A 57,671-nucleotide genomic window follows, 5' to 3' on the forward strand; every position below is an offset into this window, starting at 1 on the left:
AAAATCTCTCTCGTCCCTCCTCGCAGCGAGAACGATGGCGCCGCCAGCGTCACCAGGTTCAGCACCTGGTCGAACTCGCTTCCATCCCCCAGCCGGTCGGGGAATACCTCGTAGGCAATGTCGGGCAGCGACTGCTCCAGCAGCGCCCCCTGGTCCTTGACGATGGAGGCGGCCAGCGACGGGTCCTGCCCCTCGGCCATCATCAGCGCGATGCCCTGCGACATCTGGCGCAAGGTGGCATAGCGCGCGATCACCTTGCCGATGGCCACGGCCTGCTGGCGGTTGCCTGCCTGCGCCGCATCGAGCATCTCCAGCAGCAGTTGCGTGCTGCTCAGGAAGCGCTCCGCGCCCGATCGCTCGTACTTCAGTTCATTGATCACCTGGCTCCAGCCCTTGCCCTCCTCGCCCACCAGGTGGTCATCGGGCACGAACACATCGTCGAGGATCACCTCGTTGAAGATGCGCGTGCCGAGTTGCGAGACGATGGGCCGCACCGTCACGCCGGGGCGGTCCATCTCGATGAAGATCTGGCTCATGCCGGCGTGGCGGTCATCGCCACGTTCGCTGGTGCGCACCAGGGCCACCATGTAGTGCGCATGGTGCGCGCCCGAGGTCCACACCTTGCGGCCGTTGATCTTCCAGCCGCCTTCAACCTTGGTGCCGCGGGTACGGATGGAAGCGAGGTCCGAGCCCGAGTCCGGCTCGCTCATGCCGATGCAAATGAAGGCCTCGCCCCGGCGGATCTGCGGAATGATTTTGGGAGCAAGCTGGTCGCGGCTGTAGCGGATGAGCAGCGGCCCCATCTGGCGGTCGGCGGCCCAGTGCGCGCCCATCGGGGCACCTACGGCCAGCAGTTCCTCCAGCATCACATAGCGCTCCAGCATGCTCTTTCCGCCGCCGCCGATGTCGGTTGGCCAGGTCATGCCGAGCCACCCCTTTTCGCCCATCTTCCTGGAGAAATCCGGGTCGCGGCCGGCCCAGTTGTGCGCCCGCTCGACGCGTGAATACTTTGTGATGTGCTCCCTGGCAAAGGCTCGTGCCTCCTGCCGGAGCGCCTCGCATTTGGGTGGCAGGTCCCCGACCGTGATGTGCAACGTATCCATGTTTATCCTTACTTGCTTGCTGACAAGCAAAACTATAGAGTGGATACAACGAATCTGCTCTAGGTAATAACGATGAGAAGCGAGGCAACCATGAACGCAAGCGACATGACGAACGACCAGAAGGAGCCGGACGCCACCGCTCCCCGAGGCCCTCTTGCCGGTATCCGCGTACTGGATCTGACCGCGGTGGTACTGGGTCCCGTCGCCACCCAGGTGCTGGCGGACTATGGCGCCGAGGTGATCAAGGTTGAACCGCCCGAGGGCGACCTGATGCGTGCGAACGGCGTGAGCCGCACGCCCGGCATGAGTTCCACCTTCATGAATATCAACCGCAACAAGAGTTCGGTGTGCATCGACCTCAAGACGGAAGAAGGCAAGGCGCAGCTACGCCAGCTGATCGGCCGCTGCGACGTGCTGGTGCACAACATCCGCGTCAAGGCGATCGAGCGGCTGGGGTTCGGCTACGATGCGGTGGCGCAGATCAACCCGGGCATCGTCTACTGCGCCGCCACCGGCTTTGGCGAGGGCGGCGCGTTTGCCGGCCAGCCCGCATTCGACGACATCATCCAGGGCGCCTGCGGACTGGCCCATCTGGTGGGACACGAAAGCGGCGTCCCTGACTACCCGCCCACCCTGCTGGCCGACAAGATCGCGGGCCTGGCCACGGCCAACGCCATCCTGGGCGCGATCGTCCACAAGGTCCGCACCGGCGAAGGCCAGTACGTCGAAGTGCCGATGTTCGAGACCATGGTCGCTTTCACGATGACGGAGCATCTGGGCGGCCACGGCTTTCAGCCGCCCATTGGCGACGCCGGCTATGCGCGCCTGCTCAAGGGCGGCCGCAAGCCCTCGCCCACCAGGGACGGGTACATCGCCCTGCTGCCCTATACGGAGCAGCACTGGAAGGCCTTCTTTCACCGCTTCGGGCGCGGCGAATTCATCGAACAGTTCAACATCAGCAGCCGGATCGAGCGCAACAAGAACATCCAGGCGATCTATGCGGAGCTGCGCAACATTACCGCGCAGTACACCACAAAGGAGATGATGGACGTGTGCCGCGAGATGGATATCCCGGTCGCGGAAATGTATTCCATCCACACCATCCAGACCCATCCCCAGGTACAAAGCACCGGGCTGTTCCAGACCATGACGCACCCCACCGAAGGCGACGTGGTAACCACCCGCCCGACGGCCCTGTTCTCCAGGACGCCTGCTTCCATCCATAAGCCTGCCCCTCGTCTCGGCGAGGATACCGAGCGGGTCTTGGGTTCCAGGTCCGTGAAATGTTCGAATTGAAGCCGAACCTGAAAAACACGGCCAGGCTGCCGCCCATTGATCCCAAAGTGGAGAAAGCGTCTAATCATCCAGAGAAGGGACCTGAAGTGACGAGGTCAATATGCATTGCACAAACTGCGGTTCCGAGAACCCTCCTGACGCGAGGTTCTGCAAGGATTGCGGATCGCGACTGGGCCGACGCTGCCCGCACTGTGGCCACGACTCGGGTTCGGCCGACAGGTTTTGTACCGCATGCGGCGCATCGCTGACCTTACCGACTGCCGGCCCTTCCGATGAAAACCAGCCGACGGCGGCGCCCGCTCCCATCGACTACACCCCACGCCACCTGGTCGAACGCATCCTGGCGCAGCAGGCGGCAATGGAAGCCAGCGGCGCGACCGCCGGCGAGCGCAAGACCATCACGGCGCTGTTCGCCGACATGGCGGGCTCCACGGCGCTGATCCATGACCTGGACCCGGAAGAAGCGCGCCGCCTGATCGATCCCGTGATCGCGCTGATGATGGAGGCCGTGCACCACTACGAAGGCTATGTCGCCAAGTCGCTGGGCGACGGCATACTGGCCCTGTTCGGTGCGCCCATCGCGCATGAAGATCACCCGCAGCGCGCGCTGTATGCGGCGCTGCGGATGCAGGAAGCGATGCGCCGCCACGGCGACCGCATCCGCCTGGAGCAAGGCATACCGCTCCAGATCCGGGTGGGCATCCACACCGGCGAGGTGGTGGTGCGGTCCATCCGCCGGGACGACCTGCATACCGACTACGATCCGGTAGGACACACGATCAACATCGCCTCGCGGATGGAAAGCATCGCCACGCCGTCTTCCATTCTGGTCAGCGAGGCGACCTGCAAGCTGACGGAGGGGTATTTCGACTTCAAGGCCCTGGGCGCGACCCAGGTGAAGGGCATTCGGGAGCCGCTTGCCGTGTATGAGGTGCTGCGCCTGGGCGTGTTGCGCACGCGCCTGCAGGTGGCGCAACGCCGAGGCCTGGCGCAGTTCGTAGGCCGCGAGGGCGAGCTGGCGCAATTGCGTGACGCGCTGGAGCGGGCCAAGGCGGGACACGGGCAGATCGTGGGCGTGGTCGGCGAGGCCGGGGTCGGCAAGTCACGGCTGTTCCATGAGTTCAAGGTGCTGTCGCAGCGCGGCTGCATGGTGCTTGAGACCTTCTCGGTGTCGCACGGCAAGTCGTTCGCGTACCTGCCGCTGATCGACCTGGTGAAGAACTATTTCCAGATCGAGCCGCTCGATGATGAGCGCAGGTGCCGCGAGAAGGTCGCAGGCAGGATGCTGATGCTGGACCGCACGCTGGAAGAGCTGCTGCCTTACCTGCTCTTCCTGCTGGGCATCAGCGAGCCGGGTTCGGCATTGCCGAACATGGATCCCCGCATCCGGCGCCAGCGCACGTTCGACGCGATCACGCGCCTGCTGGTCCGCGAGAGCCACAACCAGCCGCTCGAGTTGGTCTTCGAGGACCTGCAATGGCTGGACAGCGAGACCGAGGCGTTCCTGGATGTCCTCGCCAGCCACCTGCCAGGTGCCAGGATCCTGCTGCTGCTCAACTATCGGCCCGAGTACCAGCATGGCCGGCATCAGCTGGACGGCTACACCGAGCTCCGGCTCGATCCGTTGGGCCAGGCCGAGGCCCAGGAACTGCTCGCCGCGCTGCTTGGCGACGATCCCGCGCTGATGCCGCTCAAGCGGCTCATCCTGGACAAGACCGAGGGCAATCCTTTCTTCATGGAGGAAGTGGTGCAGACCTTGTCCGAGGAGAAGGCCCTGCTCGGCGTACCTGGCCACTACCGCATCGAGCAGACCCCGATCGCGCTGCATATTCCCACCACGGTCCAGGGCGTGCTGGCCGCCCGCATCGACCGGCTGCCCAGCGCCGAGAAAGACTTGCTGCAGAGCCTTGCCGTGATCGGCAAGGAGTTTTCCCTGAGCCTGATCCAGCGCGTGGTCTCCCAGCCGGAGGAACAGTTGCAGCCGCTGCTGGCCAGGCTGGAGGCCGGCGAATTCATCTACGAGCGGCCCGCATTCCCGGATACGGAGTACATGTTCAAGCATGCGCTGACCCAGGAAGTCGCCGGCAGCTCGCTGCTGACCGAAGAGCGCACCGCGCTGCACCAGCGCACGGCGCAGGCAATCGAAGCCCTGTTCCAGCATCAGCTGAAGGATCACTACAGCGAGCTGGCCCGGCACTACAGCCTGAGCGGCAATGAGCCGAAGGCGGTCGAGTACCTGCAGTGCACCGGCCAGCAGGCAGTGCAGCGCTCCGCGTACCACGAAGCGATCCGCCACCTGAATGCCGCGCTGGAATTGCTCCAGCGCCAGCCCGATTCGCCCGAACGCGCCCGCCAGGAACTCACGCTGCGCCTTGCCATCGGGCCGGCGCTGATCGCCGCCAGGGGCTTTGCCTCGTCCGAGGTCGAAGCCACTTACAGCCGTGCCCTGGCGCTGTGCGGCGAGGTTGGGGAGACCCCACAGCTCTTTCCCACGCTAGTCGGCCTGCGCACGTATTTCTCCCTGCGCGCCGAGCATCGCAAGGCTTACCAGCTGGGCAAGCAACTGCTTGCCCAGGCCAGGAAGTCGCAGGACCCGGAGCTGTTGGGCGAGGCCCATGTCTCGCTCGCCACGACCTTGTATTACTGCGGGAAGTTCAGGGCCTCCGATGGCCACCTGCGAGATGCGCTCGCCCTCTATGGCGCCAAACCGGATCACGTCCATGTGAATATGCATGGCGTCGACCCGGAGTCACGGGCGCTATCCTTTTCGGCATTGGTCCTGTGGAATCTCGGCTATCCGGACCAGGCCTGCAAGCGAGCACGGAATTCGCTCACACTGGCCCGGCAGCTGTGCCATCCCTTCAGTCTCGCGCATGGCCTCTGCCTGGCGGCCGAGCTGCACCAGTTCCGCTGCGACCCAAGGCTCACGCTCGAGTGCGCCGACGCGGCCATCGCGCTCTCAGGCGAGCAGGGCTTCCCCGTGTGGCTTGCCTGGTCGACCTTCCTGCGCGGTTGGGCGCTGGCCGAGCAAGGGCAGCATGAGCAAGGCATCGCGCAGATGCGCCAGGGGCTGGCGGCGTACCGCGCCACGGGCGCGGCGCTGGGGCAATCGCACTTCCAGCAATTGTTGGCGCAGATCTACGCACGCATGGGACAGGTCGATGCGGCCCTGGACGCGCTAGCCGAAGCGCAAGACGCGGTGCAAGGGACCGGTGAGCACTATTGCGAAGCTGAGTGGCATCGGATCAAGGGCGAGATGATCCTTCACGGCTGCCGTTCTGATGGCCTTCTGTCTGAAGATGACGCGCAAGCGTGCTTTCACCAGGCGATCGCGGTAGCCCGCAAGCAGAATGCCAGGTCGCTGGAGTTGCGGGCCTCACTGAGCCTTGCACGGCTCTGGCAACGCCAGGGCAGGCCCGAGCCGGCCAGGCAACTGCTGGACCAGATCCGCAGCGCGTTTACCGAAGGGCTGGACAGCGCGGACATGCGCGACGTCGTGGCGGCATGCCGTCGATGACGATTTCGCGGCCAGGGGCGCTTTGCGCCAGTGTTTTCATTCTGAATCTCCTGATTTCCACTCAGGCCGCGTTGGCGGCCAGTGCGGGATAGTCGGTCAGCCCGCGTGCGCCACCACCAAACAGCGTGTCGCGGTCAGGGGGGTTGAGCGTCGCGCCAGCGCGCAGGCGCTCCGGCAGGTCGGGGTTGGCCACGAACGGCCGGCCGAAGGCAATCAGATCGGCCCATCCCTCGTTCAGCGCGGCCTGCGCACGTTCCGCGGTGTACTTGCCGGCGTAGATCAGCGTGCCCCGATACACCTCGCGCAGCCGCTGCCTGAATGCGGCTGGCATATGCGGCGCATCGTCCCAGTCGGCCTCGGCGATATGGATGTAGCCCACGCCCAGCTCGCCGAGCAGCTTTGCCGCGGCCGTATAGGTGGTTTCCGGATCGGCGTCGACGCAGCCATTGAGCGTGGTCAGCGGCGCCAGGCGGATACCGACCCGGTCCTTGCTGCCCGTGCCCTCGATCAGCGCCTGCGTCACCTCGCCCAGGAACCGCAGGCGGTTTGCGAGCGAGCCGCCATATTCGTCGGTACGGTTGTTGGCTTCCGAGTCGATGAACTGGTTGACCAGATAGCCGTTGGCCGCGTGCAGTTCCACACCGTCGAAGCCGGCCGCCATCGCGTTGCGCGCGGCCTGGCGGAATTCGTCGACGATGGCGTGGATCTCTTCCACCTTGAGCGCGCGCGGCTGGGATGCCTGCACGAAGCCCGGCTTGCCATCCGGTTCGGCAACGAACACGTTCACACCGTGCGCCTGGATGGCGGACGACGACACCGGCGCGTGGCCATCGAGCAGGCTGACATGGCTCAGGCGGCCCACGTGCCAGAGCTGCGCGAAGATGCGCCCGCCCGCTTCATGCACGGCAGCGGTGACCTTGCGCCAGCCGGCGACCTGCGCCGGCGTGTGGATGCCGGGCGTCCACGCATAACCCTTGCCGAGCGGCGAAATCCAGGTGCCCTCGCTGACGATCAGGCCGGCGCTGGCGCGTTGCGCGTAGTACTCGGCCATCAGTTCGTTCGGCACGTCGTCGGGCCGGCTTGCGCGCGAGCGCGTCATCGGCGGCATCACGATACGATTGGGCAGCGAGAGGGCACCCAGCGAATGCGGCCGGAACAGCGGATTGCGTGTATCGGACATCATGGCCTCCTCAGTCCCAGGCCGGGGCCAGGCCCTCGGGGCTGACCTCGCGGCCGTTGCGCTCCAGCGCGGCGATCTGCGCCATGTCGTCGGCGTCGAGCTTCAGGTCGCGCGCCAGCAGGTTGCTGGCCAGGTTCTCGCGCCTGGTCGACGACGGAATCACCGCATAGCCGAGTTGCAGCGCCCATGCCAGCGCAACCTGCGCGACGGTAGCGCGGTGCTTGTCCGCGATCAGCGCCAGCACCGGGTCCTTCAGCACCTTGCCGTAGGCCAGCGTCATGTACGACGTCACGGCGATGCCCTGCTCCTTCAGGAACGCGGTGAGCTTGTGGTTCTGCAGATAGGGGCTCAGTTCGATCTGGTTGGTGGCGATTTCGCCCTTGCCGACCGCATCGAGCGCCTGCTTCGTCAGCGCGATATTGAAGTTGGAAACACCGATCTGCCGCGTCAGGCCCAGCGCCTTGGCTTCGGCCAGCGCCGCCATGTATTCGGGCAGCGCCACGCCATTGCCCGGCGCCGGCCAGTGGATCAGGGTCAGGTCGACGTAGTCGGTGCGCAGCTTGTCCAGGCTTTCGCGCAGGCTTGGCACAAGCTTGCCGGCGGCGTAGTTCGCCGTCCAGATCTTGGTGGTCACAAACAGTTCGTCGCGCTTCACACCGGCCTCGGCGATAGCCTGGCCGACGTCGGCCTCGTTGCCATAGATCTGTGCCGTATCGACGGCGCGATAGCCCAGGTCCAGCGCGTTGCGCACCGAATCGATCACGGCCTGGCCGGTCAGGCGGAAAGTACCAACACCAAATGAAGGAACGCTCATGGTGCAACACCTCTGAAGGAAACTCGAATGCACGCAGTTTGCCGCCCTTACCTTTGCGGATAAAGCCGTGTATAAGGGAAATTCATTTGATTTAAAATCAACAATGAAGACGACCATCGACGAACTGCTGGCCTTTGCCGCCGTGGTGGACACCGGCTCGATCACGGCGGCCGCCGAGCAGCTCAAGCTGACGGTCTCCGCCGCCAGCCGCACCCTGGGCCGGCTGGAGGAAAAGCTGCAGACCACGCTGCTGCGGCGAACCACGCGGCGGCTGGAGCTGACCGAGGAAGGGGCGGCATTCCTGGAACACGCCCGCGCCATCCTGGCGATGGTTGACGAGGCGGAAGAGCAGATCGCGGCGCGCCGCCTGCGGCCGGTTGGGCGCTTGCGGGTGGATGCGGCAACGCCGTTCATGCTGCATGTGATCGTGCCGCTGCTGGAGGGCTTTCGCGCCAGCTACCCGGAAGTGGAACTGGAACTCAACTCGAACGAAGGCATCATCGACCTGATCGAAAAGCGCACCGATGTGGCGTTCCGCATCGGCCAGCTGAAGGACTCAACGCTGCATGCGCGCCCCATCGGCACCAGCCGCATCCGCATCCTGGCCAGTCCCGGCTACCTGAAGCGCCACGGCACGCCCACCAAACCGGCGCAGCTCGCGCAGCATGCGCTGCTGGGCTTCACGCAACCGGAATCGCTGAACGACTGGCCGCTGCGCGACGACGACGGCAGCGTGCTGCATATCAAGCCAACCATCGCCTCGTCCAGCGGCGAGACCCTCAGGAGCCTGGCCCTGAACGGCCAGGGCATTGCCTGCCTGTCGGACTTCATGACGCGCGACGATCGGCAGGACGGGCGGCTGGTGCAGCTGTTTGCGAAACAGACCCTCGATGTGCGCCAGTCGATCAACGCGGTCTACTATCGCAACACCGCGTTGGCGTCCCGCATCACCTGCTTTGTCGAGTATGTGGTCAAGGTGCTCGGGCAGAAGGCATTCGAGAGCTAGTTTTCATATTTGATGCAAAATCAAAAGTATTTGACTGATACACGGCTTAATCTGCAAAGATGAACCAGGCAAACTGCGCTCCATCGAAACCCATTCCCTGGAGCACACATGAGCCCCCTCTTCAAGCCCTTTGCCATGGCCGAGCAAACGCTATCCAACCGGATCGCCATGGCGCCGCTGACCCGTTCGCGCAACCCGGACGGGGTGCCCAACGATCTCAACGCGCTCTACTACGGCCAGCGTGCCGACGCCGGCCTGATCGTGACCGAAGGCACGGTGATCTCGCCCAGCGCGCAGGGATTCCTGTTCAATCCGGGCCTCTACACGCCGCAACAGGTTGAAGGCTGGCGCAAGGTGACCGACGCGGTGCATGCCAAGCGCGGAACGATCTTCACGCAGCTCTGGCACGTCGGCCGGGTGAGCCACGTCTCGATCCAGCCCGGCGGCATCCAGCCGGTCAGCGCAACCGGCCAGGTTGCGAAGAACACCAAGGCCTGGGGCTATACCGCCGACGGCACGCCCGGTGCGGTCGACGTGTCCGCGCCGCGCGCGCTGGCCAGCGGTGAGGTCTACGGCGTGATCGCCGATTTCGCGGAAGCCGCGGCCAATGCGATCGCCGCCGGCTTCGACGGCGTGGAACTGCACGGTGCCAATGGCTACCTGATCGAACAGTTCCTGAACCCGACGGTGAACGACCGCACCGACGAATTCCGTGGCGACACGCTGGAAGGCCGTACCCGCTTTGTACTGGCTGCCATCGACGCCGTGGCAGCCCGGATCGGCGCGCATCGCACGGCCATCCGCCTGTCTCCCTATGGCGGACTGGGCGACATGGCCGAGTACCCCGAGCTGGAGCAAACCTATCTCCACCTGGCCGACGAACTCTCGAAGCGGAACATCGCCTACGTCCACCTCATGGACCAGAGCACGCGCGGCAGCTCGGCCACGCCGGCGGACTTCCTGGCAAGGTTCCGTCGTCGCTTCACGGGTGCGCTGATCCTTGCGGGTGGCATGACACGCGCACGCGCCGAGCAGCTGATTGCCGATGACCTGATCGACATTGCCGCCTTCGGCGAGCCGTTCATCGCCAACCCCGACCTGGTTACCCGGCTTGAGAACAACTGGCCGCTGGCCTCGTCGGACCGCGCGCACCACTACGGTGGCGGCGCCGAGGGCTACACGGACTATCCCGCCTACGGCGGCGCCGCCGCAGCCTGAACTGCGCCAGACCACATCGCGCAGCTTCACGCGGCGCTCAGGCCATCGAGCCACACGATTGCGCGCACGGGTATCGCCGCTCCCGTCGCCAGCAATTTTTCCTGATTTTCACCACGAATTCAGCAACAAATATCCCGGCTATCTGATTAACCTGCCCGCTATTTTCCGTTTGCGGCCCGCGCGGACGAGAAAATAGCTGCTCCCGCCGGCCCCACGAAGGCCGGCGCGGCCTTTCAGATGACACGGAGACAACGACACATGAGTGCAAGCGCAGAACATCTGCAACGCGGCCTGGGCGAACGCCATATCCGGCTGATGGCGCTGGGTTCGGCCATCGGCGTGGGCCTGTTCCTTGGCGCCGGCAATGCCATCAAGATGGCCGGCCCCGCCATCATGCTGGGCTACCTGATCGGTGGCGCGGTGATCTTCCTGATCATGCGCGCGCTGGGCGAGATGGCCGTGCACAACCCTGTGGCCGGCTCGTTCTGCCGCTACGCGCAGGACCACATGGGCCCGCTGGCCGGCTACCTGACCGGCTGGAACTACTGGTTCCTGTGGCTGGTGACCTGCGTGGCGGAGATCACCGCCGTTGCCATCTACATGGGCATGTGGTTCCCCGACGTGCCGCGCTGGATCTGGGCGCTGGCCGCGCTGGCGGCAATGGGCTCGGTCAACCTGATGGCGGTCAAGGCCTATGGCGAGTTCGAGTTCTGGTTCGCCATGATCAAGATCGTCACCATCGTGCTGATGCTGATCGGCGGCGGCGCCATGATCGTGTTCGGCTTTGGCAACGGCGGTATCGCCACCGGCATCTCCAACCTGTGGGCGCACGGCGGTTTCATGCCCAACGGCGCCTCCGGCGTGCTGATGTCGCTGCAGATGGTGATGTTCGCCTACCTCGGCGTGGAGATGATCGGCCTGACTGCCGGCGAGGCGCGCAATCCGAAGAAGTCGATTCCTGACGCGATCAACTCGGTGTTCTGGCGCATCCTGATCTTCTATGTGGGCGCGCTGTTCGTGATCCTGTCGCTGTACCCGTGGAACGAGATCGGCGCCCAGGGCAGCCCCTTCGTGCTGACCTTCGAGCGGCTGGGCATCAAGACCGCCGCCGGCATCATCAACTTCGTGGTGCTGACCGCGGCGCTGTCGTCGTGCAACGGCGGCATCTTCAGCACCGGGCGCATGCTGTACAACCTGGCGCAGCAGGGCCAGGCGCCGCAGGCCTTTGCCAAGGTCGACCGCAATGGCGTGCCGCGCCGCGCGCTGCTGGTGTCGATCGCCGCGCTGCTGTGCGGCGTGCTGCTCAACTACCTGGTGCCGGAGCAGGTCTTCGTCTGGGTGACGGCGATTTCGACCTTCGGCGCGGTCTGGACCTGGGCCATCATCCTGGTCACGCAGATCCAGTTCCGCCGCAGCCTGTCGGCGGCCGAGCGCAAGGCGCTGGCCTTCCGCATGCCGTTCTGGCCCTATGGCTCCTACATCGCGCTGGCCTTCCTGGCGCTGGTGGTGGCGCTGATGGCCTACTTCCCGGAGACCCGCGTGGCGCTGTACGTGGGCCCGGGCTGGCTGGTGCTGCTGACGGTGTGCTACTACGCGCTGGACATGCGTTCGCGCGGCCCGGTCAGCTACCGCGCCTGACCTTGCCGTAGCCAGCGGGGTGCGCCGGCCGGCGCGCCTCGCTACAATGGCTCCCGGGCAATCCAACGCCAGGGGGCCGAATGTCCGAAACCACTGAGGTTGCTGGCAACGCGGCGGCCGCGCCGCCGCGCAACAGCGCCGCCGATGCCGAGGCCCGCGCCATCGCGGTTGCCGATACGGTCGCGCGCACTGCCGTCGAGCAGGCCGACCATGCCATGCGCCACTGGACCGACCCCACCGCGGGGCCGGTGCGCATCGGCTCCGCGCAGCACCTGCAGATGTTCTGCAATATGCTGCTGCAGACCCACAACCCCTACAAACCCGCCGTGATCGACTGGCCGAAGCTGTCGCCGGAGGCCCTGCACCGCGTCACCTCGCTGCCGATCTGGGATATCGCCGTGCAGACCGAGGGCCGCGCCTCGATCCGAGTCAAGACCTTTGCCCAGACCGTCAGCGACCCGCTGCTGCGCAGCGCGCTGGAAATGGACGGCGGCGAAGAGGCGCGCCACAAGGTAGTGCTGTCAAAGCTGGTCGAGGCCTACGGCATCGCGCTCGCGCCCGAGCCTGACTACCCGCCCCCGGACGATCCGGAATGGGGCTGGCTGGTTACCGGCTACAGCGAGTGCATCGACAGCTTCTTCGCCTTCGGCCTGTTCGCCGCGGCCAGGCGCTCCGGCTTTTTCCCCGCCGAGCTGGTCGAGACCTTCGAGCCGGTGATCCAGGAGGAAGGCCGCCATATCCTGTTCTTCGTCAACTGGGCCGCGTGGTACCGGCGCAACCTGCCGTGGTGGCGCCGCCCGCTGTTTGCGCTGAAGGTGGCGCGGGTGTGGGCCTTCCTGGTCTGGGAGCGCATCGGCATCGCGCGCGGCATCGACACCGACGGCGTGGCCCAGGACGCCAACTTCACCATGAACGGCTCGGCGGCGCTGGGTGAGGCGCTGACGCCGGGCGCGATGATCGACCTGTGCCTGGCCGAGAACGACCGGCGCATGGCCGGCTACGACGCGCGCCTGCTGCGCCCGGAAACCGTGCCGCGGCTGGCCCGGCTGGCGCGGCGCTTCGTCAAGTAGGGCCGGCCCATGCACCTTGCGTTGGCGTTGTCGCTGCTGTCGCTGGCGGTCTGGCTGGTGCTGATCTTTGCCCGCGCCAGCTTCTGGCGCGTGCGCAAGCCGGCTGCCGCACCGGATCCCGCGGCCTGGCCGGAGGTGGTCGCGGTCATCCCCGCCCGCAACGAGGCCGAGGTGATCGGCCGCGCCGTGGCCGGCGTGCTGGGCCAGCGCTACCGGGGCCGGCTGGCGCTGGTGGTGGTGGACGACCACAGCCAGGACGGCACCGCCGATATCGCCCGCGCCGCCGCCGCGGCCACCGCGCGCGCGCGTGGGCTGACCGTGATCGGCGCACGCGAGCTGCCGGCCGGCTGGAGCGGCAAGGTCTGGGCGCAGTCCGAAGGGCTGGCCGCTGCCGACCGCATCGCCGCGCAGGCCCGTTACGTCTGGCTGACCGATGCCGATATCTGGCATGGCCCCGGCGTGCTGGCCGCGCTGGTGGCGCGCGCCGAGCACGAACGGCGCGACCTGGTCTCGCTGATGGTGCGGCTGCGCTGCGAATCCGCCTGGGAACGGCTGATCGTGCCGGCCTTTGTCTTCTTCTTCGCCAAGCTCTACCCCTTCGCCCGCGTGCGCGATGGCCGCAGCCGCGTGGCCGCCGCGACCGGCGGCTGCATGCTGGCCAGCCGCGCGGCGCTGGCGCGCATTGGCGGCTTTGCCGCCATCCGCGGCGAGCTGATCGACGACTGCAGCCTGGCCGCGCACATCAAGCCCGGCGGCGCGATCCGCCTGGACCTGGCCGACGACAGCGTGTCGTTGCGGCCCTACAACGACTGGCGCAGCCTGTGGGACATGATCGCGCGCAGCGCTTATACGCAATTGCGCTACTCGCCGCTGCTGCTGGCGGGCGCGGTGTCGGGGATGGTGATTACCTATCTGCTGCCGCCGGTGCTGGCGCTGGCCGGAGGCTGGCGGCTGTGGCCGGCATGGCTGGCGTGGGGCGCGATGGTGCTGGCCTACCTGCCGATGCTGCGCGAATACCGGCAGCCGGCGTGGCTGGCGCCGCTGTTGCCGGTCACGGCGCTGTTCTACCTGGGGGCAACCATCGACTCGGCACGGCGCTACTGGCTGCGGCGCGGCGGGCAGTGGAAGGGCCGGGCACAGGCGCCGGTGCGGTCCTGAGCGCGCGCTGCCGCCCTCAGCCGAGATACCCCTGCGCCCGGAACCACTCCAGCGCGTCCCGCAAACCCTCCTGGTATGGCCGCGGCTGATAGCCCAGCACCTGGCGCGCCTTGTCTGATGTAAAGAACATCCGGTACCGGGACATATTGAGTCCATCCACAGTGATGAACGGCTCCTTGCCGGTAAAGCGCGCCGCCGCTTCCGCCCCGTACGCCAGCGGGTACAGCGGCCAGCGCGGCAGCTGCACCGTCGGCGGGCGCCGGCCGCACAGCTGCGCGATGTCGCGCAGCATCTGCTGCAGCATCACGTCCTGGCCGCCCAGGATGTAGCGCTCGCCGGACTGGCCGCGTTCCAGCGCCAGGAAATGCCCTTCGGCCACGTCGTCCACATGCGCCAGGTTCAGGCCGGTATCGACAAAGGCGGGGATCTTGCCCGTGGCCGCCTCGACGATGATGCGCCCGGTCGGCGTGGGCCGCACGTCGCGCGGGCCGATCGGGGTGGACGGGTTGACGATGACCGCCGGCAGGCCGCGCTCGGCCACCAGCTTTTCCACCACGCGCTCGGCCAGCACCTTGCTGCGCTTATAGGCGCCGATGGCCTCGTGCGGGCGCAGCGCCGCGGTCTCGTCCACCGGCGCCCGCGCGCCGGCCACGCGCAGCGTCGCCACGCTGCTGGTATAGACCACCCGCTCGACGCCGGCCTGCTGCGCGGCCTCCATCACGGCCAGGGTGCCGTCGACGTTGGTGCGCACGATGTCCTCGGGGTCCGGCGCCCACAGCCGGTAGTCGGCGGCCACATGGAACAGGTAGCGCACGCCCTGCAGCGCGGCGGCCACGGCCCCGGGGTCGCGCATGTCGCCTTCCGCCACGGTCACCGGCAGCCCGGCCAGGTTGGTGCGCGGGCTTTGCGGGCGCACCAGCACGCGCACCCGGAAGCCGCGTGCCAGCGCCCTGCGCGCCACCGCCGAGCCGAGAAAGCCCGAGGCGCCTGTCACCAGCACGTCATCGTTTATCGTCATAAACCCGTTTTCCCGTGAGGCGGAGGCGCTTTGGCCAGCCTCGCGCTGGCCAAAGCGCCGCCAGACAAAGCCGGCGTGTCGGGTATATAGTAACCACCGTGCGACGGAAATGTGATCTGCGGTGGATCTCCGGTGGATGCCGGTGCATTTCCTGTCCCGCCATCCCAAACACTGAAACCCGTTGCAAAGGGTCGGGGGGCTTACTCTATGCAGGTGATTCTTGCTCAGCCCCGGGGCTTCTGCGCTGGCGTGGTGCGCGCGATCGAGATCGTCGACCGCGCCCTCGTCAAGCATGGCGCCCCGGTGTTCGTGCGGCATGAGATCGTGCACAACAAGCACGTCGTAGAGGGACTGAAGGACAAGGGGGCGCGCTTCGTCGAAGAACTGGACGAAGTCCCGACCGGCGCCGTGACGATCTTCAGCGCGCACGGGGTCTCGCGCGAGGTCATCGCCGATGCCAGCCAGCGCCAGCTGCATGCCATCGACGCCACCTGCCCGCTGGTGATCAAGGTCCATACCCAGGGCCGCCAGTACGCGGCCAGCGGCCGCACCGTGATCCTGATCGGCCATGCCGGCCACCCGGAGGTGGAAGGCACCATGGGCCAGATCCCGGGCAAGGTGATCCTGGTGCAGAACGAGGCCGAGGTCGCGCAGCTGGACCTGCCCGCCGACACCCCGGTCGCCTACGTCACGCAGACCACGCTGAGCGTGGACGACACCCGCAATATCATCGCCGCGCTCGGGCGCCGCTTCAGCAACCTGGTCGGTCCCGATACGCGCGACATCTGCTACGCCACGCAGAACCGCCAGAGCGCGGTGCGCGACCTGTGCAAGCTGGCCGACGTGATCCTGGTGATCGGCGCGACCAACAGCTCCAACTCCAACCGCCTGCGCGAGATCGGCACTGAAAGCGGCGTGCCCAGCTACCTGATCGCCGAAGGCGCCGAGCTGGACCCTGCCTGGGTGCGCGACGCCAACGTGGTGGGCATCACCGCCGGCGCCTCCGCCCCCGAGGAAATGGTCGAGGACGTGATCAACGCGCTGCGCCGGCTGGGCCCGGTGGATGTCACCACCATGGCCGGGCGCGAGGAACATGCCGAGTTCCGGCTGCCGCCCGAACTGGCCGACGTTAAGCCGCAATCGGCCCCGCGCAAGGCCGGCAAGGAACCCGCCGCAGTCGCGGCCGCACCGGCCACCGCCAACGAGAATATCGCCGGCTGAACCCAACCAGAGGAAGCTGCCTTGGCTATTCCGCTACTGCAGGTCGCCCGCGTGGGCGCCTACATCGTCGGCAAGCATCTGTCGCGACAGAAACGCTATCCGCTTGCCCTGATGCTGGAACCGCTGTTCCGCTGCAACCTGGCGTGCTCAGGCTGCGGCAAGATCGATTATCCGGATCCCATCCTGAACCAGCGCCTGTCGGTGCAGGAATGCCTGGAGGCGGTGGATGAATGCGGTGCCCCGGTGGTTTCCATCGCCGGCGGCGAGCCGCTGCTGCACAAGGACATGCCGCAGATCGTGCAAGGCATCATCGCGCGGCGCAAGTTCGTCTACCTGTGCACCAATGCGCTGCTGATGGAAAAGAAGCTGGACCAGTACCAGCCCAGCCCGTATTTCATCTGGTCGGTGCACCTGGACGGCGACCGTGAGATGCATGACCGCTCGGTGTGCCAGGAAGGCGTGTACGACCGCTGCGTCGAGGCGATCCGGCTGGCCAAGCAACGGGGCTTCCGCGTCAATATCAACTGCACGCTGTTCAACGATGCCCAGCCCGAGCGCGTGGCGAAGTTCTTCGACTCGGTCAAGGCGCTGGGCGTGGACGGCATCACCGTGTCGCCGGGCTATGCCTATGAGCGCGCGCCGGACCAGCAGCACTTCCTGAACCGCGGCAAGACCCGACAGCTGTTCCGCGACATCCTCAGCCGCGGCCGCGCCGGCAAGAACTGGGCCTTCAGCCAGTCGACGCTGTTCCTGGACTTCCTGGCCGGCAACCAGACCTACCACTGCACCCCGTGGGGCAACCCGGCACGCACCGTCTTCGGCTGGCAGCGTCCGTGCTACCTGGTGGGCGAGGGTTATGCCGCCACCTTCCGCGAGCTGATGGAAGAGACCGACTGGGACGCCTACGGCACCGGCAACTACGAGAAGTGCGCCGACTGCATGGTGCACAGCGGCTATGAGGCCACCGCCGTGGCCGACACCTTTGCCCATCCGCTCAAGGCGCTGGACGTGAGCCTGCGCGGCGTGCGCACCAGCGGGCCGATGGCGCCCGATATTGCGCTGGACCGGCAGCGGCCGGCGGAATACGTGTTCTCGCGCCACGTCGAGATCAAGCTCGAGGAAATCCAGCGCGCGAAGCCGCGCGCCAACCGGCCGCGGCCGGCCGAGGCCAACGCCGCGGCCACGCACTGACCGCACTGCCGATGGCCGCGGAACTTGCCGCCACCCTCCCAGGCGCTGCGCTGACCTGCGTGTCGGCTGGCTATGCGCTGGCCGCGGCCTGGCTGTCGCACCGCGCGCCGGCGGCAAGCGGCGGCACCGCAACGACGCCGGTCAGCGTGCTCAAGCCGCTGTGCGGCGCCGAGCCCCGGCTGTATGAGAACCTGGCCACGCTGTGCCGGCAGCGGCATCCGTCGTTCCAGCTGCTATTCGGCGTGCGTGCCGCGGACGATCCCGCCATCGCCGTGGTCGAACGGCTGCGCCGCGACTTCCCGACGTGCGACATCGCGCTGGTGGTCGACCCGCAAGTGCACGGCACCAACCTGAAAGTCAGCAACCTGGTCAACCTGTTCGCACAAGCGAAGCACGATGTGCTGGTGATCGCCGACAGCGATATCGCCGTGCCGCCCGACTACCTGGCGCGCGTGACCGCGCCGCTGGCCGACACCGGCGTGGGCGTGGTCACCTGCCTCTACCGCGGCAATCCGACTGGCGGGCCGTGGTCGCGCATCGGCGCGCAGTTCATCAACGACTGGTTCGCGCCGTCGGTGCGCATCGCCCACGCGGGCGGCTCGCAACGCTTTGCCTTTGGCGCGACGATTGCGCTGCGGCGGGATGCGCTGGAAGCCATCGGTGGCTTCGCAGCCGTGTCCGAGCGGCTGGCCGACGACTACTGGCTGGGCGAGCTGACGCGGCAGCAAGGCTTGCGCACGGTGCTGTCGGAGGTGGTGGTCACGACCGATGTCACCGAGGACCGTTTCACCGACCTGTGGCGGCATGAGCTGCGCTGGCTGCGCACGATCCGATCGCTGAATCCGCCGGGCTTTGCCTTTACCTTCATCACCTTCACCTGGCCGATGCTGGCGCTGGGTGTGCTGCTGGCGCCGCAGCCGCTGGTGATTGCGGTGGCGGCCGCCGGCGCGCTGGCGCGCAGTTTGCTGGCAGGCAGCGTCGCCGCCGCACTGCGCGCACCGTTGCGCGATGCGCTGCTGCTGGCCGGCTGGGCATTTGCGCTGGCAGGCAAGCGCGTGCAGTGGCGCGAGCAGGTGCTGTCGGTGCGCGATGCCCTGCACACCAGTCCTGCGCTGACCCCGAACCAACCTTCATCCACCGGCATCCATCCCCAGAGGCCGCAATGAAAAAAACCCTGTTCCTCCAGGCCCCTTCCTTCGACGGCTTCGACGGCGGCGCGGGCTCGCGCTACCAGGCCAAGCGCGAGATCAAGTCGTTCTGGTACCCGACCTGGCTGGCGCAGCCCGCCGCGCTGGTGCCGGGCAGCCGCGTGCTCGACGCGCCGGCCGACGGCCTGACCGTGCAGCAGACGCTGGATATCGCCGCTGACTATGAACTGGTCATCATCCACACCAGCACGCCCTCGTTCCCCACCGACGCCAAGTTCGCCGAGGAACTGAAGCAGCGCGAGCCGGACGTGATGATCGGCATGGTCGGCGCCAAGCCCGCGGTCGATCCGGGCGGCACGCTGGGTGCCAGCGAGGCCATCGACTTCGTCTGCCGCGAGGAGTTCGACTACACCTGCCAGGATGTGGCCGCGGGCAAGCCGCTCCAGGACATCCTGGGCCTCTCCTATCGCTTGCCGGACGGCTCGCTCGAACACAACGGGCAGCGCCCGATGATCGAGAACATGGACGAGCTGCCCTTCGTGGCGCCGGTCTACCAGCGCGACCTGAAGATCGACAACTACTTCATCGGCTACCTGAAGCACCCCTATGTGTCGATCTACACCGGTCGCGGCTGCCGTTCGCGCTGCACCTTCTGCCTGTGGCCGCAGACCGTGGGCGGGCACCGCTACCGCACGCGCTCGGCCGAAAGCGTGATTGCCGAGGTCAAATGGATCAAGGAGAACATGCCCGAGGTCAAGGAGATCATGTTCGACGACGACACCTTCACCGACTTCAAGCCGCGCGTGGAAGAGATCGCGCGCGGGCTGGGCCAGCTGGGGGTGACGTGGTCCTGCAATGCCAAGGCCAACGTGCCGTACAGCACGCTCAAGATCATGAAGGAGAACGGCCTGCGCCTGCTGCTGGTGGGCTATGAGTCCGGCGACGACCAGATCCTGCTGAACATCAAGAAGGGCCTGCGCACGGACATCGCGCGCCGCTTCACCGAGGACTGCCGCAAGCTGGGCATCCAGATCCACGGCACCTTTATCCTGGGCCTGCCGGGCGAGACGCGCGAGACCATCGAGAAAACCATCGAGTACGCCAAGGAAATCAACCCGCACACCATCCAGGTGTCGCTGGCCGCGCCCTATCCCGGCACCACGCTGTACCGGCAGGCGGTGGAGAACGGCTGGCTCGAGGAGAACAAGGTCATCAACCTGGTCAACGACCAGGGCGTGCAGCTGGCCGCGATCAGCTATCCGCACCTGTCCAGGGAAGACATCTACCACGGCGTCGAGACCTTCTATAAGCGCTTCTACTTCCGCCCCGGCAAGATCTGGGAAATCGTGCGCGAGATGCTGGGCAGCTGGGACATGATGAAGCGGCGCCTGCGCGAAGGCGTGGAGTTCTTCCGCTTCCTGCGCTCGCACGAGGCCTGATCCTGGCCCACGCGCTTTCCTGTGCCTCGCTACGCGCGCTGATCGTCACCGCCGACGACTTCGGCCTGCATCCCGCCGTCAATGAGGCGGTGGAGCTGGCCCACCGCGACGGCGTGCTCAACGCCGCCAGCCTGATGGTGGGCGCGCCCGCCGTGGCGGATGCGGTCGAGCGCGCGCGCCGGCTGCCGTCGTTGCGCGTGGGGCTGCACGTGGTGCTGGCCGACGGCCCGGCCACGCTGCCGCGCGCGCAGATCCCCGACCTGGTCGACGCCGAAGCCCGCTTCGGCTCGGCCATGGCCCTGGACGGCTGCCGCTTCTTCTTCCTGCCGCGCGTGCGCCGCCAGCTGGCGGCGGAGATCCGCGCGCAGTTCGAAGCCTTTGCCGCCACCGGCCTGCCGCTTGACCACGTCAACACGCACAAGCATTTCCACCTGCACCCCACGGTGCTGTCACTGATCCTGTCGATCGGGCGCGACTACGGCCTGCGCGCGATGCGCCTGCCGCGCGAGCAGGGCGCGCCGTTGCCGCTGCGCCCCTGGCTGGCGCTGCTGCGCCGGCGCCTGGACCGCGCCGGCATCGCGCACAATGACTACGTGGTCGGCATCGCGCGCAGCGGGCAGATGGACGAGGCAGCCCTGCTGCAGGCGCTGGCGCAGTTGCCCGCGGGCGTGGGCGAGATCTACCTGCATCCGGCCGTGGTCTCTGGCGAGGCCATTACCGCATCGATGCGCGGCTACCGCCACGCCGACGAACTGGCCGCGCTGCTGTCGCCGCGCGTGCGCGCCGCGCTGGAGCGCGCGGCCAACCGGCGCGGCGGCTTTGCCGACGTGCTGGTGCCCTGATTTTTCAAGATGAAACGCATTGCTTACCTGACCGGGCTGATCGGCCTGCTGGCGCTCACCGCACTGGTGATCCATCAGGGCGCCGGCGATATCGCCGCAATCGTGGCGCAGGGCGGCTGGCTGCTGCTGTTGCTGGTGCCCCTGCACGCACTGCCGCTGCTGCTCGACGCGCAAGCCTGGCGCGTCCTGCTGACCTCGGCCGACCCCGAGGAGAAGGCGGGGCTCGGTTTCCTGTGGTGGGTCGCCACGGTGCGCGAAGCGGTCAACCGCCTGCTGCCGACGGTGGGGGTCGGCGGCGAACTGGTCGGCATCCGCCTGACGCGGCTGCGCATCCGCGACACCACCGCGGTGACTGCCAGCATCGTGGTCGAAGTGATGGTGACGCTGTTCTCGCAGTACCTGTTCTCGGCCATGGGGGTGCTGCTGCTGGTGGCCGCGCTGCAGGACAGCGGCGGGGCCTGGGTCATCCTGGCCGGGCTGCTGCTGTCATTGCCGGTGCCGGTGCTGTTCGCGCTGTCGCTGCGGCACACCGCGATCTTCGAGAAACTGGAAGGCGCGGCGCGCAAGCTGTTTGGCGAAGATCACCGCGTCGTCGCCTTGATCGACGGTGCGCGGCTCGATGCCCATATCCGCGCGCTCAACCGGCGCCGGCGCGAGCTGCTGGCGGCACTGGGCTGGCAACTGGCAGGGCTGGTCAGCGGCACGCTGGAGATCTGGCTGGCGCTGATGCTGCTGGGCCATCCGGTGCCGGTCTGGCAGGCGCTGGCAATCGAATCACTGACCCAGGCCGCGCGCCACGTGGCCTTCTTCGTGCCCGCCGGGCTGGGCGTGCAGGAAGCGGTGGTGATGCTGCTGGGGCAGGTGCTGGGGATGGATGCGCAGGTCTCGCTGGCGCTGGCGCTGGTCAAGCGCGCGCGCGAGATCCTGTTCGGCGTGCCCGCGCTGCTGTCATGGCAATGGGTGGAGTTGCGCCACTGGCGGCGCAACCGCGACACCGGCCACGCCGCGCCCTGATGGCGTGCGGCGCTCAGGTGTCGGATGCCTGGCGCGCGTTGTGGGTGGTCAGGTACTTCACCAGCCCGTCGACCCCGCTGCGCGCGACGATGTCCGCAAACTGCTTGCGGTACACCTCGATCAGCCACGCCCCCATCATGTTGATGTCGTAGATCTTCCAGCCGTTGGCTGTGCGCTGCAGCCGGTAATCGATCTGCATCTCGTCGGCATTGTTGATCACGCGCGTCTGCACCACCACATCGGTGGCGCCGCTGCCGGACTTGACCGGCTGGTAGCGGAACTTGACGTTCTGCTCGCGCAGCTGCGCCAGCGACACCGCATAGCTGCGCACCAGCAGCATCTGGAACTGCTCATGGAGCTGTTGCTGCTGTTCCGGCGTGGCGGTGCGCCAGGCACCGCCAACCGCCAGCCGCGTGGTGCGCTGGAAATCCGTGTAGGGCAGGAACTGCTTCTGGACCACCGCGGTAATCTTGGCGAGGTCGCCGGCGCGGGTGTCGGGATGGGACTGGATGGTGCCGATCACGCCCTCCACCGCGGCCTGCACCAGCCGCTCGGGGCTGGCGCGCAGGTCGCCGGGCTGGACTGCCTGGGCGTGCGCTACGGAAACCATGGCCACCGCCGCAAGCGGCGCCAGGTGAAGCAAACCGTGAATCGTCATGGATATGAGAGCCAGGAAGGACGGTGAAGCGGCGCCGGCGCTGCAGCGCCGGTGCCAGGCTGACAGTTTATAGCGGATCGGCCTGAATCGCGGATGCCCGGGCCGCGCATGCCGCATGCGCCACGCTGCCAGCCGATATACTCGCGGTTCGTGCTCCTTCCGGATCCGCCCATGCTGACTTCGCTGCTGACACGCATTGTCCGGCTTGCCACCGCCTGGCCGTGGCGCGTCATCATCCTGGCGGCATTGCTGACCGCCGTCAGCGGCGTCTACGTGGCCCGCAACTTTGCGATCAACACCGACATCGGCCGCCTGCTGGAATCCGACGCCCCCTGGGCGGTGCGCGATGCCGCCATCGGCGACGCCTTTCCCCAGCGCAACCAGTTGATCCTGGCGGTGGTGCAGGCGCCCGCGACCGAGCTGGCCGACGCCGCCGCCGAGGCGCTGGCCGAGGCGCTGCGCCGCCAGCCGGCACGCTTCACCGCGGTCAGCCAGCCCGGCGGCGGCCCGTTCTTCGCGCGCAACGGATTGCTGTTCGCCAGCACCGATGAAGTGCGCCAGCTCACGCAGCAGCTGGTGCAGGCACGCCCGCTGGTCAACGCGCTCGCACATGACCCGACCCTGCGCGGCCTGTCCGATCTCCTCACCACCACGCTGACGCTGCCGCTGCAGATGGGGCAGGTAAAGCTGGGCGACATGGCCAGGCTGCTGGGTAGCAGTGCACGGACACTGGACCAGGTGCTGGCCGGCAAGCCCGCCGCGCTGTCCTGGGCAGGGCTGCTCGACGACAGCCTCAAGCCCGGGCCCGATGGCCAGGTCTACAGCTATATCGCGCTCAGCCCGGTGCTGGACTACAGCGACCTGCAGGCCGGGGCCGCCGCCTCGCGCGCGGTCCGGCAGGCGGCGGCCGAGCTGCAGCTGGCGCAGCGCTACCAGGCCACGGTGCGGCTGACCGGCCCGCAGGCGCTGGCCGACGATGAATTCGCCTCGGTCAGCGACGGCGCCGTGCTCAACGGCGTGCTGACGGTGCTGGTGGTGGTGCTGATCCTGTGGCTGGCCTTGCGCTCGGCGCGGCTGATCGTTGCGGTGCTGGCCAGCCTGTTTGCCGGGCTGCTGATCACCGCCGCGCTGGGGCTGGCCATGGTTGGCGCGCTGAACATGATCTCGGTGGCGTTCGCGGTGCTGTTCGTCGGGCTGGGGGTGGACTTCGGCATCCAGTTCGGCGTGCGCTACCGCGCCGAGCGCCACGACCGCGACCATATCGTCGAAGCGCTGGGGCTGGCCGCGCGCGCGGTGGGCGCGCCGCTGGCGCTGGCCGCCGCGGCCACGGCGGCGGCGTTCTTCTGCTTCCTGCCCACCGACTACCGCGGCGTGGCCGAGCTGGGGCTGATCGCGGGCGTGGGCATGATGGTGGCATTTGCCACCACCTTCACGCTGCTGCCGGCGCTGATCTGCGTGCTCAAGCCCGGCGGCGAACCCGAGGCGCCGGGCTTCGCGTGGCTGGCGCCCGCGGACCGGTTCTTCGACCGCTATCGCAAGCCGGTGCTGCTGGTCACCCTGCTCGCGATCCTGGCAGGTGCGCCGCTGCTGCCGCACCTGCGCTTTGACTTCGACCCGCTGCACCTGAAGGACCCCAGGTCCGAATCGATGGCCACGCTGCTGGCGCTCAAGGACGCGCCGCAGGCCGGCACCGACGATGTCAGCGTGCTGGCGCCTTCGCTGCCGGCCGCGCGCGATCTGGCCGGCAAGCTGGCGGCGCTGCCCGAGGTGGCGCGCGCGGTCACGCTGCAGACTTTCATCCCCGCAGACCAGCCGACCAAGCTGCAGGCCATCGGCCAGGCCTCGGCCGCGCTGATGCCGGCGCTGACGCAGCCCGCCGCCACGCCCGCCACCGACAGCGCGCGCGTCAATGCGCTGCGCAATGCCGCGCGGCAGCTGGCCATCGCCGCCGACGAACATCCCGGTCCGGGCGCGGCCGACGCCGCGCACCTGTCCGCCACGCTGAAGCAGCTGGCAGCCGCCGACGCCGCCACGCGCGACCGCGCCGAGCGCGCCATCGCCGTGCCGCTGCAGCTGGCGCTGGCACGGCTGCAGCTGGCACTGGGCCCGCAGCCCGTCAGCGAGCAGACGCTGCCGCCCGAACTGGTGCGCGACTGGATCACGCCGGACGGGCGCGCGCTGGTCAACGTCAGCCCGAAGCTGCCGCCGCCCGCCAGCGCACAGCGCGAGGCCGCGCTGGACCGCTTCATCACCGCGGTGCAGCGCGTGGAGCCGACCGCCACCGGTGGGCCGATTGCGATCCGCGGCTCGGCCGACACCATCATGGCCGCCTTTGCGCAGGCCGGCATCTGGGCGGTGGTGTCGATCACCATCCTGCTATGGATCACGCTGCGTCGATTCGGCGATGTGTTGCGCACGCTGATACCGCTGCTGGTTTCGGCCATCGTCACGCTGGAGTTGTGCGTGCTGTTCGGCATTGCGCTGAACTTTGCCAATGTGATCGCGCTGCCGCTGCTGCTGGGCGTGGGCGTCGCGTTCAAGATCTACTACGTGATTGCCTGGCGGCACGGCAAGACCCAGCTGCTGCAGTCCAGCCTGACGCACGCCGTGCTGTACAGCGCGGCCACCACCGCCACCGCTTTCGGCAGCCTGTGGCTGTCGCAGCATCCCGGCACCGCCAGCATGGGCAAGCTGCTGGCGCTGGCGCTGGCGTGCACGCTGGTCGGCGCGGTGTTCTTCCAGCCGATCCTGATGGGCCGCCCGCGCGAAGGCGCCCATCACAAACATGACAAGGCCGCCCGGTCATAATCACAAACCCGATGCGGCCGACCCCAATCCCCTTCGTACGATGCCTTTACGCCAGCGCGCTACATCCGTTGCCACCACCGCCATTGCCGCCGCCCTGCTCGCCGGCTGCGCCACCGGACCGCAAGCCAGCCCCGACGATCCGCTCGAGCCGATGAACCGCGCGGTCTTCACCGTCAACGACAAGCTCGACCAGTACGTGGCCGTGCCGGTGGCCAAGGGCTACAAGGCGGTCACGCCGGAGCCGGTGCGCACCGCGGTCACCAATTTCTATTCGAATATCGCGGACATCGGCAACTTTGCCAACAACCTGCTGCAGGGCAAGGGCGTTGAGGCAGCGGAGAGCTTCATGCGGGTCGCGATCAATTCCGTGCTGGGGATCGGCGGACTGATCGACATCGCCACGCCCGCCGGGCTGCAGAAGCATTCGCAGGATTTCGGCCTGACGCTGGGCACGTGGGGCGTGCCGTCGGGACCCTACCTGGTGCTGCCGCTGTTCGGCCCCAGCTCATTCCGCGACGGCGTGGGCCTGTATGTGAATTTCCAGTTCGACCCGACCACCTATGCCGAGCCGGCGGTGCGCAATTCGCTGTTCGGGATGAACGTGGTTGACGTGCGCACCAACCTGCTGGGCGCCACCGACCTGCTGAAGCTGGCGGCGCTGGACAAGTACGCCTTTGTGCGCGATGCCTACCTGCAGCGGCGCCGCTACCTGCTGGGAGAGAACACGTCGCTGCCAGACTACGACGAAGACGACGACGGCGGCACGGCCGCAGCGCCCGCCGCGGAGGCGCCGGCGGGCACGCCTGCGCCCGCGCAGCCGCAGGCGCCGCGCTGACGCGGGGTCTTAGCCGCCGATCCCCAGCAGCACCACCTCGAAGGTAAGCGTGGCGTTCGGCGGGATCGTTCCCGGCACGCCGCGCGCGCCGTAGGCCGTGGCCGGCGGGCAGGTCAGCTTGGCCTTGCCGCCCACCTGCATCGCCTGCACCCCTTCGGTCCAGCACGGGATCACGCGGTTGAGCGGGAACGAGATCGGCTGGCCGCGCTTGTACGAGCTGTCAAACTCGGTGCCGTCGGCCAGCGTGCCGCGGTAGTGAACCTGCACCGAGTCGGTGGCCTTGGGCGAGGCACCGTTGCCCTTGATCAGGTGCTGGATGGTCATGCCCGACGCCAGCGTCTGCGGCGCCGCCGCGGGTGCGGCCGGGGCCGAGGCGGCCGGGGCGGCAGCGGAGGCAGCGGAGGCCAAGGTCAGGGTGCCGAGGAAAAGCGCAAGTGTTTTCATGGGAAACCTGGTCGTGAGGTCGTGATTGGGGATGCGGCAGTTTAACCGACACACGGCAACGATATGGCGGCAGCGGCATATAGCGCACAACGCACCCCGCCGTGCGCCTTGCGGCAGGCATGGTGCGGCGCACCCCGCCGCATCCGTTACACGGGGCGTTTTGCCGTCTACGATGGTTCGTGACAGCCCCGCTGCCGCGGGCGCACGGAGATTGCCATGGCACTCACGGATTCACGGGACCTTCCGGTCTCGACCCAGAACGCCCGCTCGGTCGAGCAGTATGAGACCGCCCTGCAACTGCTGAACGGCTACTACGGCGACCCGCTCGCCGCCATCGACACGGCACTGGCCGCCGACCCCGACTTCGCCATGGGCCACGCGCTGCGCGCGGCGCTGGCGGTCACCTCTGGCGATGGCACGGCCGAGCCCATGCTGCGCCAGAGCGTTGAAGCCGGCGAAGCCCTGCACGCCCGCGCCAACGACCGCGAGCGCCGCCACATCGCCGCGGCACGGGCCTGGCTGGACGGCGAGTTCGAGCGCTCGGTCCGTCTCTACGGCGATATCGTGATCGACTATCCACGCGACCTGCTGGCGATCCAGACCGCGCATCTCGGCGACTTCCTGCTGGGGCAGTCATCGATGCTGCGCGACCGCGTGGCGCAGGCGCTGCCGCACTGGGATGCCGGCATGCCGGGCTACGGCTACCTGCTCGGCATGCATGCCTTCGGCCTGGAAGAAACCCAGCTCTACGAGCGCGCCGAGGAAAGCGGCCGGCGCGCGCTGGAGCTCAATCCGCGCGACCCGTGGGCCGTGCACGCGGTGGCGCACGTGATGGAGATGCAGGGCCGGCTGGACGACGGCATCGCCTGGCTGGACGGGCGCCGCGACGACTGGTCCGACGACAATATGCTGGCCGTGCACAACTGGTGGCACCTGGCCTTGTTCCATCTGGAAGCGGGCAGGACCGACGAGGTGCTGGCGCTGTACGACCGCTATATCAAGCGCCCTGCGCCGGCGATCGCGCTGGACCTGGTGGATGCCTCCGCGCTGCTGTGGCGGCTGCACCTGCGCGGCGTGGACGTGGGCCGGCGCTGGCAGCCGGTGGCGGACGACTGGCTCGGCCGCGGCGCGGCCGGCTACTACGCCTTCAACGATGTCCATGCCGTGATGGCCAGCCTGGGCGCGCACCGGCCCGCTGCCGCCGACCAGGTCCGCGCCGCGCTGGAGCGCGCCGCCCTGGGCAACGGCACCAATGCCATGATGTCGCGCGATGTGGGGCTGCCGGTGGCCGATGCCCTGATCACGTTCGACCAGGGCGATTACAGCACCGCCATCGACCTGTTGATGCCGGTGCGCCTGATCGCCCACCGCTTCGGCGGCAGCCATGCGCAGCGCGACATCGTCAGCCTGACCCTGCTCGAGGCGGCGCTGCGCGGCCGCCGCAGCAACCTGGCGATCGCGCTCACGGCCGAACGCGCCGCGCTCAAGCCCATGAGTCCTAGCCTGCACCGGCTGGTGCAGCGCGCCGACTCGTGCCGCGCATAAGTCTCCCTGCCGCGGCCGGGATCGGCGCCTATACTGCACCTGTCCTGACCGGAGACCACCCATGCCCAGCTTCCGCGCCCTGTTCCGCCCCGCCCTCTTTGCCGCCAGCGCCGCGCTGGCGCTGGCCGCCGTGCCGGCCATTGCCCATCACGGCTGGTCCACCTACGACGAGACCAAGCCGCTGACGCTGACCGGCAAGATCGTCGAGAGCCACTACGAGAACCCCCACGCGCATATCCGCATCGATGCCGGCGGCAAGCGCTGGCTGGCCGTGCTGGCACCGGTGTCGCGGATGGAGGCGCGCGGCGCCACCGCCGACAAGGTGGCCGTGGGGCGCGAGGTCACGCTGGTCGGCTACGCCAGCAAGGAAAAGGCCGGCGAGCTGCGCGCCGAGCGCATCACCGTGGACGGCAAGACCGTCGAGTTGCGCTGAGCCGGCGCGCGCCGCATGTCGGTGCTGTTCGCGCAATGGACGGAATGGGCCGGCGCGCTGGCGCGGCTGCCGTTCCCGATGGCCCTGCGCAGTTCGGCCTGGGCCTATCCCGCAGTGGAGATCGTCCACCTGGCCGGCATGGCGCTGCTGTTCGGCTCCATCTTCGTGGTCGACATGCGCCTGGCCGGGCTCGGCCGGCGGCTGCCGGTGAGCCTGCTGTTGCGCCATGCGCTGCCCTTCACCGTCGGCGCCTTCATTGCGGTCGCGGCCAGCGGCGTGCTGCTGTTCCTGGCCCATGCCGATGAGCTGGCCGCCAATCCCGCGTTCCTGGCCAAGCTGTGCCTGATTGCACTGGCGCTGGCCAATGTGCTGTGGTTCCACTTCGGGCCCTATCGCAGCCTGCATGCCGGGCAACGGGGCTGGGACAGCGGCGTCGCGCCGCCGGCCGGCGCGCGCGTCAGCGCCATTGTCTCGATGGTGACGTGGTCGCTGGTGATCTGTGCCGGGCGCCTGATTGCCTATGTCTGATGGCCCCGGCCTCACGGCGGTGCCGGAGACAGCATCCCCAGCATGGCCACCAGGGCCATCACCAGCGCGGCGGCGCAGGCCTCCAGCAGCAGGCTGCGCCGCAACGCCAGCGTCGCCGCCCGATGCTCCCCGGCCTGCACCGCCAACGCCAGCCGCGGGCTCAGGCGGAAGCGGTTCGCGGCAGCCAGGCCAAGCATCGCCACGAACAGCGCGAGTTTTGCGACAAGCAGCCCGCCATAGGACATCGGCGCAAGATCCGGCAGCGCCGGGCCCACGATGAACCAGTAGTTGAGCGCGCCGGTCAGCAGCAGCGTGGCAACAATGATGGTGCCGATACGGGCAAACCCGTTCGAGGTGCGGCTCAGCAGCACCACCGCCGCCCGGTCCGATACCGGCCGCGCCAGCGACAGCAGCACGAACGCGGCCAACGCGCCGACCCAGGCGCCGGCGGCCAGCAGGTGCGCCACGTCGGCGCTCAGGTGGAGATAGCGCAAGGCGCCCTCATGCATCGCGCCGTGCCCCCCCCAGGCCAGCGTCGCCAGCGCAATCCCGCCGAACCCGGTCAGCGCGGTGAAGCGCGCGCCCGGCCGCCTGCGCCAGGACACGCAGGCCAGCACGAACAGCAGCAGGGCCGCCAGGCGCACCGACCACGCCAGCCCGAAATCCGTCCCTGTGACGATCATGGCGAAGACGTGGGCCTGCAACGCGGCGTAGTCGGACTCCCCTGTCATGGCCAGCGCCATCACCACAAGGGCAGCCAGCGAAAGCCCGATGCCGGCGATGGCGCAGCCCAGCGCAAGCGCCTGGCAACGCTTTGCGAAGCGTGAGGCCCGTTCCCCCCGATGCAGCGCATAGGTGCAGAACAGCGGCAGCCCGAACAGCAAGGCCAGGTCGACATAGAGCGCCAGGCGCAGCCCGGCGGCCATCCAGTCCGGCTGCTGCAATCACTTCACCGTGAAGGCAATCTTGCCGTTGACGGGATGGGTATCGGACGACACCGCCCGCCAGTCCACCCGATAGCTGCCAGGCGGCAGCGGCTGCGCCGGCGTGATCACCATGGCCTTGGGGTCGTCGCTGCCGGAGACTTTCACGGCCATCTTCATCGGCGCATGGTCGGCCATGCCCGGCATGCCGGTCATCACCAGGCTGGCGCCGGAAAACTGGGTGACCAGGTTCTCGGAGAACTGCAGTTCGATCTTCTGCGGCGCGGCCACCTCGGCCTTGTCCGCCGGCGTGGACGACACCAGCTTCGGGTGCGCGAAAGCGATGCTGCTGGCCAGCGCCGCGGTTGCGGCAAGCAGGATCTGGATCAGGGGGCGATTGGCATGCATGGTTGTCTCCGCTTGGGGATGATGAAGTTGTGGTGTCAGAACCAGACCCGGACACCGGCGACGAAACGCGTTTCGCCCGCCTTGCCGCCAGAGGTCCGGATCATGTCGGCGGTATTGCCGAAGGCCTGGTAGCGCTCCACGCCGATATACGGCGCGAACTGCCGGCTGAACTCATAGCGCAGCCGCAGCCCCACGGTGCCGTTGGACAAGCCGCTGCCGATGCCCGCCTCCGGGTCGTTCTTGCCATAGAGGTTGGCTTCGATGCGTGGTTGCAGGATCAGGCGCTGCGTCAGCAGCAATTCGTATTCGGCGGACAGCCGCAACGCGGTGCGGCCGCTGGTGCCGACATAGGCCGTGGCATCGACCTCGAACCAGTACGGCGCCAGCCCCTGCACGCCGAAGGCCAGCCAGTTGCGCGCCGGGCGCCCACTGCCGGCGTCGTTGCGCAGGCCCAGCTGGGTATCCCAGTAGCTGGCCACGGCGTGGCCCCACAGCAGCTCGGTGCGGGCCTCGTGCAGCTTGCCCTTCGACGCTTCGCCCTCGGCCTTGAGCACCAGCTTGTCGTAGCTGTTGCCGAACCACGCCTGCATCTCGTAGGCGGCGGCATTGCTGCCGCTGGCGTGGGCCCACTCCAGGCGGTCGACCAGCACCGAGGCGAACAGGTGCTCGTCGGCCATCACCAGCTGGCGTTTGTCGCCCAGCGCGTACTTGCCGACGCCCAGCTGGTAGCCGCCGGAATAGGCATGCGGATCGCGCGCGTCGGGCGGCGCGCTGCCGCCCTGCATCTTCATGTCGCCGTGGTCCATGGCAGGGGCGGCCATGCCCTGCATGTCCGGCATCGGCGCGCCGCCACCGTCCATGGTCTGGATCCCGTCCTGCTCCATGCCCTGCATCTGGCCATGGTCCATGCCCTGCATGGCGGCCGGGGCATCGTGCTGGTGCGCATGGCCGGCATGCGGGTCCTGCGCCTGGGCTGCGCCGATTGCGGTCAAGGCCAGCGCCGCGGCCAGTATCGTCTTCTTGTGCCTGTGCATGGAGATTGCGAATTCAGGTTGAGCCATCACGCCACCACCACTTCGCGGAACATGCCCGCATCCATATGCAGCATCAGGTGGCAATGCCAGGCCCAGCGTCCCAGCGCATCGGCGCTGACCAGGAAGCTGATGCGCTGCGCCGGCTGCACGGGGATGGTGTGGCGCCGCGCCTGGAAGCTGCCGTCCGGCGTTTCCAGCTCGCTCCACATGCCGTGCAGGTGCATGGGGTGGGTCATCATGGTGTCGTTGTGCAGGATCACGCGCAGCCGTTCGCCATGCTTGAAGTAGATCGGCGTCGACTTGCCGAACTCGACGCCGTCGAAGGACCAGGTGTAGCGCTCCATATTGCCGGTCAGGTGCAACTCGACCTCGCGCCCGGGGCCGCGCGCATCCATGGCGCCGCCGATGGTGTGCTGGTCGGCCAGGGTCAGCACGCGCCTGCCGTTGTTGCGCAGGCCGATGCCGGGATCGTCCAGGTTGGTGCGCGCCATGTCGACGCGCATGTCGGTGCCCGGACCGTATTCGGTGCGGGCGTGGCGGGCGGTCTTGCTGGGGACCTTGAGCGGGTCGGCGGCGGCCATGGCGTGCTGGCTGTGGTCCATGCCGGCGTGGTCCATGCCCTGCATCGGCATGGCGCCGTGCTGCATGCCGCCGTGTCCGGCATGCCCGCCATGGCCGCCATGCCCGCCGTGGCCCGTCATCGCGCCCATCATGTCGGTCATGGTCAGCCATTCGGCCTGGTCGAGTGCGGGCACCGGCGCCGCCAGCCCTTCCCTGACCGCCAGCGTGCCGCGCGCATAGCCGGTACGGTCCATCGATTGCGCGAACAGCGTGTAAGCGTCGTCGCGCGGTTCGACAATCGCATCGCAGGTCTCGCCGGGGCCGAAGCGGAATTCGTCGACCGTGACCGGTTCGATATCCTGGCCGTCGACCTGCACCACCCGCAGCTTCAGCCCGGGGATGCGCACGTCATAGAAGGTGTTGCCCGAGCCGTTGATAAAGCGCAGGCGCACGGTCTCGCCGCGCCGGAACAGCCCGGTCCAGTTGCCGGCCGGCGTGACGCCGTTGGCCAGGTGCGTGAGCGTGGCGCTGGACAGGTCCGCCAGGTCGGTCGGGCTCATCCGCATCTGGTTCCACATGCTGCGCTTGTCCAGCGCCTGCTTCAGCCCGTCGCGCGAGACGTCGCGGAAGAAGTCGACCACGGTCGGCTGGTTGTAGTTGTAGTAGTCGCCCTGGACCTTGAGCTTGGTCAGCACCCGCATCGGGTCTTCGTCGGTCCAGTCCGACAGCAGCACGGTGTGGTCGCGGTCGGCCCGCACGGTTTCCTGCCCGGAGGCAGGATCGATGACGATGCCGCCGTACACGCCGGTCATTTCCTGGAAGCCCGAATGCGAGTGGTACCAGTAGCTGCCGGTCTGCGCGACCTTGAAGCGGTAGGTGAAGGTCTGGCCGGGCGGGATGCCGGCAAAGCTGATGCCGGGCACGCCGTCCATCTCAAACGGCAGGATGATGCCGTGCCAGTGGATCGAGGTGGCCTCGCGCAGGCGGTTGGTCACGCGGATGGTGACCGTGTCGCCCTCGCGCCAGCGTAGCGTCGGGCCGGGCAGCATGCCGTTGATGGTGGTGGCAATGGCCGGCTTGCCGGTAAAGTTGACCAGCGACTCGCCGATCACCAGGTCGAACTCGGTGCCGCGCAGCACCGGCGCCGAGCCGGAGCCGGCCGGGGCAGCCTGCCCGGCGCGCTGGCCCGCATGCTGCGCCCACGCGCTGCCGCCGACGCCGGCAAGGCCGGCCACCACGCCGCCGGCAACCAGCCCTTGCACGAAGCGGCGGCGGGGTAAATCGGGCAGCACAAGGCCGGTACTGGGGTGGCGTCGCATGTCATCAGTCCTGGTAGAAAGCATGCCAAGCGTAGCGAAGGCCACCCTACGCACGTCTGACTGGAACATGACATTCCGGTAATCTTCCGGTCATGTTGGCGCCCGCGTTGCCGGCGTAGAGTTGCCGGACCCTGCCGAAAGGGCTGATCGATCAAGGAATGTGCTGATGAAACTGCTAGTGGTGGAGGACGAGTCCAAGACCGGCGAATACCTGCGCCAGGGGCTGACCGAGGCGGGCTTTGTCGTCGACCTTGTGGCCAACGGACTGGACGGCCAGCATATGGCGATGACCGAGCCCTATGACCTGGTCATCCTGGACGTGATGCTGCCGGATCTCGACGGCTGGCGCATCGTGCAGGCGCTGCGCGCGGCGGAAATCGCCGTGCCGGTGCTGTTCCTGACCGCGCGCGACAGCGTGGCCGACCGCGTCAAGGGGCTGGAGCTGGGTGCGGACGACTACCTGGTCAAGCCCTTCGCCTTTTCCGAGCTGCTCGCGCGGGTGCGCACGCTGCTGCGCCGGGGCACGGCGCAGATGGCGCTGGACCGCATCCAGGTGGCCGACCTGGTGCTGGACCTGGGCCGCCGCCGGGCCACGCGCGCCGGGCGCCGCATCACGCTGACCAGCAAGGAGTTCGCCTTGCTGGAACTGCTGGCGCGCCGCCGCGGCGAAGTGCTGCCGCGCTCCTTGATCGCCTCGCAGGTGTGGGACATGAACTTCGACAGCGACAGCAATGTCATCGACGTCGCCATCCGGCGCCTGCGCGCGAAGATCGACGATGAGTTCGAGCCCAAGCTGATCCAGACCGTGCGCGGCATGGGCTATGTGCTGGAAGCCCCCGAGGCAGCGGAGAACGCTGAATGAAGGTCCGGATGTCGCTGACGGCACGGCTCACCATCCTGTTCTCGCTGTCGTCGGCCGCGGTGCTGCTGGGGCTGGGCGTGCTGATCTGGCTGGCGATCGACAATCATTTCGCCGACGAGGACTACGCCGTGCTCGGCGACAACGTGCGGCTGATCCAGAAGATCGCGGGCGAAGGCCCGGCGGCGTCGCTGGCGCAACGCCTGGGCCCGGTGCTGGAACACCATGCCGGATTCGTCGCCGAAGTGCGCGCCGCCGACGGCAAGCGCCTGTATGCCACGCAGGGCTTCGACTTCGGCATGGCCCTGGCCGCCGCCGCGCAGCTGCCGGCGCAGCGGCATGCCTTCACCTGGGAACAGGGCGGCCAGACCTACCGCGGCATGCGTGCGCTGGCGCAGGTGCCAACCGGACAGCCGGGGCCGCTGCAGGTCGTGGTCGGCATGGACACGGCGCTGCACGCCCACTTCATGCACGCCTTCCGCCAGTCGCTGGCCTTCTACACCGCGCTGGCCGCGCTGGCGAGCGGGCTGCTGGGCTGGTGGGCCGCGCGTCGCGGACTCTGGCCACTGCGCACCATGGCCTCGCGCGCGCGCGCCGTCACCGCGCACAAGCTGGACGAGCGCATGCCGGTCGATGCCGTGCCGGTGGAAATGGCCGACCTGGCCGCGACGCTCAACGCCATGCTGGAACGCCTGCAGCGCGATTTCACGCGCCTGTCGGAGTTCTCATCGGACCTGGCGCATGAGTTGCGCACGCCGATCACCAACCTGATGACGCAGACCCAGGTGGTGCTGTCGCAACCGCGCGATGCGGACAAGTACCGCGACGTGCTGGCGTCCAACGTGGAAGAGCTGCAGCGCCTGTCGCGCATGGTATCGGACATGCTCTACCTGGCGAAGATGGAGCACGGCATCACCCTGCCGAACGCCGAGCCGATCGAGGTGGCTGATGAAGTCACTGCGCTGTTCGATTTCTACGATGCGTTGGCCGAGGACAAGGGTGTGCGCATGGCCCTGCGCGGCCGTGGCCGCATCACCGGCGACCGGCTGATGCTGCGGCGGGCATTGAGCAACCTGCTGTCGAATGCGCTGCGGCATACGCCGGCGGGCAAGGGCATTGTGGTGGAGATTCTGCCCTCCGCCGAGGCGGTGACGGTGGTGGTCGAGAACGAGGGCGACACGATCCGGCCGGAGTTGCTGCCATCGCTGTTCGATCGGTTCTTCCGTGCCGACAAGTCGCGGGCGCGGCCCGAGTCCGATGGCGCCGGGCTGGGGCTGGCGATTACGCAGGCGATTGTGGCTGCGCATGGTGGGGGGATTGGAGTGGAATCGGAGGGAGGAAGGACACGCTTTGTCTTGACGTTCAAGGCGTAGGGACTGAGGCAGATTCAGCCGTGTCAGCGGTGATCGCATCCGCCGGCAACCCAGGCAGCATGGCGCGAATCGCTGGGACGAGCTCCCACGTGGGCACCGTCCGCGTGATCCGGGCAATGTCTGCGGCGAGGCCGGGCCACTCCGCCGTTCGGTAAAGCAAGTAGAAATCGCGCTGGCCCAGCCGGGATGGTGGAATCGGCACAAGGTCGACCTGGTCCAGCCACGCCCGCGATTGCCAGAGGCAAAGAGGCGTGCTGGGCAAGGCGGGTACTGAGTTCAGGGGCCCCCAAAAAAGCCGCCCACGCCAGTTACGGCAACTGGGGGAGCTGGCGTGGGCGCGAAGACCACCGGATGCGGCTCCAGCGGCAATCCGATGCTACGCAAATCCCCCTGTGACGACTGCCAACAATTGTGTCGGCAGCCGTAACGTGGCTTGCGGCCGTTGGCGTGCCGCTCAGGCCACAGGCAATTCGATACGGAACACCGCCCCCGCCCCAGCCGCGCTGCGCACGCTGGCCTTGCCACCATGCCGCTCGGCCACGGCCCGCACCAGCACCAGCCCCAGACCCGCGCCTTCCGGCGCGCCCTGCTGCCCCTCATGCAAGCGCGCGAACGGTTCGAACAATCGTGCCTGGTCGGCCTCGGCAATTCCCGGCCCATGGTCCTGCACGGCAACGACAAAGCTGCCCGGCTCACACGTGAGCGAGACCGTCACGGTCCCCCCTTGCGGGCTGAACTTGATCGCATTGCTGACCAGGTTGGCGATGGCGCGCGCCAGCAGCGTCGGTTCACCCTGCAGCACCGCGGGCTCGTCAGGCAGGTCGATCTGCAGCGTCACTTCGCGGGCCTTGGCCAGTGCCCAGAGCTGGTCCGTCGCATCCAGCACCAGGCCGCCCAATTCCACTTCCATGAACGCCAGGGTCTTCGACTCCGCGCGCGCGACGCTGATGAAATCGTCGGCCAGCGTCATCGTGCGGCGTGCATGGGCGGCGATGCGTGCCAGCACGCCGCTGTCCGTGGCGACGTCGCCGGCGGCTGCCCCATCGCGCCGCGCGCGGCGCTCATGCAGCTCGATCAAGGCCAGGATCGATGCCTGCGGCGAGCGCATGTCGTGCGACAGGAAGCGCAGCATCTGCTCGCGCTGGCGCTCGGCAATGCGGATCGCGGTGATGTCGATCACGCTGACGATCAGGCCGGCCACGGCGCCGGCCTCGGCGTGCAGCGGCGCGCCATGCAGCAGGTAGCGGCGGTCGCCGCGCCCGGCCACCTCGATGCCGCCGTCGGGAACCGGGACCGGAGCGATGCGGGCGCCGGCGTGGCGGTCGTGCAGCGACTGCCAGTACGCCAGGGCCGGTGCCGGCGCGGGAAAGATTGCCTCGATCAGCGCGCGGATGGCGGCCCGCGGCGGCCCGGCCGCGCCCGGCGCATGAGCGGGCTCGCCGTCCAGCACCGCGGGCGCCAGCGCCACGCAGCGCCGGTTGGCCAGCATCACGGCGCCGTCCAGGTCGCAGATCGCGGTGGCATCGGGCAGGCTTTCCAGGCCATCGGACAGGAAGCGGCGCGTGCCGCGCAGTTGCGCGCTCATGCTGTAGACGGCGCGCATGCGGCTGTCGAGCGTGGCGCCGGCATGGCGCGGCGCGGCAATCAGGCCGGGTTCGCGTTCCAGCCGCGCCAGTTCGTCGGTAAGGAAGCGCAGGGCCGCCTCCTGGCGCAGCCAGCTCCACAGCGGGTAGAACAGCACGCAGCCCAGCGCCGCGGCGGCGGGTGCAAACCATAGCCGCGCCAGCGCCAGCAGCAACAGCGAGCCGCCCAGCAGGGCGGCCAGCAGCAGCCCGGTGGCCACCAGCGCGCCGCGCGGGGGCAGGCGCAGCGCGGCCAGTGCGGCCAGCAGCACCGCCAGCAGCGTGCCGCCGACCTGCCACGCGCGCGGCACCGCCACGATGGCATCGCCGTCGGTCAGCGCCTGCACGGTATTGGCCAGGATCTCCACCCCGCTCATGCCGCGGCCATCGCGCGACACGGGCGTCGGCAGCACGTCGCCCATGCCGGTGGCGAGCGCGCCGATCAGCACGGCCTTGCCGGCAAAGATGGCGGGATTGGTGCGGCCGTCCAGCACGTCGCGCGCCGACACGCGGGCAAAGGTGCCGGGCGGGCCGGCATACGGGATGCGCAGGCGGCCGCTGCGCTCCCAGCCGTTGGCTTCGGTGATCCGGGCCGGCTCCTGGCGCGCGATGCCGGGCGGCTCTCCGGCGCGCCCGAACCCCGCCATCACCGCGGCCAGGTGCGGCACGCCGGCGGCGGCCACCGGATGGGGCCCCTCGCTCAGATAGACCTGGCGCGCCACGCCATCGGTATCGACCACCATGTTGATATGCCCCACCGCGGCGCCCAGCCCGGCCAGCGGGTAGCGCACCAGCATGCCGGCGGGGCCGGATTCGGCCACCACCGGCAGCACCACGTTGCCGGCCTGGGCCAGGCTGCGGGCCAGCACGGCGTCGTCTTGCGGATAGCGGGTGTCGCGCTCGGACAGGATCACGTCCACGCCGATCACGCGCGGCCGGCCGGCGGCGATGCGCTCGACCAGCTGCGCCAGCACCGCGCGGCGCCACGGCCAGCGGCCGATGGCGGTGATGCTGGCGTCATCGATGCCGACGATGACGATGTCGTCGCGGGCCGGATGATGCTGGGCGCTGATGGCGATGTCGTAGGCGGCCAGGTCGGCGCGCTCGGCCCAGCCCTGGCGCGCGGCCAGCACCACCAGGGCCAGCACGGCCGCAAGCAGCAGGCACCATTCGATCAGCGTGCGCTGCCCGAAAGCGTGCCCGGGCGCGGCCGGTGCCGGGCCTGGCGCGTCAGTTGAGCCGGATGCGGCCACCACCGTCCGGCCGGTCGCCCGACCCGATTGCGCCGCCCTGCGAGTCGCGCAGGAGGGCATTGACTTCAATGCGCTGCGGCGCGGAGAACGCCGCCGGGTCAGGTGTCACCCCCGGCGCCGCACGTGCCACGCGGATGAAATAGACGCCGGGCGCGGGGCGCGGCAGGTCAATGGTGTTGGTGGTGGTGTGCTCGTCGGCCAGCAGCGTGGCAAAGCCGGCATCGGCCGAAACCTGGACCCGGTAGCCCGCGCCGGCGCCGCTGCCCTCGGGCCAGCCGATATGCAGCGCGCCGCCGTCGTCGTGCAGGGTCGGCACGGGCGGCTTGGGTTCGACGCTGAACGGGACCGCGTCCGACCACGGGCCCGGCCGGCCCGCCGCATCGATGCTGCGCACGCGCCACCACCAGCGGCCCGGCACCAGCGCTTGCATGGCGGCGGGCTCGGAGGCCGCCTGCACCGCGGCATCGCGCGTAAAGGCCGGATCGGCGGCCAGCGCCAGTTCGTAGCGCGCCGCGCTCGGCACGGTGGCCCATTCGAAGGCGACGGCGTCGGCATAGCGCACCGCATCGGCGGCAGGCTGCTGCGTGAATGGCGCCGGCGGGTTCAGCCGCACCGACACCGGTGCCTGGGCGTCGTGGCCAGTCAGCTGGTGCTTGTCGATGGCGCTGACGCTCAGGTACAGCGTGCCCTCGGGCAGGCCGTCGACGCGCGCGGTCGTGGCAGTGGCGCCACTGGCGGTGCCGGTCCAGACCAGTTCGCTCAGCGCCGCATCGCGCGCCACCAGCACGCGGTAGGCGGTGGCGCCCGGCACCGGCTGCCAGGCGGCCTCGAAGGACGGGCCCAGCACGGTTTCGGCCGGGGGCAGCAGGGCCGGCGCCGGCAGCAGCGCCACCGGCTGCGACAGCTTGCCGCCGGCCGACACGCCGATGCCATAGCCGGCACCGACCGAAGCCGCCGCGGTCATGGCGCGCTCCGCTGCCGGCCTGGCGCGGGCGCCCCGCGCCGCACTGACGCCGACGCGCCCTTCCAGCACCTCGCTGCGGCTTCCTGCCATGTCTGCCGAGACCCGGTAGCGGGTGCCGCGCACGCCGGTCACCATCATCGGCGTATGCAGCTCGAAGCGCCCGACGCCGCCGCCCTGCGGTGCCACGCGCGTATCGGCGGCACCCTTGTCGATGCGGATCACGGTGTCGGTCAGGCCGCTGCGCGCGAACGTGCGCAGCCGGCTGACCGAGAGCGTGGTGGCCGGCGGCACCGTGACGCGGCTGCGGTCCGGCAGCTCCAGCGTGACCGAGCCGCCCGCGGGGGTCTCGATGCGCGTGGTTTCGTCCAGCGTCATGCCGGCCTGCACCGGCCGGCCATTGGCGCGGACCGCGCCGGCCACATGGACCACGCGCGCCGAGGCGGCCTGTTCGGGAATCTGGCTGAGCGGGATGCGCAGGCGCGAGCCGGGCACCAGCCGGTACGGATCGGCCACGCGGTTCAGGCGCTGCAGCGTGCGCCAGCCTTCCTCGGACGCCATGTAGCGCGAGGCCAGGCCGATCAGTGTATCGCCCGGCTCCACCAGGTAGATAAAATCGGCGCCTTCCGCGCCCGCGGGCCCGGCGTGCGCCGGAACCGCCATGCCGGCCAGCAGGGCCAGCGCGGCACATCCAATCCGCATAAGAACCCGTTTCATCATGAAAGAGGGGACGCGTTCAAGCCAGGCGCGGCGCAGGCTAGGCGCGGGCCGCCGGCCTTGGTCATTCCAAGGTCAAGGCCCGTAACGACGCATGCGCCGCGCCTGGCTTGAACCCGAAGGGAAGGCTGCTGCCGGGCCGCATGGCGTTGTTGCAGCCTCCTTGCGTGGAATGACCACGCCGCGTCGGCCACGCCTAGTCCTGCGGCCCGGCAGCAGCCTTCGCGCCCCTTTTTCATGGTGAAACGGGTTCTAAGCATCCGCCCCGGCCTCATCCGCCTCCACATCTGCCGCGGAAGCCTCTTCAAAGCGATAGCCGTGCGAGTACACGGAGGTCAGCCGCACGCCGTTCTCGGGGCGCAGCGCCAGCTTGAGGCGCAGCCGCGAGATATGCGTATCCAGCGTGCGCGAGCCCGCGCCCATGGCGCGGCCCCAGACGGCCTGCTCCATCACCTCGCGCGCCAGCAGGCGCCCGGTATTGCGGAACAGGAACAGGGCCAGCTCATATTCGCGCGGGGACAACAGCGCCGGCTCGCCGCCGATGGTGATGGTGCGCGCGTGGGTATCGACGGTGTAGTTGCCGCGCCGGATCAGCTCCACTTCCTGCGCGGCCTCGGGGTAGGCGCGGCGCAGCAGCGAGCGCACGCGGGCGATCAGCTCGCCGGCGCGGATGGGCTTGAGCATGTAGTCGTCGGCGCCCACCGTCAGGCCGTCGACGATATCGGATTCTGCGGTGCGGCTGGTGACGAACAGGATCGGCGGCATATTGCCGGACTTCTGCCGCACCCAGCTGACCAGCTCATAGCCGCTGGTGCCCGGCAACTGCCAGTCGACCAGCAACAGGTCATAGGCGCGCTCGCGCAGCGCGCGCAGAAAGTCCGCGCCGTTGGCGAAGGACTCGCACTCGAAGCCGGCTTCGCTCAATATCTGCCGGATCAGTTCGGCCTGATCCGGATCATCCTCCACGGAGGCAATTCGCATACCTCTACATCCTTCTGCCAGCTTCCGACTGCAACTGCGGTCTCTGCCACGGCATGTCGACGGCTCGGCCGGCAAGTCATTCCTCATATTCACCCCCAGGGGGGCGCGGCCGTCGATCTGATCCGACGGGCCAGGCCGAAGCCCGCCGGCTGCCGCCATGTTACCCAATCGCAGGCCCTTCCGTCGAGATGCCCCGACGAGGGGTGGCGGCGGCAACTGCGCCGATCCCTCCGCGATCGTCTTTCGATCTGCATCATCCTTGCCGCCATCGTGCCGCCCCGGGAGCCGGGCGCACGATGGCGGCAGGGCCTATTGCAGCATGTAGGTCTCGTACTCCAGCCGGTCCAGCTTGCGGTCCAGCAGGTACAGCGCCAGCGCCACCACCACCAGCAGCGACACCGCAAAGCCGTAGCCGTACCAGGCCGGCCCGAGGTGCAGCGTCAGCAGCGTCAGCGCGAAGTTCAGCACCACGAAGGTCGCGGTCAGCAGCAGCACCTCGCGGCGGCGGTCCAGGTAGAAGTAGATGTTGAGCACCCCCAGCAGCACCACCTGCAGGCTGGCACCGATCACGTCCACGTACAGCAGCGGCAGGTACAGCTCGGAAATGCCCAGCAGCCGCAGCACCCACACGCCCACCGCGAACAGCAGCAGCGCGGCGATGGCCTGCACCTTGACGATCTCGTACAAACCCAGCCGGATGGTCTGGACCATGGTGTTGCGCATGTCCTCGATATGCTCGAGCGAGCTGCCGCCGCGCACCGCGTTGTAGAACGCGTCGTAGTACTCGACGAAATCGGTCTCGATGCGCACCAGGAACACCGCCATGCCCGGGATGATCGCCAGGTAGGCCAGGAACACCGGGATGTCGTAGATGATCGACGCATGCAGCGGCCCGATCACCTGCTGCCCGGTGGAGGGCGCGTACCAGAACATGAACTTGTCGATCCAGATGCCCAGGTTGTAGAGCAGGCCGATCGCCACCAGGCTGGGGTACGCATGGCGGCGCTGGAACACCTCGAACGACATGAACTGGCGGCTGGTGTAGTTGCGGTAGATCAGCGTCACCATGCCGGTCAGCAGGCACAGCTGGCCGGCGGCGAAACCGCCCAGCAGCCCTTCCAGCCCGTGGCCGCGCAGCACCAGCGCGGCGCCGACCGAGATCGCGTAGCCCAGCAGGAAGGTCCATACGATGGCCTTGTACTGCTTCATGCTCGACAGGAAGATCGCGGCAATCCAGATATTGCTCAGCACCACGAAGCCCGCCACCATCAGCAGCCGGTACAGCACCGACTGCTCGCCGAAGCTGAATACCGCGCACGCCACGCCGATGCCGCCCGACAGCACCGTCGACAGCAGTGCCACCGCGTGGTAGTTGCTCAGGACCAGGTGGTCGCGCTTCTCGAACAACCGGTCCGAGGTGAAGCGCGTGAACGCCAGCTGCATCGGCCCGGTCAGGATCAGGCTGCCGGCAATCAGGTAGGTCACGGACACCTGGAACTGCGTGATCAGCGAGCCCGGCACCACGAAGGGCAGGCTCAGCATGCCGATCAACAGGATGCCGACGATCGACAGGATCCACGGCCCGGAGCTGATGATGCCGGCATACGCGTAGGCGCTCAGCATGCCCGACAGGTTGTCCCGCCGCAGCATCTTGCGCAGCTCGAATCCAATGCCAGCCATGCTCAGGCTCCTCCGTGGACCGGGCAGCGCGCGGGGTTGCCGCCGCCCTGCCGCTCAGGTCCGCCAGGCCCGGCGCCGTCTGCCTGCGCCATCAGCCGTTGATACAGTTCGCGGTAGCTGCCCACCATGCGGTCCTGGGCGTAGTAGCGCTCCACGCGCGCCACGCCGGCGGCCTGGGCCGCCTGCCAGCGCGCCGGGTCCTGCAGCAGCCCGAGCGCCGCCGCGGCCAGGGCCGCGGGATCGGCAATGCGCACCACCTCGCCGGCCGAGCCCAGCGCGGCGTCCTCGCCGGGCAGGCCGAACAGCAGCTCGCGGCATGAGCCCACGTCGGTGGTCACGCACGGCACGCCGGCGGCAAAGCCTTCCAGCACCACCAGCGGCAGCGCCTCGCTGATCGAGCTCAGCACCAGCACGCCCACCTGCGGCAGCAGCGCGTCGATGCGCTGGAAGCCCAGGAACTTGACCTTCTGGCCCAGGCCCAGGCTCTCGGCCAGGCTGCGGCATTCACGCGCGTAGTCGGGATCCTCGTCCTCGGGGCCGGCGATCCAGCCTTCGGCCTCGGGGTACTCGCGCACCACCGTCAGCATGGCGCGGATGAAGGTCTTGACGTCCTTGATCGGCACCACCCGGCCGATCAGGCACAGCACCGGCGGCACGCCCGGCTTGCGGCGCGCGCGCAGCGGCGCCAGGCGCGGCAGGTCGATGCCGTTGGGGATGCTGCGCGTGCGCACCTCAGGCGCGCCATCCTGCACCTGGCGGCGGCGGTTGCCCTCGTACAGCGCGACGATGTCGTCGCCGGCGTCGTAGCAGACCCGGCCGATGGTCTCGAAGAAGCGCACCCACAGTTCGCGGAAGTAGCTGATCTGGGAGATGTCGCGCTCGAACACATTGCGGTTGTCGCGGATCCACTGGCTCTGGAACAGGTCGATCTTGCGTTCCTTGGTGTAGATGCCGTGCTCCGACACCAGCAGCGGGCGCTGGTTGCGGTGGCGCAGCAGCGCCCCGAGAAAGCCCGCATAGCCGGTGGAAACCGTGTGGTAGACCCGCGCCGGGATCAGGTTGTCGGCAATGCGCACCAGCTGCCACAGCGGCTTGTGCATGATGCGCACGGTCCAGAAATAGTCCGTGAACGACGGGTCCGTGCAGAAGCGCCGGTATTGCTCGGTGATGGTCTGCCAGGCGCGGCGGCTGTACAGGAAGGCGTCCTCGCCCAGCGCTCCGCCCTCGCGCAGCGCCGGCATCAGCTCGCGCATCATGGCGCCGGCCTCGGCCTCGCGGCCCGGGTCGCGCAGCAGCTCGTGCAGGCGGTCCGAGGCGTCGAACGCCTTGGCATCGCCGGTGCTGCCCTGGACCAGCGGCGGCGGCGGGAAGTCGTACAGGTAGTGCGTTTCCAGGTGCACCACGTTGGGCGGCAGCTGGTAGGCCATGTCGCCATAGTCCTCGCGCCGGCTGCCGATAAAGACGATGCCGAAGCGCAGGTCCGGGAACGCGCGGATCATCTGGTTGACCCAGCTCGACACCCCTCCGCTCACATACGGGAAGGTGCCTTCGAGCAGCAACATGACGTCGGCCGACGTCCCTTTTACCAGGATCTCGCTCATGATTGCCAGTACCGCAGCAGGGGCCGCACCAGCGGGAGCGGCGAGGGGCTGTCAAACGATGCCATCAGCTGGCGCACCGCGGCATAGTCGCGTTCCAGGTAGGCGGCTTCGGCCAGGTGCGGCAGCACGCGTTCGCGCGCGAAGCCGAGGGATTCGGCGCGCTGCAGCCATTCACGCGCCTCGCGCGGGGCATTGCGCGCCAGTGCCAGGCGCCCGCGCATGTACCACAGCGAGGCATTGCTGTCGTCATGCGCCAGCGCCGCGCTGGCGTAGCGCTCGACCTGGCTGGCGGTGTAGCGGTAGACGTCGCCCTGCACCAGGTTCTGGTAGATCAGTTCCCAGTACAGGTCGGCCAGCCGCTTGCTGATCTCGGCGCGCTCGCTGGCGCTGTTGGCGCTCTCCAGGCGCGGCAGCTCGGCCAGGATCTGCTGGGTCAGCTGCTTCTCGGCGCCGTCCAGCATGCCGTAGGCCAGCAGCCGCACGTCGTCGACGCTGTCGGCCAGCAGTTCGCGCAGCACCGGGCTGGCGGTGCGCGCCGGCATCGACTGCATCGCCACCAGCGCGGTCACGCGCTCGGGCAGGGGCGCGCGCGCATTGCCCAGCTGCGCACGCAGGCGCGCGCCGCCGCCGTGCGTGACGCGCGACATCAGGTGCGTGACGAACTCGGGCAAGCCCACGGTGCCGATGCCGCTGGTGTCCACGCGCCGCGGGAACAGCTTCGAGAACAGGTAGCTGCCCAGGCACACCAGCGCGCCGCCCAGCGGCACGAAGAAGCAGAACAGCGCGAGAAAGCCATAGCTCCACCCGAACGGCACGCGAAAGCGCCGCGGCAGCAGGCGCCACAGCAGCAGCGCGGTCAGCGCGGCGGCCACCGCCTGCATGCCGAAGAAGGCCAGCAGCAGCGCGGTGCTGTTGCCGGCGCGCGCCAGCAGCGCCAGCGCGGCGATCTGGGCGGCGAGCCCGCTGGCGCCGAGCTTAAACATGGGGCGCTTCCCCGGCCGGCAGCGTGGCCGGCGCGATCGCGCCATCCACCTGGGCCCGGCGCAGCAGTTTGACCAGCGCGTCTTCCGAGCCGGCGCCGGGCACCGCCAGCGTATAGACGCCGATGCCCGCACTGGTGAAATCGGTGCCGAACTGCGCGCGCAGCATGTCTTCGATGCGCACCAGGTAGGCCGCCACCGCCTGCGCATCGGACAGCGGCATCAGCGTCAGCATGGCGCGGTGATGGGCGTTGACCACCGGCCACGCCACATCCAGCGCGCGCCGGCTGCGCACCACCTGCTCGAACAGCGCATCGCGCTCCGGATCCGCGTCGAACACCAGCGCCACCACCGAGCTTTCGATGCCGGTCTCGCGCCGCAGCCGCGACAGACGCGCATAGTCCAGCGCAAACGGGTATGGGCAGGCCGGCAGCGCCGCCTGGATGGTGCGGGTGGCGCCGGCGTGCTCCACGCCGTCGGCGTAGTAGCCCAGCAGCACCATCAGCATCTGCAGGTTCTCGTAGGTCAGCGACAGGAACGGCATGCGCTCGACCACCAGCAGGCCGATCAGGTGGTCGGAGCCGGCCAGCACCGGCGCCACCGCCACGTAGCGCGTCTGCGCGCCATGCTGCAGGCCGTCGGCGCGCAGGTGCGCCAGCTGGCGCGTGTCCAGGCAGTGGCGCACCAGCGGGTCGGTGGTGTCGAGCGTGAATTCCGGGCCGATGCTGGCGACCGGGGCGCCATCCACGTGCTCGCCATCGCAGGCATGGAGCGCGGCTGCCTCAAGCTGGCAGGCCTGCGCCACCACCTGCAGCATCGGCTGCGCGCCGGCCAGCACCTGGCCGGTGCGCGCGGCCTCGTCCAGCGCCACGCTGCGCAGCTGCGACAGCGTGTCGCGCAGCGTGGTGGGCCGCGCCAGCAGGTCGTTTTCCAGCCGCTCATGCGAGATCCGCAGCAGGTAGTGGTTCTTGGTCAGCGCCGCCAGGCGTTCGTCCAGGTAGCGGTTCACGGCGCGGGCGCGCGCCAGGCGCGTGCCCCAGATATCGCCGAACTGCCCGGCCACCAGCACCAGCAGCAGCCCGCCGAGGAAGAACAGGCGCGGGAACGGCCCTGCCATCACGCCGGTCTGCTGGTAGAAGTACCAGCCGCCCAGCAGCATCAGCACGCTGCCCACGCCGATCAGCGTGCCGTAGCGCAGCGCCAGGATCACCGGCAGCAGCCAGGCCCACGGAAAGCCCATGCCGAGCAGCAGCGGGTTCTGCGGCAACACCAGCCACGCCAGCCCCATTGCCGCCAGCATGGCCACCACCAGTTCCACCACGGCCGCGCGCCCGCTGACCGCCGGCGCCAGCAGGCGCGCATAGCGCCCACCCAGGCCGATGCCCTGTCCTTGCCGCGCGCGATATGTCTTGTCAGCCGTATTGGCCACGCTCATCCCCTTGCTTCAACCATTGCATCGCCGCATCGGTGTGCAGCCTCTTCCTGATGGCTTGCCGCCTCAGCCCTGCATCAGCGGCGCCAGCAGGCGGCGCAGCAGCTTCTGCGCGGTGCCCGACAGCGAGGCGCGGCTCCAGCCGCTGTCGCTGCCGGTGGCCGACCACACCACTTCACCGCTGTTCACGTCCAGCAGCTGCAGCGAGATGCCGACCGCGGGCTCGCCGTCCACGCCCACCTTGTAGCGCCATTCCTGCACCGCGCCGGTCAGCGCGTAGCGGGCCTTCTCGGCACGCGCCCATTCCAGCGCCTTGCCCACGGCTTCGCGCTCGGCCGGCTCGAACAGCGTTTCCGGGTTGAGGCTGGCCGGATAACGCTTCAGGCTGGCCACGCCGCCGGTCTTCAGCAGGCTCTCGGCAATCGCCTCGGCGCGCAGGCCGGCCTGCGGCGTCTCGGTGTAGTTCACGATCGGCAGCACCGCGATGGTCTCGCCGCGGGCCAGCGCCGGCGCGCGGCCGACATCCGTCACCGCGCAAGCCGCCAGCCACAGTGCCGCGCCCAGCGCGCCGCACCATGCCGCCAGTCGCCTGGCCGCTGTCTTGCCCGTCATTGCCGTGGTTTGCTTGTTCATCTTCATCCCCTTTTCCATGTCCTGTTGTTACCCGATCCCTGCCATCCGCTGCCGCCGGCTCAGTACAGCCAGCGATAGCGCATTCCCAGTTCCGTCAGCGGCCTGCCACCGTTGCGCGCCGCGGTCTCGTGCGAGATATACAGCGCCAGGTGGTCATTGCCGAATACCGATCCGGCCACCCCGCCCTGCACGCGGAAGTTCTGCCGTGCGCGCGTGTCGCGCAGCAGCCCCACTTCACCGAACGGCCGCCACTTGCGTGTGTACTCGTCCAGCAGCTCAGTGCCGAAGCCGAACAGCACGCCGGCCTGCGTAAAGCCCTGCGGCATGTAGAACGCCGGCGTGGCTTCGTCGCCGACCGGCACCAGCGACGCCATGCGCGGCGTCAGGCTGCCGCCGTTGGCGCTGTAGTTGGCATGCGTGCCGACCACGCGCACGGTGTAGTCCGGATACGAGGTGCGGATCTTGTAGCCGGCCTCGACGTCATAGACCATGCCATGCCCGAGCGCGCTGCGGTCCTGCCCGCGGAAGCTGCTGTACTCGATGCGCGCGCCGACGAACTCGCGCAGGCCGAAGCGCCAGGTTGCGCCCAGCCCCACGACGTCCTTGGCCCCGCCCACGCGCAGCGGCGCCGATTCATCGGCCGGCTGGTTCAGCCCGGCCAGCGTGCTGAACTGCAGCCGGCCCTGCTGGGCCCACTCGCCGAAGAAGCGCGCGGTCGCCATTGTGTCCAGCCCCTCGCGGTAGCCTGCCGTGGCACGCCAGCGCTTGCTGTTGTCGCGATAGCCAAGCGACAGGTCGGCGCGCCGGTCGGACGACGGCACGTTCACCAGCTGCTGCGGATCGGTGCTGCGCTGGTCGCGCCAGGTGCCGCGCAGGTTCAGGTCATACCCATCCCACAGGCGCACGCCGCCCGCGAGGCTGCCTTCGGTGTACTCCAGCGGCTTCTGGTGCATGAAGCTCACGCGCGGCTCGATCGCCTGGGCGTTGTAGAGCAGCGTCTCCTGCAGGGTGTCCTGCAGCGTGTCGTCGGAACGGGCCCGTTCCTGGGTCTCGAAGGCCAGCGTCTGCGCGGTGCTGATGCGGTCCAGGCGCTGGTTGGCCTCGATCTGGTTGGCCACCGGCACGCGGCCGGCCTGGCGCTCCAGGATGCGGTCAAGGCTGTTCATGTCCTGCCGGTCCAGCGCGATCGCCACCTCGGCATAGGCCGGTCGCTGCAGCCGGTTGACGTACTGGCGGGCCAGCCAGCTTCGCGCCAGTTCGTTGGATTCCGCCGACATCGCCCATGCCAGCGCGGCATCGCGCCCGGCAGCGGACAGCGCGGCATCGCGGCGGGCCGCATTGCGTGCGACCTCCGCCGACGCGGGCTCGCGCAGCGGCGGCAGCCCGGCCACCTCGCCCAGCTGCGACGGCGCGCCCGCCAGCGGCGGCACCAGTTCGCGCGCCGCCGTGGAAGCGCGGTCCGCGCGCAGCATCTGGATCACCAGCGCGCGCGAGACCTCGCCCGAGGCAAAGATCTGCCCCAGCGCCACGGTCTGGCGGCGCAGGTCCGCGCGCGAAGGCGCGCCGGACTCGTTCTCGTACTCTTCGTCACCGTCGGTGTTATCGGGCCGCAGCCGGGCATAGCGCACCCCGCCCTGGGACCAGCCGTGGTGCAGGTCGATCCAGGCCTGGCGGCGCACGCGCCAGGCCATGTCGGTCTGGCCGATGGCTTCATAGGCATCGGCCATCAGGCTGAGCCAGAGCGGGTCGGCGCTCTTGCCGTCGTTGAGCTTGCGCAGGTAGTGCATGGCCGCGCGCCCGTCCTGGAAGCGCATATGGCCCGCGGCAAAGGCGCCCCACAGGTCGGGGTTGTCTTCCGCGTCGTCCTTGACGCGGCGCATCACCGCGCGCACCTCGGTGTCGCTGCCCTGGTCGACCAGCGTCCACAGCAGCGCCGCCAGCGTTTCGCTGTCGGCATCGCGCAGGCCCGCGGCGCGGCGCAGGTCGGCCAGGGCCTGGTCGCGCTGGCCGGTCACGCGGTAGTACTCCGCGCGCCGCATCAGGAAGCGGCTCGACTGCGCTGCCGCCTGGCGCTGCTCGGGCGTCATGTCCTGCAACAGGCGCCCGATGCGCCGGTAGGCGTGGGCACGCGTGTAGTAGTACAGCGCCAGTTCCACCGATTCCGGCTTGCCGCCGCGGCGCCAGTCGGCCTCGGCGATGCGGCCGGCGTCGATCGGGGTCTTGTCGTAGTAGGCGATCAGGTTGGAGAAATCCGCCTCCTGCGTGTCGCGGACCTCGTCCAGGCAGTCGTTGCGCGCCGGGCCCGCCGGCATCTCCATGCAGTGCTCGTCCTGCGTCTGCGCCGCCGCCAGCATCAGCTGGCGATAGCCGTCCTTGAGCAGGTCGTCGCGCTGGTTCAGCCGCGCCAGCTCGGTAAAGGTGCGCCAGTAGAGGATGTCATCCTTCCCGGCCGTGGCACGCGCCGGCAGCATGGCGTCCAGCGCCTGCGCCAGCTTGCCGCGCACATAGAGCAGGTTGGCGAGTTTCAGCGCATAGGCTGGGCGCGGGCCGAAGCGCTGCTGCAGCTGCGTATAGATCTGGAACGCGCGCTCGTCCTTGCCGGCGCGCTCGGCCAGGGCGGCGTGACGTTCCAAGATTTCGCGCGCCCTGGGGCCGTGGCTCAGGCCTTCGAGGAAGCGCATGGCCTCTTCCGGCTCGCCCAGGCGTTCGTAGGCGGCCACCACCTCGTCCACGGTCTTCAGGTCCGAGCCGCCCGCGCGGTGGCGCAGCGCGGCCAGGTAGGCGCGATCGTCGGACAGGCCCGGGGCGAGCCGCATCACTGCATCCCACGCGCGCTCGTCGTTGGTGGCGCGGGCATAGTCGAGCCAGCTCTTCAGGGCCACGGCCGGCTGGCGGTTCCATTCGGCCACCTGCGCCAGCCGTTCGCGCCAGATCGCCTCGCCCGGCAGCCGGCGCACCGCGGTCTCGGCCACGCGCTGCGCCTGGTCGAGCTTGCCGGCCGACAGGAACACGCGATAGGCGAGTTCGTAGTCGTCGGCGTTGAACGGCTTGTCGGCTGGCTCCGCCGGCGCCTGCGCGGGCGCAGCAGCTTGCGCCGCAATCTTGCGCGTACCCAGCTGGCCGGAAGCGGCCAGCGCTTCACGCAAGGCCAGGCCGCGCGGCCCGTCGAGGAAGACCAGGCCGCGCTCGGCCCACGGCTGGCTGGCGGCGATGCGCCGCGCCTCGGCCTGGCGTGCGGCCAGCGCCGCCGGGCCGGCATCGCGCGTGCGCGCCGAGACCTTGAGCAGCCGCTCGACATAGCGGCTGGCCTGCTCCGGCTTGTTGGCCGCCAGCGCCAGCTTCGTCAGGTAGCGCAGCACCTCCGGATCGTCCAGCAGCTTGCCGCCGTGGCGCTCGGCCTGCGCCAGCGCTTCGTCCAGCAGGTTGCCTGACTGCAGCGTCTGCACCGCCTTCAGGAACAGCGCGCGCCGCTCGGCCAGCGTGGTGGCGGCCGCCTGCTGCGCGAACAAGGCGTTGGCAGCGTTGCGATAGTCGCCGCCCGCGATCGCCATGTCGGCCAGCTGGCGGTTCCAGAAGGCCGCGTTGTTGCGGTCCTGGCTGGCCAGCGCCGCATAGAACTTGCGCATCGCGTCCTGGGCGCCGGCCTGGCGCGACTGTGTGGCCAGCGTTTGCAGGTCGGCCAGCCCCCAGCTGCGCGCGGCAGCCTGGTCCAGCAGGCTGCGCAGCTGCACCAGGTTCTGTTCGCGCTCGGGCGTATCCGGCAGCGCGGCCCAGGCGCGCTGCTGCGCGATCTCGATGCGCGTGCGCAGGATCTGGCCCGACAGGTCGGTGCCCTGCACCGCCTGCATGCGCGCCAGCATGGCCTGCGCCTCTTCCAGCCGGCCGGTGCGCGCGTATTGTTCGGCCAGCACGCCCATGAAACCGGGGTCGTCGGGCGTGACCTTCCACCAGGCTTCCAGGTAGGCCATGGTCAGCCCGTCGATGGTGCGGCCCTGGCCCAGCAGGCGCTCGCGCAGGGTCTCGCGCGGGAACATCAGCGCCAGGCCGATCCCCACCATCGCGGTGAAAGTCAGCACCAGCGCCGGCGGCAGCAGCCGCTCGCGCTCAACCGGCGCAGCGGACTTCGACTTGTTGCCTGGCATGGTTCGGATCGGTGACGGGTGCGGTATCCACGCGCAGCGTGTTGCGCTCGCGGACGGCCTGTACGGGCTTGCCATCGACGCTCACACGGCAGTTGCCGGCGTTGGCAAGACGGAAGAATGGCTTGAAATAGCCGCTGAAGGCGAAGCGCGTGACGCCATCGCGCTGCGACCAGTCGCGCACGATGCCGTTGGCTTCGGCCAGCTGCGGCGCGGCCGGGGCGGTGACTGTGTCGCGCACGGCGAAGCGCGCATCGCCGCCATCCAGGTGCAGGTAGACGCCGCCGCCCGGTGCCGGCGAGGTGCCGGTCACGCCATGCGCCGCGCCCACGTCAGGCATGCCGGCGCCGCTCCAGCGCAGGTTGCGCAGGTTGCCGTCGCCGCGCACGATCCATTCGGCACCGGTGCCGCCCGGCTGGCCATCGCCCACGTCCCGCGCCACGGCCATGTCCTGCCAGTCGAGCACCTTGCGCACGTAGTCGGTCGAGTGCAGCGGCAGCAGCGGCTGCGCCAGCACATAGTCATAAACCTTGCGCAGCGCCTTCAGCGACGCGGCCTTGGTGCCCGAATAGCTGTGGTAGTAGATGTTGACCGGCTTGAAGCGATAAGGCTTGTCGGTCAGCTCGTAGGTCTCGATCACGCGCTCGAAGCCATAGAACGGGCCGTGCCAGAGGTTGGTGTAGACGTTCTCGTTCTGGTTGGGCGCAAACACCTGGAAGGTGCCGCCGGGCTTGTTGATGCCCAGCGGCGCAATCGCGGTCCAGCTCGGGTTGCTGCGCGTGATCAGCGTATCGCCGCCGTTCATGTTGAGCACGCGCGCCTTCTCGGTGAGCCGCAGCGCCTCGGCTGGCGGCTGGCAGTCTCCCGACCACAGCAGCATGCTGACCGGCTTGCCGGCCGGCGCCAGCGTGCGGTTGATGTAGTCGATGGAGCCGCCGATCTCGCGGTTCAGGTCCATGCTGTAGCCGGGGATGCTCAGGTGGAAGGCCTCGTCGCCCTCGACCACGGCGGCGCCGCTGGATTGCGTTGGCTGCCCTGGCTGTGCCGGCACCGTGCGCGACCACTCGAACGGATGCGAGAAGGTATGGCTGGCCACCTCGACATAGGGCTGCGCGAAGATCTTGCGCGCGATCGGCTCAAGCTCGGCGCTCAGCCTGGGGTACATGCCGTCCTTGCTGACTTCGCCCTGGATCACCGACATCGTCATCGGCAGCCGGTAGCGGTCGAAGATCTCGCGGAACAGCACCTCGCCGGAGAAGCCGCCGCCGGGAATCTCGGCGCGCGAGGCAAAGCCGTCGCCGTCGATATGGATGGTCAGCAGGCGCCGGCCGTTCTCGGTGGTGACATCGGGCACGGGCATGGCGGGCAGGCGCAGCGCCTCGCGCAGGAAGTCCAGCGGCTGCACCACCCAGCGGCTCTGGCCGTTGCCGTTGCCGCTCTGGCGCACCGCGTACGGCCCCAGCACATAGCCGCCCCACGGCGTGATCGCGGCGGCGTCATAGGTCAGCGTGCCCGAACGCAGGCGCAGCAGCGAACGGTAGCCGGCGCCGTCCGGCACCTGGATCGCTTCGGCCTGGGTGCGGTCGGGCGCCACCGGCATCTCGAAGCCCATCATCCGGTCCTTGGCCAGCACCTCGACCGGGCCCGACACGCGGCCCTTGACTGCCTTCAGCCCGAAGCTGCGCGCCACCGCGCCGCTAACGCTGGTGCCGAAGTCGTTGAGGAACACCACCGGCATGCCCTGCGCCATGCGCGCCTGCACCCAGGCATGGAAGCGTCCCGGCTGCGCCGTGACATTGCCTGACAGGTATACCACCACGCCGGCGTAGCGGTCCGGCCCGATCTCGGGCAGGTCCTCGCTGGTCTCGGCGAAATCCACGCGATAGCCAAGGTAGTTGAGCGGCATCGAGACAAAGCGCACACCCTCAGAATCGTCGATCGACACCCCGGGGCGGCGCTCCTGCACCACCAGCACGCGCCGGGGCAGCACCTCGACCTTGCCGATGCCGACCGTCTGCAGCCCGGGATCGGCCACATAGGGCGTGATCCCCAGCGCGCGGATGCGCTGCGCGGTTTCGCGTGCGCAGCGGCGGTCAGCCGGCGGACAATAGTCGATCGAGATCACCGGCAGGCGGTATTGCTCGCGGATGGTGCGCGCCTGCGCCAGCAGCCAGTCGCGGTCAGCCTGCGCAACGTCGACATAGCGGCCCTGGGCCTGGTTCCAGCCGCGGAACAGCGACTCGAAGGCAACGGCATAGGCCAGGTCATGCACCTGCGGCAGGATCTCGAAGCCGCGGTTGAAGACCAGGCGCGCCTCGGGGTAGCGCGCCTTGATGGCGCGCATCACGCGCACCAGCCCCGCTTCCTGCCGTGCGCGCTCGGCGTCGGTCCTGGCGGCAAGCTGGTAGGAATCGAGGGTATCGAGGAAAAAGCCGCGGAAGCCGCGCTGCCACAGCGGCGCGATCACCTTGTCCACATAGAAGGCGGGCCAGCCGTCGGCTGCCTGGTCGATGACCGGCGCGTTCCAGGCGTCATTGCGCCCGACGAACCAGGCCTTGGGGATGTCCTTGAAGTAGGCGCGGCTCTCCAGCACCTCGCCGACGCTGACATAGGCAAACCAGGCCGTGGCCGGCGTCGCCGCCTGGCGCGGGTCGAAGCCGCTGTCGGGCTCGACCACGGCGATGTCGAAGGCTTGCAGAGCGTCAACCGGCGGCTTGGCGCCGTAGTGCAAGGCGATCGACGGCATGGATGGCGCCTGCGCCGCGGGCGCCGGCGCGGCCGCAGCCGTCGCCGCCCCGAGGGCCAGCGCCAGCGCGATGCCTTGCACCCGCTGCGCCATGCGCATCCCTACCCACCCCGATCGGAACGGCATGCGGCCGTCCCGGTTCCCTTGTGCTTCCTCCAGCTGCTTCACAGGCTTGCTTCCTCTTGTCTGCGCACGCCGGCAAGTGCCTCACGCACGACATTCTCTGAGGCGGTCGCTGCCGCCTTGTGTCCGACTGTGAATCTCAGAATCGGAAAAATCTGATGGTATCCGGAAACGAATGCTAGGACAGACGCATGGATCACATTGTCAACAATTGTCCCAACACTGAGACATTGAGCCGGCTCGCGCGTTAACGCGCCACCGTGCTGCGGGCGCGCGTCAGCCGCGCTTGCGGTACGGGCGTACGGCGGGCGCGGCTCGGCTCAAATGCAAACAACGGAAACAGTCCAGGCCCCGTGCGCGACGGGTGGTGACGCTGTCCGCAACCGAAATTCCGGACAGCTAGGTTTGAAACACCATGATGGATTCCCCGTTCAGAACTTTTATGTATGGGCCCGCATACAGTGGGCGCGCTCATGTATGTCTGTGCACGACGCGAGCGCGGCCACCGGCCTGGCCTTTATTGTCAGCATAATGATATATCCGGGCCGCGCCGGCTTCCCCCGAACGCGGTAGGGATTGGGCGCCGTAAGAATTTGTAAAAAAGATGGCACGCCCATGCACCGGACGACAGCCATTATGCACGGCGGCGTGGCATCGCGCTCGCTGGCGGTGCACGCACAACCAAACCCACGATAAAAAAATCAGGGAATTCACTGAACTGAAGCCGAAGTAGAAAACGCTAATATCTCCTATCGGAACCTCTCATCATGATTAGGCGCTTAGCCTGATTGACACGCCGGGAAAATTCGGCAGAATGATTCCCACTTGTGCAGCGCCCATGCGGTGTGTCTTTTGGTGTTGTCGTTCCGTGACGTTTTCGGTTGTCACGACAGCGACATATCGAAGTCATATGGAATGCGCTGGCGGGGAACATAAAAAGGATCCGCTGGGTGCGTTGCACACGGTGTATAACGAGCGTTTTCGCTCATTTTGAAATTCAAGGTTGAGATAGATATGGAAACCGGTACCGTTAAGTGGTTCAACGACGCCAAGGGCTTCGGCTTCATCACGCCGGATGAAGGCGGCAACGATCTGTTCGCGCACTTCTCCGCAATCGAAGGCAATGGCTTCAAGTCGTTGAAGGAAGGCCAGAAGGTACGCTACGTCAAGGCCATGGGCCAGAAGGGCGAGCAAGCCACCAAGATTCAGGCCCTCTGATACCGGTGGATGCCGGGCCGGTCCAGCGGACCGGCCGGAAGGAAAGCCCCGCAGCTTCGGCGCGGGGCTTTTTTATTGGCGCGCCGGCACCGGGGCCGCCGCTGCGGCAATCTTGCGACGGGTGAAATTGCTATAATCGGCCGACCCACAACCGCCCTCCCGCCAGTGGGCGCGCACGGATGCTGCGCGATCAGTGCGGGACGGTATGCAGCGTGTCGAGGAGTTACGTGGCCGGTACTCAAATCGCAACGCAAGACACCCCTGTCGCCGCCGACCACGGCAGCCAGGCGGGCCCGGCGGCCTCGGCCGGCAGTTCCTTCCATGCCGCGCTGCGCATCCTGCCGCCAGCGCAGCGCCAGGCCATGTTCGAGATCTATGCGTTCTGCCGCGCGGTCGACGACATCGCCGACGGCAACGCACCGCACGCCGAGCGCCTTGCCGCACTCGATGCCTGGCGCCACGACATCGCCGCCTGCTACACCGGCAATCCGCCTCGCGCCCTGCAGCCGCTGAGCGCGCAGATCCGCGCCTTCCACCTGCAGCAGCAGGATTTCCTTGCCGTGATCGACGGCATGACCATGGACGTGGTGCAGGACATCCGCGCCCCCGACGCGGCCACCCTCGACCTGTATTGCGATCGCGTCGCCAGCGCTGTCGGCCGGCTGGCGGTGCGCGTGTTCGGCCTGGAAGAAGCGTGCGGCATCGCGCTCGCGCACCACTTGGGCCGCGCGCTGCAGCTGACCAATATCCTGCGCGATATCGACGAAGACGCCGCCATCGGCCGGCTCTACCTGCCGGCAGAAGCGCTGGCCGCGGCCGGCATCGGCGCGGACACGCCCCAGGCCGTGGTGGCCCACCCCGCCGTCGGCCAGGCCTGCGCGGCCGTGGCGCGCGAGGCCCAGGCGCACTACGACCAGGCCTACGCCATCATGGCGCGCTGCCCGTCGCGGCAGGTGCGCTCGCCGCGCATCATGGCCGAGGTCTACCACTGCATCCTGGCGCGGCTGCGCACGCAGGGCTGGCGCGCGCCGCGCCAGCGCGTGCGCCTGCCGCGCGCCCAATTGCTCTGGATCTTGCTGCGCCACGCCATTGGCTGAGCGCTGCACCCGATGCATGCCGGGCGCGGCCGCGCCGTGCGCCGGCACAAGGAGTCTGCATGTCGATGAACGAGACCGCCTTTGCCACGGCAGTGCCACGGATCGCGCCGGCCAGCGCGGGGGACAGCCCCGCGCCGCGCAACGCCGCGCAGGCACTTGACCACGGCATCGGCCGCGCGATCGACGCGCTGCTGCATCAGCAGCGCCCCGACGGCCACTGGGTCTGCGAACTGGAAGCCGACGCCACCATTCCCGCCGAATACGTGCTGATGGTGCACTACCTCGGCGAAGCCCCGGACCTGGAGCTTGAAGCCCGCCTGGCCCGCTACCTGCGCCGCATCCAGAATCCCGATGGCGGCTGGCCGCTGTTCCATGAAGGCCGCTCCGACGTCAGCGCCAGCGTAAAGGCCTATTTCGCGCTGAAGATGGCCGGCGACGACCCCCAGGCCGCGCACATGCAGCGCGCGCGCCGGGCCGTCCACGCGCTGGGCGGCGCCGAGGCCAGCAATGTATTCACGCGCACGCTGCTGGCCCTGTACGGCGTGATGCCATGGTCGGCGGTGCCGATGATGCCGGTCGAGATCATGCTGCTGCCGCAGTGGTTTCCGTTCCACCTGTCCAAGGTCTCGTACTGGGCGCGCACGGTGATCGTGCCGCTGCTGGTGCTGAACAGCCTGCGCCCGCAGGCGCGCAACCCGCGCGGGGTCGGCATCAATGAGCTGTTCGTCGGCAACTGCCATACGGTGGGGCTGCCGCCGCGCGCGGCGCACCAGCACGCCGGCTGGTACACGGTGTTCCGCGGCCTGGACGCGCTGCTGCGCGTGACCGAGCCGCTCTTCCCGCGCACGCTGCGCCGGCGCGCCATTGCCGCGGCGCAGGCCTTCGTG

General features: G+C 68.6%; 43 protein-coding genes (2 of these 43 only partly in view). 23 read left to right on the top strand and 20 right to left on the bottom strand.

Features of this window, described 5'->3' with window-relative positions:
- Nucleotides 1–1,103 carry the 5' portion of an acyl-CoA dehydrogenase family protein gene (locus AC3WLF_RS11380; RefSeq protein ID WP_492352138.1) on the bottom strand. The gene continues 37 nt to the left of window position 1, outside the view, so only the first 1,103 of its 1,140 coding nucleotides appear in the window; the start codon lies at nt 1,101–1,103; its stop codon lies beyond the left edge, outside the window.
- 90 nt (nt 1,104–1,193) lie between these two features.
- Between AC3WLF_RS11380 and AC3WLF_RS11385 the strand changes: the two genes are divergently transcribed.
- Together AC3WLF_RS11385 and AC3WLF_RS11390 are read left to right on the top strand one after the other, a co-directional pair.
- Entirely contained in the window at nt 1,194–2,399 is a 1,206-nt protein-coding gene (locus tag AC3WLF_RS11385; protein WP_492352139.1) for a CaiB/BaiF CoA transferase family protein, read from the top strand.
- 100 nt (nt 2,400–2,499) lie between these two features.
- Nucleotides 2,500–5,916 carry an adenylate/guanylate cyclase domain-containing protein gene (locus AC3WLF_RS11390; protein WP_492358222.1) on the top strand — a complete coding sequence of 1,139 codons (3,417 nt, stop codon included), beginning with the start codon at nt 2,500–2,502 and terminating at the stop codon, nt 5,914–5,916.
- A 61-nt stretch (nt 5,917–5,977) separates the two neighbouring features.
- On the opposite strand, the gene AC3WLF_RS11395 is transcribed toward AC3WLF_RS11390, so the two are convergent.
- Entirely contained in the window at nt 5,978–7,099 is a 1,122-nt protein-coding gene (locus AC3WLF_RS11395; RefSeq protein ID WP_492358223.1) for an alkene reductase, read from the bottom strand.
- A 7-nt stretch (nt 7,100–7,106) separates the two neighbouring features.
- Nucleotides 7,107–7,910, bottom strand: coding sequence for a 2,5-didehydrogluconate reductase DkgB (gene dkgB, locus AC3WLF_RS11400; protein WP_492358224.1), 804 nt, complete (start codon nt 7,908–7,910; stop codon nt 7,107–7,109).
- Between the two features lie 103 nt (nt 7,911–8,013).
- On the opposite strand from dkgB, the gene AC3WLF_RS11405 reads away from it, so the two are divergent.
- The 5 genes from AC3WLF_RS11405 (at nt 8,014) to AC3WLF_RS11425 (ending at nt 14,000) form a co-directional block, all read left to right on the top strand.
- On the top strand, nt 8,014–8,916 hold the full coding sequence (locus AC3WLF_RS11405; RefSeq protein WP_492317206.1) for a LysR substrate-binding domain-containing protein: 903 nt from the start codon (nt 8,014–8,016) through the stop codon (nt 8,914–8,916).
- Nucleotides 8,917–9,024: 108 nt separating this feature from the next.
- A complete protein-coding gene (locus tag AC3WLF_RS11410) occupies nt 9,025–10,134 on the top strand; it encodes an alkene reductase (RefSeq protein ID WP_492352143.1) in 1,110 nt (369 codons plus the stop codon).
- A gap of 258 nt (nt 10,135–10,392) precedes the next feature.
- Nucleotides 10,393–11,772: an amino acid permease gene (locus AC3WLF_RS11415; RefSeq protein ID WP_010810971.1), complete on the top strand. Its 1,380-nt coding sequence runs from the start codon at nt 10,393–10,395 to the stop codon at nt 11,770–11,772.
- Nucleotides 11,773–11,852: 80 nt separating this feature from the next.
- Nucleotides 11,853–12,842: a ferritin-like domain-containing protein gene (locus AC3WLF_RS11420; RefSeq protein WP_492317204.1), complete on the top strand. Its 990-nt coding sequence runs from the start codon at nt 11,853–11,855 to the stop codon at nt 12,840–12,842.
- A gap of 9 nt (nt 12,843–12,851) precedes the next feature.
- Entirely contained in the window at nt 12,852–14,000 is a 1,149-nt protein-coding gene (locus AC3WLF_RS11425; RefSeq protein WP_492358225.1) for a glycosyltransferase, read from the top strand.
- Nucleotides 14,001–14,016: 16 nt separating this feature from the next.
- On the opposite strand, the gene hpnA is transcribed toward AC3WLF_RS11425, so the two are convergent.
- Nucleotides 14,017–15,018: a hopanoid-associated sugar epimerase gene (gene hpnA / locus AC3WLF_RS11430; protein ID WP_492317202.1), complete on the bottom strand. Its 1,002-nt coding sequence runs from the start codon at nt 15,016–15,018 to the stop codon at nt 14,017–14,019.
- A 207-nt stretch (nt 15,019–15,225) separates the two neighbouring features.
- Here hpnA and ispH point away from each other — a divergent pair, with 207 nt between their 5' ends.
- From ispH to AC3WLF_RS11460, 6 genes are read left to right on the top strand one after another with little or no spacing between them, the layout of a single operon-like run.
- The gene (ispH, locus tag AC3WLF_RS11435) at nt 15,226–16,239 is read left to right on the top strand and encodes a 4-hydroxy-3-methylbut-2-enyl diphosphate reductase (protein ID WP_010810967.1); all 1,014 of its coding nucleotides are present in this window, start codon (nt 15,226–15,228) and stop codon (nt 16,237–16,239) included.
- 21 nt (nt 16,240–16,260) lie between these two features.
- Complete coding sequence (gene hpnH / locus AC3WLF_RS11440; protein ID WP_492317201.1) at nt 16,261–17,430, top strand: adenosyl-hopene transferase HpnH; 1,170 nt, start codon at nt 16,261–16,263, stop codon at nt 17,428–17,430.
- Nucleotides 17,431–17,441: 11 nt separating this feature from the next.
- Nucleotides 17,442–18,596 carry a bacteriohopanetetrol glucosamine biosynthesis glycosyltransferase HpnI gene (gene hpnI, locus AC3WLF_RS11445; protein ID WP_492317200.1) on the top strand — a complete coding sequence of 385 codons (1,155 nt, stop codon included), beginning with the start codon at nt 17,442–17,444 and terminating at the stop codon, nt 18,594–18,596.
- Entirely contained in the window at nt 18,593–20,017 is a 1,425-nt protein-coding gene (hpnJ, locus tag AC3WLF_RS11450; protein ID WP_492317199.1) for a hopanoid biosynthesis associated radical SAM protein HpnJ, read from the top strand. Before hpnI ends, hpnJ begins: the two co-directional genes overlap by 4 nt.
- A 38-nt stretch (nt 20,018–20,055) precedes the next feature.
- The gene (hpnK, locus tag AC3WLF_RS11455; RefSeq protein WP_492317431.1) at nt 20,056–20,859 is read left to right on the top strand and encodes a hopanoid biosynthesis-associated protein HpnK; all 804 of its coding nucleotides are present in this window, start codon (nt 20,056–20,058) and stop codon (nt 20,857–20,859) included.
- 9 nt (nt 20,860–20,868) lie between these two features.
- A complete protein-coding gene (locus AC3WLF_RS11460) occupies nt 20,869–21,873 on the top strand; it encodes a lysylphosphatidylglycerol synthase domain-containing protein (protein WP_492317198.1) in 1,005 nt (334 codons plus the stop codon).
- 13 nt (nt 21,874–21,886) lie between these two features.
- Here the strand turns inward: AC3WLF_RS11460 and AC3WLF_RS11465 are convergent, their stop codons facing one another.
- Entirely contained in the window at nt 21,887–22,531 is a 645-nt protein-coding gene (locus AC3WLF_RS11465; RefSeq protein WP_492317197.1) for an MlaC/ttg2D family ABC transporter substrate-binding protein, read from the bottom strand.
- A 171-nt stretch (nt 22,532–22,702) separates the two neighbouring features.
- Between AC3WLF_RS11465 and hpnN the strand changes: the two genes are divergently transcribed.
- Together hpnN and AC3WLF_RS11475 are read left to right on the top strand one after the other, a co-directional pair.
- Nucleotides 22,703–25,339 (top strand): hopanoid transporter HpnN, encoded by a 2,637-nt coding sequence (hpnN, locus tag AC3WLF_RS11470; protein WP_492357097.1) that lies wholly within the window; start codon nt 22,703–22,705, stop codon nt 25,337–25,339.
- Between the two features lie 40 nt (nt 25,340–25,379).
- Nucleotides 25,380–26,174 (top strand): MlaA family lipoprotein, encoded by a 795-nt coding sequence (locus tag AC3WLF_RS11475; protein WP_010810959.1) that lies wholly within the window; start codon nt 25,380–25,382, stop codon nt 26,172–26,174.
- Between the two features lie 9 nt (nt 26,175–26,183).
- On the opposite strand, the gene AC3WLF_RS11480 is transcribed toward AC3WLF_RS11475, so the two are convergent.
- A complete protein-coding gene (locus AC3WLF_RS11480; RefSeq protein ID WP_492357098.1) occupies nt 26,184–26,618 on the bottom strand; it encodes an FKBP-type peptidyl-prolyl cis-trans isomerase in 435 nt (144 codons plus the stop codon).
- Nucleotides 26,619–26,834: 216 nt separating this feature from the next.
- Here AC3WLF_RS11480 and AC3WLF_RS11485 point away from each other — a divergent pair, with 216 nt between their 5' ends.
- The 3 genes from AC3WLF_RS11485 (at nt 26,835) to AC3WLF_RS11495 (ending at nt 29,124) form a co-directional block, all read left to right on the top strand.
- Nucleotides 26,835–28,163: a tetratricopeptide repeat protein gene (locus AC3WLF_RS11485; protein WP_492317194.1), complete on the top strand. Its 1,329-nt coding sequence runs from the start codon at nt 26,835–26,837 to the stop codon at nt 28,161–28,163.
- Nucleotides 28,164–28,224: 61 nt separating this feature from the next.
- Entirely contained in the window at nt 28,225–28,596 is a 372-nt protein-coding gene (locus AC3WLF_RS11490) for a DUF6152 family protein (RefSeq protein WP_063832578.1), read from the top strand.
- Nucleotides 28,597–28,611: 15 nt separating this feature from the next.
- Nucleotides 28,612–29,124 carry a DUF6644 family protein gene (locus tag AC3WLF_RS11495; protein ID WP_439669362.1) on the top strand — a complete coding sequence of 171 codons (513 nt, stop codon included), beginning with the start codon at nt 28,612–28,614 and terminating at the stop codon, nt 29,122–29,124.
- Between the two features lie 11 nt (nt 29,125–29,135).
- On the opposite strand, the gene copD is transcribed toward AC3WLF_RS11495, so the two are convergent.
- The 4 genes from copD to AC3WLF_RS11515 are packed head-to-tail and all read right to left on the bottom strand — an operon-like array spanning nt 29,136 to nt 33,369.
- Nucleotides 29,136–30,068, bottom strand: coding sequence for a copper homeostasis membrane protein CopD (gene copD, locus AC3WLF_RS11500; protein WP_492357100.1), 933 nt, complete (start codon nt 30,066–30,068; stop codon nt 29,136–29,138).
- A complete protein-coding gene (gene copC / locus AC3WLF_RS11505; RefSeq protein WP_492357101.1) occupies nt 30,069–30,455 on the bottom strand; it encodes a copper homeostasis periplasmic binding protein CopC in 387 nt (128 codons plus the stop codon).
- Nucleotides 30,456–30,490: 35 nt separating this feature from the next.
- Complete coding sequence (locus AC3WLF_RS11510; protein ID WP_492357102.1) at nt 30,491–31,489, bottom strand: copper resistance protein B; 999 nt, start codon at nt 31,487–31,489, stop codon at nt 30,491–30,493.
- A 26-nt stretch (nt 31,490–31,515) separates the two neighbouring features.
- Nucleotides 31,516–33,369 carry a copper resistance system multicopper oxidase gene (locus tag AC3WLF_RS11515; RefSeq protein WP_492317188.1) on the bottom strand — a complete coding sequence of 618 codons (1,854 nt, stop codon included), beginning with the start codon at nt 33,367–33,369 and terminating at the stop codon, nt 31,516–31,518.
- A 166-nt stretch (nt 33,370–33,535) separates the two neighbouring features.
- Here AC3WLF_RS11515 and AC3WLF_RS11520 point away from each other — a divergent pair, with 166 nt between their 5' ends.
- Both AC3WLF_RS11520 and AC3WLF_RS11525 read left to right on the top strand, forming a co-directional pair.
- Nucleotides 33,536–34,231 (top strand): heavy metal response regulator transcription factor, encoded by a 696-nt coding sequence (locus tag AC3WLF_RS11520; RefSeq protein ID WP_492317187.1) that lies wholly within the window; start codon nt 33,536–33,538, stop codon nt 34,229–34,231.
- Nucleotides 34,228–35,601: a heavy metal sensor histidine kinase gene (locus tag AC3WLF_RS11525; protein WP_492357103.1), complete on the top strand. Its 1,374-nt coding sequence runs from the start codon at nt 34,228–34,230 to the stop codon at nt 35,599–35,601. Before AC3WLF_RS11520 ends, AC3WLF_RS11525 begins: the two co-directional genes overlap by 4 nt.
- A 454-nt stretch (nt 35,602–36,055) precedes the next feature.
- Here AC3WLF_RS11525 and AC3WLF_RS11530 read toward each other — a convergent pair whose 3' ends face one another.
- The 10 genes from AC3WLF_RS11530 to AC3WLF_RS11575 form a co-directional block, all read right to left on the bottom strand.
- Nucleotides 36,056–38,479: a CHASE2 domain-containing protein gene (locus AC3WLF_RS11530; RefSeq protein ID WP_492357104.1), complete on the bottom strand. Its 2,424-nt coding sequence runs from the start codon at nt 38,477–38,479 to the stop codon at nt 36,056–36,058.
- Nucleotides 38,454–40,139 (bottom strand): FecR family protein, encoded by a 1,686-nt coding sequence (locus AC3WLF_RS11535; RefSeq protein WP_492357105.1) that lies wholly within the window; start codon nt 40,137–40,139, stop codon nt 38,454–38,456. The genes AC3WLF_RS11530 and AC3WLF_RS11535 overlap by 26 nt, the downstream gene beginning before the upstream one ends.
- A 267-nt stretch (nt 40,140–40,406) precedes the next feature.
- The gene (locus AC3WLF_RS11540; protein WP_492318451.1) at nt 40,407–41,135 is read right to left on the bottom strand and encodes a response regulator transcription factor; all 729 of its coding nucleotides are present in this window, start codon (nt 41,133–41,135) and stop codon (nt 40,407–40,409) included.
- 309 nt (nt 41,136–41,444) lie between these two features.
- A complete protein-coding gene (gene pelG, locus AC3WLF_RS11545) occupies nt 41,445–42,815 on the bottom strand; it encodes an exopolysaccharide Pel transporter PelG (RefSeq protein ID WP_492318450.1) in 1,371 nt (456 codons plus the stop codon).
- Between the two features lie 2 nt (nt 42,816–42,817).
- A complete protein-coding gene (pelF, locus tag AC3WLF_RS11550; RefSeq protein ID WP_492357439.1) occupies nt 42,818–44,416 on the bottom strand; it encodes a GT4 family glycosyltransferase PelF in 1,599 nt (532 codons plus the stop codon).
- Nucleotides 44,413–45,399, bottom strand: a complete 987-nt coding sequence (locus AC3WLF_RS11555) for a tetratricopeptide repeat protein (protein WP_492357438.1) — start codon at nt 45,397–45,399, stop codon at nt 44,413–44,415. The genes pelF and AC3WLF_RS11555 overlap by 4 nt, the downstream gene beginning before the upstream one ends.
- Nucleotides 45,392–46,831: a PelD GGDEF domain-containing protein gene (locus AC3WLF_RS11560; RefSeq protein ID WP_492318447.1), complete on the bottom strand. Its 1,440-nt coding sequence runs from the start codon at nt 46,829–46,831 to the stop codon at nt 45,392–45,394. Before AC3WLF_RS11560 ends, AC3WLF_RS11555 begins: the two co-directional genes overlap by 8 nt.
- Before the next feature lie 63 nt (nt 46,832–46,894).
- Nucleotides 46,895–47,461, bottom strand: a complete 567-nt coding sequence (locus AC3WLF_RS11565; protein WP_492318446.1) for a penicillin-binding protein activator LpoB — start codon at nt 47,459–47,461, stop codon at nt 46,895–46,897.
- 59 nt (nt 47,462–47,520) lie between these two features.
- Nucleotides 47,521–51,603 carry a tetratricopeptide repeat protein gene (locus AC3WLF_RS11570; RefSeq protein ID WP_492358226.1) on the bottom strand — a complete coding sequence of 1,361 codons (4,083 nt, stop codon included), beginning with the start codon at nt 51,601–51,603 and terminating at the stop codon, nt 47,521–47,523.
- Nucleotides 51,566–54,472 (bottom strand): bifunctional glycoside hydrolase/polysaccharide deacetylase family protein, encoded by a 2,907-nt coding sequence (locus tag AC3WLF_RS11575; RefSeq protein ID WP_492358227.1) that lies wholly within the window; start codon nt 54,470–54,472, stop codon nt 51,566–51,568. Before AC3WLF_RS11575 ends, AC3WLF_RS11570 begins: the two co-directional genes overlap by 38 nt.
- A 1,011-nt stretch (nt 54,473–55,483) precedes the next feature.
- Between AC3WLF_RS11575 and AC3WLF_RS11580 the strand changes: the two genes are divergently transcribed.
- From AC3WLF_RS11580 to shc, 3 genes are all read left to right on the top strand, one after another.
- Nucleotides 55,484–55,687 (top strand): cold-shock protein, encoded by a 204-nt coding sequence (locus AC3WLF_RS11580; protein WP_010810931.1) that lies wholly within the window; start codon nt 55,484–55,486, stop codon nt 55,685–55,687.
- A 227-nt stretch (nt 55,688–55,914) separates the two neighbouring features.
- Nucleotides 55,915–56,784 carry a presqualene diphosphate synthase HpnD gene (hpnD, locus tag AC3WLF_RS11585; RefSeq protein ID WP_492358228.1) on the top strand — a complete coding sequence of 290 codons (870 nt, stop codon included), beginning with the start codon at nt 55,915–55,917 and terminating at the stop codon, nt 56,782–56,784.
- A 59-nt stretch (nt 56,785–56,843) separates the two neighbouring features.
- On the top strand, nt 56,844–57,671 hold the 5' portion of the coding sequence (gene shc / locus AC3WLF_RS11590) for a squalene--hopene cyclase (protein ID WP_492358229.1). Its footprint extends 1,191 nt past the window's final position; the window shows 828 of its 2,019 coding nt (coding positions 1–828); its start codon is at nt 56,844–56,846; the stop codon falls past the right edge of the window.

It is taken from the genome of Cupriavidus sp. FW306-01-F10A (assembly GCF_058782785.1).

What these genes read in the sequence shown, in the direction of transcription:
- hpnJ (WP_492317199.1), top strand. Translation starts at nt 18,593, where the DNA reads ATGAAAAAAACCCTGTTCCTCCAGGCCCCTTCCTTCGACGGCTTCGAC.
- pelG (WP_492318450.1), bottom strand. Translation starts at nt 42,815, where the DNA reads ATGGCTGGCATTGGATTCGAGCTGCGCAAGATGCTGCGGCGGGACAAC.
- AC3WLF_RS11415 (WP_010810971.1), top strand. Translation starts at nt 10,393, where the DNA reads ATGAGTGCAAGCGCAGAACATCTGCAACGCGGCCTGGGCGAACGCCAT.
- AC3WLF_RS11395 (WP_492358223.1), bottom strand. Translation starts at nt 7,099, where the DNA reads ATGATGTCCGATACACGCAATCCGCTGTTCCGGCCGCATTCGCTGGGT.
- AC3WLF_RS11475 (WP_010810959.1), top strand. Translation starts at nt 25,380, where the DNA reads ATGCCTTTACGCCAGCGCGCTACATCCGTTGCCACCACCGCCATTGCC.
- hpnN (WP_492357097.1), top strand. Translation starts at nt 22,703, where the DNA reads ATGCTGACTTCGCTGCTGACACGCATTGTCCGGCTTGCCACCGCCTGG.
- pelF (WP_492357439.1), bottom strand. Translation starts at nt 44,416, where the DNA reads ATGAGCGAGATCCTGGTAAAAGGGACGTCGGCCGACGTCATGTTGCTG.
- AC3WLF_RS11385 (WP_492352139.1), top strand. Translation starts at nt 1,194, where the DNA reads ATGAACGCAAGCGACATGACGAACGACCAGAAGGAGCCGGACGCCACC.
- AC3WLF_RS11565 (WP_492318446.1), bottom strand. Translation starts at nt 47,461, where the DNA reads ATGAACAAGCAAACCACGGCAATGACGGGCAAGACAGCGGCCAGGCGA.
- AC3WLF_RS11485 (WP_492317194.1), top strand. Translation starts at nt 26,835, where the DNA reads ATGGCACTCACGGATTCACGGGACCTTCCGGTCTCGACCCAGAACGCC.
- AC3WLF_RS11460 (WP_492317198.1), top strand. Translation starts at nt 20,869, where the DNA reads ATGAAACGCATTGCTTACCTGACCGGGCTGATCGGCCTGCTGGCGCTC.
- hpnA (WP_492317202.1), bottom strand. Translation starts at nt 15,018, where the DNA reads ATGACGATAAACGATGACGTGCTGGTGACAGGCGCCTCGGGCTTTCTC.
- AC3WLF_RS11525 (WP_492357103.1), top strand. Translation starts at nt 34,228, where the DNA reads ATGAAGGTCCGGATGTCGCTGACGGCACGGCTCACCATCCTGTTCTCG.
- AC3WLF_RS11535 (WP_492357105.1), bottom strand. Translation starts at nt 40,139, where the DNA reads ATGCGGATTGGATGTGCCGCGCTGGCCCTGCTGGCCGGCATGGCGGTT.
- AC3WLF_RS11425 (WP_492358225.1), top strand. Translation starts at nt 12,852, where the DNA reads ATGCACCTTGCGTTGGCGTTGTCGCTGCTGTCGCTGGCGGTCTGGCTG.
- AC3WLF_RS11580 (WP_010810931.1), top strand. Translation starts at nt 55,484, where the DNA reads ATGGAAACCGGTACCGTTAAGTGGTTCAACGACGCCAAGGGCTTCGGC.
- AC3WLF_RS11420 (WP_492317204.1), top strand. Translation starts at nt 11,853, where the DNA reads ATGTCCGAAACCACTGAGGTTGCTGGCAACGCGGCGGCCGCGCCGCCG.
- AC3WLF_RS11560 (WP_492318447.1), bottom strand. Translation starts at nt 46,831, where the DNA reads ATGAGCGTGGCCAATACGGCTGACAAGACATATCGCGCGCGGCAAGGA.
- AC3WLF_RS11515 (WP_492317188.1), bottom strand. Translation starts at nt 33,369, where the DNA reads ATGCGACGCCACCCCAGTACCGGCCTTGTGCTGCCCGATTTACCCCGC.
- hpnI (WP_492317200.1), top strand. Translation starts at nt 17,442, where the DNA reads ATGGCCGCGGAACTTGCCGCCACCCTCCCAGGCGCTGCGCTGACCTGC.
- AC3WLF_RS11570 (WP_492358226.1), bottom strand. Translation starts at nt 51,603, where the DNA reads ATGCCAGGCAACAAGTCGAAGTCCGCTGCGCCGGTTGAGCGCGAGCGG.
- AC3WLF_RS11390 (WP_492358222.1), top strand. Translation starts at nt 2,500, where the DNA reads ATGCATTGCACAAACTGCGGTTCCGAGAACCCTCCTGACGCGAGGTTC.
- dkgB (WP_492358224.1), bottom strand. Translation starts at nt 7,910, where the DNA reads ATGAGCGTTCCTTCATTTGGTGTTGGTACTTTCCGCCTGACCGGCCAG.
- AC3WLF_RS11465 (WP_492317197.1), bottom strand. Translation starts at nt 22,531, where the DNA reads ATGACGATTCACGGTTTGCTTCACCTGGCGCCGCTTGCGGCGGTGGCC.
- AC3WLF_RS11405 (WP_492317206.1), top strand. Translation starts at nt 8,014, where the DNA reads ATGAAGACGACCATCGACGAACTGCTGGCCTTTGCCGCCGTGGTGGAC.
- AC3WLF_RS11490 (WP_063832578.1), top strand. Translation starts at nt 28,225, where the DNA reads ATGCCCAGCTTCCGCGCCCTGTTCCGCCCCGCCCTCTTTGCCGCCAGC.
- AC3WLF_RS11410 (WP_492352143.1), top strand. Translation starts at nt 9,025, where the DNA reads ATGAGCCCCCTCTTCAAGCCCTTTGCCATGGCCGAGCAAACGCTATCC.
- AC3WLF_RS11575 (WP_492358227.1), bottom strand. Translation starts at nt 54,472, where the DNA reads ATGCCGTTCCGATCGGGGTGGGTAGGGATGCGCATGGCGCAGCGGGTG.
- AC3WLF_RS11510 (WP_492357102.1), bottom strand. Translation starts at nt 31,489, where the DNA reads ATGCACAGGCACAAGAAGACGATACTGGCCGCGGCGCTGGCCTTGACC.
- AC3WLF_RS11495 (WP_439669362.1), top strand. Translation starts at nt 28,612, where the DNA reads ATGTCGGTGCTGTTCGCGCAATGGACGGAATGGGCCGGCGCGCTGGCG.
- AC3WLF_RS11555 (WP_492357438.1), bottom strand. Translation starts at nt 45,399, where the DNA reads ATGTTTAAGCTCGGCGCCAGCGGGCTCGCCGCCCAGATCGCCGCGCTG.
- ispH (WP_010810967.1), top strand. Translation starts at nt 15,226, where the DNA reads ATGCAGGTGATTCTTGCTCAGCCCCGGGGCTTCTGCGCTGGCGTGGTG.
- AC3WLF_RS11520 (WP_492317187.1), top strand. Translation starts at nt 33,536, where the DNA reads ATGAAACTGCTAGTGGTGGAGGACGAGTCCAAGACCGGCGAATACCTG.
- copC (WP_492357101.1), bottom strand. Translation starts at nt 30,455, where the DNA reads ATGCATGCCAATCGCCCCCTGATCCAGATCCTGCTTGCCGCAACCGCG.
- AC3WLF_RS11540 (WP_492318451.1), bottom strand. Translation starts at nt 41,135, where the DNA reads ATGCGAATTGCCTCCGTGGAGGATGATCCGGATCAGGCCGAACTGATC.
- AC3WLF_RS11480 (WP_492357098.1), bottom strand. Translation starts at nt 26,618, where the DNA reads ATGAAAACACTTGCGCTTTTCCTCGGCACCCTGACCTTGGCCTCCGCT.